Source organism: Actinoplanes sp. URMC 104, assembly GCF_051386375.1.
Classification (GTDB): Bacteria; Actinomycetota; Actinomycetes; order Mycobacteriales; family Micromonosporaceae; genus Actinoplanes.
The window spans coordinates 53961-110458 of the sequence record NZ_JBPQTO010000011.1 but is presented as its reverse complement, the minus strand read 5'-3'; the positions used below and the strand labels follow the sequence as shown (position 1 = coordinate 110458).

The window sequence follows — 56498 nt, the reverse complement described above, 5'->3', positions numbered from 1 at the left end:
CGGCGACCGCGGCCGCCCACACCGCCGGCAGGTCCCCGGGGTCGGCCGCGAAGACGTTCGACAGCCCGGCCACCGTCCCGGTGCGGTTGAGGGCGAAGCCGCCGCCCGCGACCGCCATGAGACAGACCGACGGGTCGTCAAGCAGCGCGGGCCGGAAGATGTCGTGCTCGTCGCCCCACGCGGCCCGCCACCGCCGCAGCTGCGCGGCCGTGGTGACCCGCTCCGCCTCCGGCCCCTCGGCGGGCGCGGCCGGCCGATGGATCCACTGGGCGTCGAACAGCGACGTGAAGCCGTACGGGAAGAGGTCGAGCGCCGCGAAGCTGTCCTTGACGGAATACCCCGCCGCAACGGCAGCGGGCAGCACGTCGGCCGCGGTGGCGCCCGGCGTCAGCGTGATCGCCTCGGGATAGAACGGCGGCGTCGGGCCCGCGCCGCGCCACGCGCGCGGGCCGAAGGTGAACCCGATGCCGTGGGCGCGGCACACCGCCGCGCACCAGTCGGCGTTGTTGCGCACGGCCGCGCGCACGTCCATATCTCTCCACTGTGGTCGAAACCCTGGCCTCGGAGCGCCGGGTGTACTTCAATGGGGTACCGGACTTGAGGGGTCGCCGATGACCGAATCGTACGGGTGGGTTCCGGAGGGCGTCGACATCACGGTGCCCGACGCGGCGCGCGTCTACGACTACGCGCTCGGCGGGGTGCACAACTTCGCCGTCGACCGCGAGTTCTGGCACCGCGCCGAGAAGATGTTCCCCGACGCGGGGCTGGTCGCCCGCGCCAACCGGGCCTTCCTCGGCCGGGCGGTGCGCTGGCTGGCCGGCCGGGGCGTTTGCCAGTTCCTCGACATCGGCTCGGGCATCCCCACGCTGGGCAACGTGCACGAGGTGGCGCAGGACGCCGACCCCGCCGCCCGGGTCATGTACGTCGACATCGACCCGATCGCCGTGCAGCAGAGCCGCAGCCTGCTCGCCGGGAACCCGTACGCCCGGGTCGTCGAGGGCGACCTGCGCAAACCCGACGGCATCCTGTACCACCCCGAGGTGCTGGATCTGTTCGACTTCTCCGAGCCGGTCGCCGTGCTCACCGTCGCGGTGCTGCACTTCGTGCCCGACGAGGCCGACCCCGCGGGCCTGCTGCGCCGCCTCGGCGAGCCGCTGGTCTCCGGCAGCTACCTGGTCGTCTCGCACGCCGGGCTCGCCGAGACCCCCGAGGGCCGCGAGGCGCAGGAGCGGGCGCGCAAGCTGTACGAGCGGACGCCCACCCCGGTCGTGATCCGCAGCCGCGAGCAGGTCGCCGCGCTGATCCCGGACGCCTTCGAGCTGGTCGAGCCGGGCATCACCGGCGCGTCCGACTGGCACGCCGACCCCGACGAGGCCGACGATCCGCCGCAGCCCACCGCGCTGGTGGCCGTCGCGCGGAAACGGGACGCCGGCGCATGACCCCGGACGACCCTCTCGGCGCGCTCGCGGGCGACTGGCTGCGCAAGGTGGCGGCCGCGGGTTTCGTTCCGGGCGTACGGGCCCGGGCCCGCGCGGCGCTGCACGACCTGCTCGAGGAGTTCGTCGCCGCGGTGCGCGCCGAGCCGTTCGACCCCGCGCCCGGCGCGCGGATCGGGGCCGAGCTGGTCGACCTGCGCATGTCCGCGCCCCCGGTGATCGGCACGACCGTCCACCTGCTCGCCGGCCGGCTGCCCGCGCTGATCGGCCCCGACGAGGACACCCGTACGCGGGTCCTGGCCCTCCTCGACCGGCTGGTGACCGGGTTCGTGGCCGCCCAGCGCGACGCCGCGGTGCGCGCCGCCGAGGAGCTGAACCGCTCCGAGAAGATCCACTGGCGGGCCGTGCAGGTCGACCTGCAACGGCAGCTGCAGCAGGCGCTGCTGCACCACCCCGGCACCGGCCTGCCCAACGAGCAGCACCTGCGCAAGACCCTCGCCGAGCCGGGCACCCGCGGCCGGCTCGGCCTGGTGCTGCTGCGCCTCGACCGCTACGACGAGCTCACCGACACCCTCGGGCACGACCGCGGCGTCCGGCTGCTCGCCGCGATCGCCCGCCGGCTGCGGCCGCTGGGCGCGCTCGCCCACGTCGCCGAGGACCAGTTCGCCGTGCTGGTCACCGGCACCACCGGCCCCGACGACGTGCTCAAGGTCGCCGACTCCGCGCTGCGCCTGCTCGCCGCGCCGTTCCCGATCGACGGCCACGCCCTGCACGTGACCGCCCGCGCCGGCCTGGTCGAACGCCCCGCCGCCGCCGACCCGGACAGCTGGCTGCACGACGCCCGGCTCGCGCTGCGCTGGGCCACCCACGGCCCCGCCCTGTACGACCCCGGCCGCGCCGACCGGGAACGCCGCCGGCACCTGCTCGCCGCCGACATGCCCGCCGCCCTGGACCGCGGCGAGTTCACGCTGCACTACCAGCCGCTCGTCCGGCTCGCCGACCGCACGGTCATCGGCGTCGAGGCCCTGGCCCGCTGGCCCGCCGCCGCGCTCGGCCCGCAGCAGTTCATCCGGCTCGCCGAGCGCACCGGCCTGATCCACCCGCTGGGCCGCCACCTGCTCACCCAGGCCTGCCGCCAGGGCGCCGCCTGGCGCCGCGCCGGCCGCGACCTGCTGATCAGCGTCAACCTGTCACCCGTCCAGCTCGCCGACCCCGGCCTGGTGCCCGCCGTGGCCGACACCCTGCACCGCACCGGCCTGCCCGCCGCCCGCCTGCAGCTCGAGATCACCGAGACCGGCGAGGCTCTGCAGTCCCGCGCCGTGCTGGCCGAGCTGGGCGCCCTGGGCGTCCGCCTGGCCCTCGACGACTTCGGCACCGGCTATTCCAGCCTCGCCGTGCTCACCGGCCTGCCCTTCACCGAGGCCAAGCTGGCCGCCGAGTTCCTCACCGTCCCCGGCGACGTGCTGCGCCACATCATCGACGCGTGCCATGCGCTGGGCATGACCGTGACCGCCGAGGGCATCGAGACGGCCGCCCAGGAGCGGCTGCTGCGGGACCTCGGGTGCGACCACGGGCAGGGCTTCTATTTGGGGCGCCCGGCGCCCGCCTCCTAACGGGGCCAGCTGCTGGCGGCTGCAGTTGCGCGGCAGACCGGGTCCGCTTGCCTGCCGCTCGTCGCTCGTGCGATCCGGCGCGCCGTGCCTTGTTCGCCTGCTCTGTCGTTGCGTCCGGAGTGCCCCTCGGCTCGGGCTCGGCCGCTACGTCGCGGCGGCCCGCCACCCGCGGTCGACAGGCCCGGGTTCGCCCGGTCGGCCCAGGCTCGCTCGGTCGCGCTCGGGTTCGCTCGGTCGGCCCAGGCTCGCTCGGTCGCGCTCGGGTTCGCTCGGTCGGCCCAGGCTCGCTCGGTCGCGCTCGGGTTCGCTCGGTCGCGCTCGCATTCGTTCGGCCGGCCGAGGGTCGCTCGGTTGGCTCGGGTTTGTTCGGTGGGCCCAGGGTCGCTCGGTCGGCTCGGGTTCGCTCGGCGGGCCCAGGTCGCTCGGTCGGCTCCGGTTCACTCGGTCGATCCGGGTTCGGTCGGTCGATGTCGGCTTGTCCCAACGAACAGAGCTCACCCAACACTTCCCGCTCCGGGTCGACCCGCCCAGCACGGCGAGCAGCCCATCCTCGGGGAGTGGACAGCGCGCCCGGCGTGATCAGCTGGAGCTCAAGGATGGGCCGCTTCGACGTCAAGCCGCCAAACTCCCTGGAAGGGAGGCGCTGCGGGCCGGGAACGGCCGCTTAGCGAGGCTACGCGAGCGGAAGTGCGGTTCTTGAGGAGCGGCGGGCGGCGCGGGGTAGTGGTGCGGCTCGCAAGAGCGCGGCGGGCGGCGCGGGGCAGTGGTCGGCTCGCAAGAGCGCGGCGGGCGGCGCGGGGCAGTGGTCGGCTCCCAATGGCGCGGCGGGCCGGGGCAGAGGTGGGCCTCCCCAAGGCACGGCGCGGCAAAGGTGCAGCTCCAAGCGACGGGACGCGGGGCAGAGGTGCAGCTCCAAGCGACAGGCGACGCGGGGCAGAGATTCGGCTCCCGAGCGGCGGGCGGCGCGGGGCAGAGGTGGGGCTTCCGAAGTGCGGTGGGCGGCGGAACCGCGGCTCCCGAACAGCGACGGGCGGTGCAGGGCCGGCAGTGGCCCCGCCGCAAGGCGACCAGGCAGATCTGGCCCACTGAGCCCTCCCCGCCCACCCAGGGGGCTGGCCCGAGACTACGGCGATCATGGGCGCGAAAAAGGTTTGTCCACAGGGAATCGGCTGTGAATCGGCGGACAGTTTCGGACGATAGGCTGGCCGTCGCCGAACGAACCCCGGGAGGGACCGACGTGCCCAGTGAGCTGATGCAGGTTCAGGCCGAGGACGGCACCGCCGTGCTGATCGAGATCGACGCGCCGGACAGCGGGTTCGGGGAGGTGGCGTTCGACGGGCGGGTGTTCAAGGGGCGCGACACGCTCGAGCAGTCCCTCGAGGGGGTGCGGACGATGGCGCTCAAGGCGCTGGAGTCGTTCCGGGCGGGCGACGCGGCGCCGGACAAGGTGGAGCTCGAGTTCGGGGTGAAGTTCAAGGCCGAGTCGGGGTCGGCGGTGTTCGCGCGGACGGCCGCGGAGGGGCACATCGTCGTCCGGATGGGGTGGTCGGGGCAGCCGCACCCGGTGGGCCGGCCGTCGCTGGAGGGCGACGACGACTACGCGTAGGGCTCGGACGGGCGAGCCGACGACGACGCGGAGGGATCAGACAGGTGAGCGGACGACGAAGGCGGTCGCCTCGGCGGGAGTGACGCGGTCCAGGCGTACGCCCTCGTTGCGGGCCACGAGGTAGCGCCCGGGATAGTTGTGGGACTCCAGGACGAAGGCGGCGCCGCCGCGGATGGCGCGGGGGCAGAAGGTGGCGTCCTCGGCGAACAGCGTGGAGCGGTCCCGGCGGTCGAGGCGGAGCACGAAGTTGCTGTGCCGCAGGTAGTGGCCGGGATAGTTGACGGACTCCAACGAGACGCAACCAGCGGCGGCCAGTCCCGCGCGGACGGTGAAGCGGGAGTCGTGGCGGTCCAGCCGGGGGCTGCCGTCGTCGATGGTGTCGAAGCGGGCCAGGTAGTTGCGGTGCCGCAGCCGCAGGCCGGGGTGGTCGGCGAGCTCGAGGCCGACGGTGGAGCCGATCGCCAGGGCCGCGGTGGCGGCCGGCGGGTGTGTGGTGGCGGGCGGCCGCGAGGCGGGACGCTGCGAGGCTGCGCGTTGGGAGGTGGGTTGCCGGCCGGCGGGCGTACGGGCCGGGGGTCGGGTATGGGTGGGGGAGCGGGTCACCGAGCCGGGGCCGCTGGTGGCCGGCGACGGCACGACGGTGGCGGGCTCGGAGGCGGAGAACGGTGGCACGACCATGTGCCGCGCCAGCTGCGTGTCGGCGGAGTCGTCGCCGCGCACGGCGAGAGCGGTCAGGCCGGCCACGGCGATGAGCGCGCCGGTCGCCACGGCGAGGACGGCGCGACGGCCGCGGATGCCGGCGGCTCCGCGCGCGGACGAGGCGGTCCAGGCGGCGGGCAGGGCAGGGACGCGGCGCGGAGCGGGAACGGGGGAGCGGAGCGGGCCGTTGGTGTCCCGGTACGGCGGAACCCAGCCACCGATGCGCAGGCCGTCGTGGCCGTCGTCGTCGGTCATGTGCTTCGTCCAGCTCCCGGGGCCGACTTGAGGTGATCTTAAGGTGCCGGAAAGGCATTCTTACGGCGAACAGCGCCCGGGGCAAGTGGGCGGGGAATCGAACTGTCCCCAGGTCCCGCCCGTACAACCGGGTGACGGCGCCCGGGTCCGCGGGCGCCGCGGCCGCACCGAGGAGGCGCGATGGACGGCACCGCCCGCCCTCCGCACAGCGACGACCCGCAACCGGCGGGCGACGACGCCGCGACCGGCGGCTACGACACCGGGACGTACGCGGGCGCCGGCGAGAAGACCGCCACGGTGACGTTCCCGCGCATCGCCGACTACTGGCCGGACGCGACGAAGCCGGGCGCGACGACGCCGGAACCGCCGCGCCGCCGTCTCGGCCTGCTGGCAGGCGTCACCGGCGCCGTGGTCCTGCTCGCCGTCGGCGCGGTGGCGCTGACCCGCCTGAGCGCCGACGACGACGAGGCGGCCCCGGCCCCCATCGGCGCCTCCGCCCCGGACATCGTGGTCGGCGGCAGCCCCAGCCCACCGGTCTCCGTCGCGCCCGCGCCCCCCTCGGCCGCCACCACCGCCACGCCGCCGCCCACCCGATCCTCGCCGCCCCCGCCGCCGGGGCCGGCCTTCGCGGCGGGCACCTTCGTGCTGGCCGACGGCGTCACCGAGCTCGACGTCTCGCTGGGCCGCCCGCCCGGCAACGGCATCGCCCGGGTCGGGTCGCCCAGCGGCAGCGGGATCGTCCCGGATGCCCGGCTCGAGGGCACCGAGCTCCAGCTGACCGCCGAACGCCGCGGGGACAGGGGCTCCGGCGAGGTCGACGTGGTGCTCGACGAGCGGATCACGTGGACGATCCGGATGGAGGGCGGCGTGCGGCGGGGCAGGTTCGACATGGCCGCGGGCTCCGTACGCGACCTCTACTTCGAGGGCGGCGCCCACACCCTCGACCTGACGCTGCCCCGGCAGGAGCGGCAGATCGGGATCCGGATGGCCGGCGGCGTCCACGAGTGGCGCATCGGCACCGAGGGCGAGTTCCCCGTCAAGGTACGGGTCCGCAAGGGCGCCGGCGAGATCTCGCTCAACGGCGACCGGGACCGCCGGGTCGACCGCGGCGAGACCGTCCGCTCCCGGGGCCGCGACGAGAAGTCGGGCGGCCTGCGGATCGAGGCGGTGGCCGGCATCGGCTCGTTGTCCGTCTCACCTCTTTGACACTTCCCCTTGACCTCGAGTGCGCTCGAAGACCTAGCGTCCCTTTCATGCAGACGATCGAACTGGGCCGTACGGGAGAACAGGTCAGCCGGCTGGCGCTGGGCGCCATGCAGATGGGCGGCGTCACCGACGAGAAGGACTCGGTGCGCATCCTCGACCGCTACCTCGAGGTCGGCGGGTCGTTCGTGGACACCGCCGACTGCTACGAGTGGTGGCGGCACCCGGGCACGCGCGGCGGCCAGAGCGAGGAGCTGCTGGGCCGCTGGCTGCGTGCCGGCAACCGGCGCGACCAGGTCTTCCTCGCCACCAAGGGCAGCGCCGTGCCGCGCTACTCGCCCGAGCTGTGGGACGCCGACGGCAACCCGGACTGGGACCTGGCCCGCCGCACGTTCGAGGGCGCGGGCGCCGACACGCTGCGCCGCGCGCTCGACGGCAGCCTGCGCCGGCTCGGCACCGACCACGTCGACCTCTACTACGTGCACGTCGACGACCGCAGCACGCCGCTGGAGGAGACGCTTGCCGCGCTGCACGAGTTCGTCCAGGCGGGCAAGGTGCGCTACCTCGGGTGGTCCAACGTGCGCACGTGGCGGCTGGAACGCATCCGCCAGCTCTGCGACCGGAACGGGTGGACGTTGCCGGTGGCCGTGCAGCAGCAGCACTCGTTCCTGCGGCCCAACGCGGGCGCCGACTCGGTGAGCATCGTGGACGGCGAGCAGCTCGACTACCTGCGGGAGCACCCCGACCAGACGCTGGTGGCGTATTCGCCGATCCTCAAGGGCGTCTACGACAGCGCCGCCAAGCGCGACGGCCACTGGCTGATGGCCGACTACGCGGGGCCGGACGCCGACGCCCGGCTGGCCCGGCTCGCCGAGGCGGCCGCCGACCTGGGCGTGACCCCGAACCAGCTCGTGCTGGCCTGGCTGATGCACCAGGAGTCGCCGCGGGTGCTGCCGCTGATCGGGCCGCGCACGCCGGAGCAGTTCGAGGCGGCGCTGCCCGCGCTCGACGTGAAGCTGGACTCTCACCCTCTGCTGGAGCTTTAGCCAAGGCTCAACCTCCAGTTGAGGGTCACCCCGCGAGCAGCGCCTCGAGCAGGTCGGTGCGCTGCTCGAGGCCGGCGGCGGAGACCCACTCGTGCCGGGCGTGGGCGCCGCCGCCGGGCGGGGCGAGGCCGTCCACCGTGGGCACGCCCATCGCGCCGGTCGTGTTGGTGTCGGCGGCGCCGTCCGCGGGCCGCCCGTCCAGCCGCTGGCCGATCCCGGCGGCGATCCGCCTGATCCGGTCCAGCAGCCCCGGATCACCCGGCCGCCACGTCGGACGGTGCGACAGCAGGCAGGTCTCCAGGACGGCCCCTTCCCGTACGGGGGTGAGGCCGTCCAGCCCGGCGAGGACGGCCCGCTCGTCCTCCGAGGAGGCGAAGCGCAGCCCCAGGTCGGCGTAGGCGGCGCCGGCGACCACGTTGGTCCGCCCACCCCCGGCGATCGTGCCCGTGTTGAGCAGCACCGGCCGGCCGGCCACCACGCCGCGGATCCGTACCAGCTGGTCGACCAGCTCGTCGATGGCGTTCACGCCCGCGTCCGGGTCGAGGGCCGCGTGCGCCTCCGCGCCGGTGACCGAGAGCCGCACCCGGGTGCTGCCGCGCCGCCCGGTCTTGAGGTCGCCGCCCGGGTGCGGCGGCTCCATCCCGAGCACCGCGGTGGCCCGGGCCGCCTCGGCGCGCACCAGGTCGCCCGCGGTCGGCGAGCCGATCTCCTCGTCCGCGACCACCACCACCCGTACCTCGGGATGGTCGCGGCCGCCCGCCCGCAGGCGGGTGACCGCGGCCAGCAGCGCGACGAGCCCGGCCTTGGTGTCGTACACGCCGGGACCGCGGATCGTGTCGCCGTCGACCGACCACGGCATCGTCGCGAGCGTGCCGGTCGGCCAGACGGTGTCGTAGTGGCTGAGCAGCAGCAGCTCCCCGCCGGTGACGCCGCGGGCGGGCAGCGTCCACAGCAGGTGGTCGCCCTCGCGCGCGGTCGCGAAGCCCGCCGCGGCGGCGTCGGCCTCGAGCACCTCGGCGAGGGCGGCGAGCGCGCGGGCGTCGCCGGTCGGCGACTCGAGCAGCGTGTAACGGCGCAGGGCTTCCATATACGGACGCTAAAATCGCGCCATCGGCGTTGTCAATGCGCGTGCGGGCGGGCACGATGGCCGTCATACGAACCGTATCTTTGCCTTCAGGGGGTGCGCGCGTGGGCATCGAGGTGCGCGACCTGGCCGGCCTGGCGGAGTGGTCGGCGGCGTCGGCGCTGTACCGGCACGTGTTCGGCTACGACCATCCGGAGTACGGCATCAGCCCGCGCCTGCTCGCCGCGCTGCGCGAGAACGCCGGCTCGGTGATCGGCGCGTTCGACGCCACCGGGCTGGTCGGCTTCTGCTACGGGTTCAGCGCGGTCGAGGCCGGCGTGCTCTACCACTACTCGCAGGCGGCGGTCGTCGCGCCGCGGGCCCAGGGGCTGGGCGTGGGGCGCCGGCTCAAGCAGGCGCAGGCCGAGGCCGCCCGCGCCACCGGCGCCCGCACGATGCGGTGGACCTTCGACCCGTACGCCCTGCGCAACGCGCACTTCAACTTCGCCGTGCTCGGGGCGACGGCGATCCGGTTCCTGCCGGACTACTACGACGACGGCTCGTCGGACCGCGTGCTCGTGTCGTGGGACCTGCACCACCGGCACGTCCCCGGCCGCGCGTGGGCGACGGTCGACGCGCCGGCGGGCGAGCGCGAGGCCGCGCCCGACCCGGCCGACCGGGCGTCGCTGTGCCGCCGGCTGACCGACCGGTTCGCCGCGGGCGGCCGGCTGGTGGCTGTGGACCGCCACGCCGACCGGGCCGTGTACAGCTTCGAACGGGAGAACGCATGACGGCAGTCAGCCCGGCCGAGCGCTTCGAGCGCAACGTGCAGCGGCGCTCGGCGCAGGTGCTCAAGCAGCGGGTCCTCGAGCAGCAGCGGACGGCCTTCGACAAGGCGCTCGCGTGGGCCGCCGAGCACGACGCGATCGAGCAGGCCGCCGCCCGCATCGTCTCGGCGCGGCGGCGCTGGCTGCTGGGCAACGGCAAGTCGCTGAGCTACGCGGCGTTGCTGGCCGCCGACCTCAGCGCGGGCCTGTCCGGTGTCCACCTCGTCGACGGGGCCACCGTGCGGCCGCTCGACGTGCTGGGCGACATCCGGCAGGGCGACCTGCTCGTGGCGATCTCGATGGCGCGCTACCGGCGCGAGACCGTGGCGGTCGCGTCCGCGTACGCCCGGCACGGCGGGGACCTCGTGCTGATCACCGACGCCGAGGACGCCCCGCTGACCTCGCTCGCCGCCGCGCGCATCGTGATCGGGACGGACACGGCCTCGTACGCGAGCTCGCCCACCTCGGTCGTGCTCGCGCTGCACCTGCTCGCCACGCTCACGATCGCCAGCTCCAAGGGCGCGGGCCGCCGCCTGCACGAACGCGACGCCCTCGCCGCCGAGCTCGGCCTCTATCAGGACGACGCATGACGCGCATCGTCGGCGTGGAGATGCGCCGCGTACGCCTGCCGCTCGTGCACGAGTTTCAGACCAGCTCGCACGCCAAGCGCTCGCTCGAGCACATCCTGGTCGCGCTCACCACCGCGGACGGCGCCACCGGCTGGGGCGAGATCGCCTCCCCGAGCGGCCCGTTCTACTCGGCCGAGACCGTGGACAGCTGCTGGGCCGTCGCTCGCTCGCACCTGGCGCCGCTGGTGCTCGGCGCCGACTGGGACCACCCCTCGGAGCTCGCGGCCGTGCTCGGCAGGGTGCGCGGCAACCACTTCGCGCGGGCCGGCTTCGACATGGCCGCCTGGTCGCTGTGGTCGGCGCAGCACGGCGTCCCGCTGGCCGCGGCGCTGGGCGGCACCCGCGCCACGGTCGAGGCCGGCGTGTCGCTGGGCATCGAGCCCACCGTGGACGCCCTGCTCGCCCAGGTCGCGCAGCGGGTCGGGGAGGGCTACCGCCGCGTCAAGCTGAAGATCGCCCCCGGCTGGGACGTCGAGCCGGTGCGGGCGGTCCGCTCGGCGTACCCCTCGGTGCCCCTGCACGTCGACGCGAACGGCGCCTACACGCCCGCGCACCTGCCGGTGCTGCGGGAACTGGACACGCTCGGCCTGTTGATGATCGAGCAGCCTTACGCCCCGCGGGCGCTGGTCGACCTGGCCGGCCTGCAGGCGTCGCTCGCCACCCCCGTGTGCCTGGACGAGTCCGTCGAGGAGCTCGACGACCTGGTCACCGCGCTGCGCCTGGGCTCCGGGCGCATCCTCAACATCAAGGTGTCCCGGATGGGCGGCCTCACCGCGGCCGTGCGCGCCCACGCGCTGGCCGCCGAGCACGGCGTCCCGGTGTGGTGCGGCGGCATGCACGAGTTCGGCATCGGCCGCGCGGCGAACGTCGCTCTGTGCGCGCTGCCGGGCTTCACGCTGCCCTCGGACGTGAGCGGCTCCGACAAGTACTACGCCCGCGACGTGACCACCGAGCCGATCGTCGCGGTGGACGGGCTCGTGAGCGTGCCGTCGGCCGCCGGCCTGGGACGCGAGCCGGACGCCGACTTCATCGCCGCCGGCACCGTCGACCGCCTTGTCCTCGGGGCCGGTCCCCGGAGAGGCTGCTCGGCATGACGATCTCCGTGGCCTCGGCCTTTCTCGCGGACGGACCCGCCGCCGACGTGGACCTCAGCCTGTTCGGGCAGTTCGCCGGCTCGTGGGCGCTGGACTGCACCGAGTACGAGCAGGACGGATCCACGACCGTACGCCGGGGTGAGTGGCATTTCGGCTACGCGCTGGGCGGGCGGGCCACCACGGACGTCTGGATCCTGCCCGGCGTCGAGCACGGCGTCAGCGTCCGCTTCCCCGACCCGGCCGCGGGCGCGGGCGTGTGGCGCTCCACCTGGGTGGGCCCGGGCCGGCGAAGGGTCCACACGTTCCTGGCCCGCCGGGCCGGCCCCGAGATCCTGCTCGACGGCGGCGACCTGCGCTGGACGTTCTCCGACATCGAGGAGGGCGCCTTCCGCTGGCGCAACGAGGCCCGCCTCCCCGGCGGCGGGTGGCGGCTCCAGCAGACGTTCCGCGTCTGGCGCCAGGAATGACCGCCGGTCCGCCCGCCGGGATCCACCGGGCCGCCCTTCCGGTCAGCGATCTCCTGGCGGGCGCACGCTCGGCCCGGTGAGCTGGGCGTCCAGATCGCGAAGGGCGTGGAACAGCGCCTCCGAGAAGGTCGGGAACGGCTGGACGACGTCCAGGAGCACCGGCAGCGGGATGCGCGCCCGGATCGCCACGGTCGCCTGCTGGAGCCACTCGACGGCCCCCGGTCCGACCGCGTAGGCGCCGATCAGCCGCTCACCGTCCGACACCAGGGTGACGAAGCCGGGACGAGCCTCGTAGGCCCGGGTGTACGTCGCGGTGCGGGCCACGACGGACAGCGGGACCGTCGCGGTGAACTCGCCTGTCGTCGCGCCCACCGCCGCCGCCTGCGGGTCGGTGAAGACGACCCGGGGGATGGCCTCGTAGTCGGCGACGCGCGCGCGGCCGAGGATGTTCGCGGCCGCGACGCGTCCCTGGTACTCCCCGACATGGGTGTAGTGCCAGAGGCCGGTGACGTCGCCGATCGCCCACAACCCGTCCCCGCAGGACATGCGGTCGTCCACGACGATGCCCTGCGACCGCGCCCGGACGCCCACGGTCTCCAGCCCGAGAAGATCCACGCGCGCGCGTCGGCCGGCGGCGACCAGGAGCCGATCGCCTCGCGCGGCACTGCCGTCCGCGAGCTCGAGCACGTACTCCGCGCCGTCCGACCGGGCCCTCGTGGCCGCACGGTCGAGGCGCAGGTCCACCCCGTCGCCGGCCAGTGCCGAGCGGACGGCCTCGGCCAGCGGACGCGGCTCCCGGGGCAGCACCTGGTCGCTCCGGTCCACCAGCACGACGGACGTGCCCAACCGCGCCAGTGCCTGGCTCAGCTCCACGCCCACCGGGCCGGCGCCGAGCACCACGAGCCGGCCGGGCAGCTCGGTGAGCGTGGTGGCCTCCCGGTTCGTCCACACCCCCGGAAGCGTTCGCAGGCCGGGAACTCCGGGGATGAGCGGGTCGGACCCGGTCGCGATCACGATGTCTCCGGCGCGGTACGTCCTGCCGGCGACGTCGACGGCGCGGGGGCCCGCGAGCCGGCCGTGCCCCCGGAGCACGTCGGCGCCGGCGTCCCGGACCCGCGACGCCTGACCCCGGTCGTGGTGATGAGCGACCATGAAGTCCCGCCAGCCGAGCACGGCGCTCGCGTCCGGCGTCGGCGCGCCGACGGACTCCGCTGCCCCCGGCACCTCCCGTGCCGCCGCGAGCGCCTCGCCCGGGCGCACCAGCGTCTTGGACGGGATGCACCCCCAGTAGACAGACGTGCCGCCCAGGAGCTCCTGCTCCACCACGGCGACGCGTGCACCGCCCTCGGCGAGCACCTCCGCACAGTGCAGGCCCGGCGCGCCACCGCCTATCACGATGACGTCATAGCTGCTCACCGCGTCCGTCGAGGTCATCGGCCCACCGTCGCGCACCGCCGGCCCCCGGCGAACCCGGGTGCGGCACTGGTCGACCGGACCAGGGGGCCCGGCGGAAGCGAGGGCAGACCGGCGCTGGATCAGCATCTATGCTGGCGGGGTGTTCGGCGACACTGCGCAGCTCCACGGCCGGAACCGGGAGCTGCGCGAGCTGGACGACCTGTGCGAGAGCGTGCGAGCCGGTCGGAGCGCCGCGCTGGTCATCCGCGGCGAGGCCGGGGTGGGCAAGACCGCACTTCTGCGGTACGCGGCTCGGCGAGCGCTTCCCCATTTCCGGGTCGCCCAGATCGCCGGTGTCGAGTCCGAGGTGGAACTGGCGTACGCGGGTCTCCACCAGCTCTGCGCGCCGATGCTCGCCCACCTCGATGCGCTTGCGGAGCCGCAGCGGTCGGCGTTGTGCGTGGCGCTCGGACTCGCGGGCGGGACCGCGCCGGATCGTTTCCTCGTGGGCCTGGCCACGCTGAGCCTGCTCGCCGAGGTGGCCGGCGACCGGCCGCTGCTCTGCCTCGTCGACGACGTGCAGTGGCTGGACACGGCGTCGAGCGAGATCCTCGGCTTCGTCGCTCGCCGGCTGGCCGCGGAGTCGGTGGCGATGGTGTTCGCCGTCCGTGACCGGACGGAGGGAGCGGACCCGCGCCGGCTGGCCGGCCTGCCCGTCATGCCGCTGGGCGGCGTCTTCGGCGAGGACGCGCGGGCGCTGCTGGCCGGCGTGGTGCCGGGAAAGCTCGACCCGCGCGTGTGCGACCGGGTCGTGGCGGAGACGAGCGGCAACCCCCTGGCGATGCTGGAGCTGCCCCGCGGCATGAGCCCGGCCGAGCTCGCCGCCGGGTTCGGTCTGCCGACGGACGGCGGAACCGCTGCGGGCCTGGAGAGCCACTACGCGAAGCGGCTCCGTACACTCGCCGCGCCGACACAGCAGCTGATGCTGGTGGCCGCCTGCGACGGCGCGGGGGACGCCACAACCGTCTGGCGCGCCGCCACCCGGCTCGGCATCGGGTTCGACGCGGCCCGCACCGAGGCCACCGACGGGCTGTTCGAGATCGGCGCCCAGGTGCGGTTCCGGCACTCCCTGGTCCGCTCGGCCGTGTACCGGTCCGCCTCGGCGGAGCAGCGCCGGGTGGCACACGAGGCGCTGGCGCAAGCCATCGACGCCGCCGCGGACCCCGACCGTCGCGCCTGGCATCGTGCCCATGCCAGCTCGGGCCCCGACGAGGACGTCGCGATGGAGCTCGAGCGAAGTGCGGACCGGGCCCAGGCGCGCGGCGGGTTCGCGGCCGCCGCCGCGCTCCTGGAACGCTCGGCGAGCCTGACGCTCGAGCCGGCCCTGCGGTTCGAGCGCAATCTGGCGGCCGCCCGGTCGCACCTGCGTGCCGGCGCCTTCGACACCGCGCTGGCACTGCTGGCGGCGGCCGGGTCGGAGGCGCCGGACGAGCTGGCCGGCGCTCGCGTGGCGCTGGTGCGCGGGCAGGTGGCGTCGGCGTCCGACGCCGGAGGCGACGCGCCCCTGCAGCTCGTCGAGGCCGCCGGGCGCCTGGAACGCCTGGACACCGCGCTGTCGCGCCGGACCTATGCGGATGCCTGGAGCGCCGCGATGTTCGCGGGCCACCTCGCCGAGCCGGGCGGCAACCTCCTCGAGGTGTCCCGGGCGGCACGCGCCGGTCCCCGGCCCGACGTTCCGCTGCGCCCGTTCGGCCGCATCCTGGAAGGGCTGCTCGTGCTCGCCACGGAGGGCCGGGAGCCCGCGGAGCCGATGCTCCGGGACGCGCTCGCCCGCCTGCTCGCCGGCGACCTTCCCGCCGAGAACTGGCTGCATCATGGCGCCATGGCCGCCACCGCCGCCGCGGCGGTCTGGGACCTGGAGAGCTGGAGCGCGGTCAGCGGCCGGCAGGCCGCACTCGCCCGTGAGCTGGGCGCGCTCGCCGTCCTGCCCACCGCCCTGAGCGGGATGGCTGTCGTCGCCACGTGGCGCGGTGACTTCGAGACGGCGGCCCGGCTGACGGCCGAGCACGACGCCGTCACGGAAGCGACGGGGACGCGGATCGCCCCGTACGGGGCCATGCTGCTCGCCGGCTATCGGGGACGGACGGAGGACGCGTCCGCCCTCCTCGCGGCGACCACGCAGGACGCGATCGGCCGCGGTGAGGGGCTCGGTGTGGACCATGCACGGTGGTGCACTGCCATCCTGCACAACAGCGTGGGACGGTATCCGGAGGCGATGGCGGCTGCCCGTCCCGCCGATCCGGAAGCGCCCGCGCTCCTCGTCTCCGCCTGGATGCTGCCCGAGCGTGTCGAGGCCGCGGTCCGCTGCGGCGAGAAGGGCGTGGCAGCCGCGGCCCTGGCGGAGTTCGAGTCCACGGCCAACCCCGGGGCGCACGGCTGGGGCCGGGGCATCGCGGCGCGTTCACGGGCCATGCTCACCGACGGTGACGTGGCCGACCGGCTGTACCGGGAGGCGATCGAGCACCTGGGCCGGGCCGGGGTGCGGGGCGAGCAGGCACGCGCGCATCTCGTGTACGGCGAGTGGCTGCGCCGCGAGAACCGGCGTGGCGACGCCCGGGAACACCTGCGGACCGCGCACGACATGTTCGTGGCGATGTCGGCCGAGGGGTTCGCGGAGCGGGCTCGCCGGGAGCTGCTCGCGACGGGGGAACACGTGCGTCGCCGGCAGGCCGCCGACCGGGCGGGGCTGACACCTCAGGAGGAGCACATCGCGCGGCTGGCCCGGGACGGCCGGACCAACCCGGAGATCGCGGGGGAGCTCTTCATCAGCGCCCGCACGGTCGAGTGGCACCTGCGCAAGGTGTTCACCAAGCTCGGCATCAGCTCGCGGCGCGGGCTCAGGGACGCCCTGCCGAGCCGGGGCCCGGCGGGCCCGGCCGGGGGAGGGCTCGGATGAGGGCGGCAGGGCCGGGCGTCCTCCGGCTGCTGGTGCTCCTCGTGGTGGCGATCCTGCCGTGGACCGCCGGGTGCAGCGGTGCCGGCGCGAGCGGGACCGCGACCGTCGCCTTCGGAGGCGTCCGGGACCTGGGCACGACCGGGTACGCCGTGGCCGAGCTGGAGGGCTTCTACGCGGACCAGGGCCTGAAGTTCTCGCCCACCTGGGCGACGTCGGGAACGGTGCTCCTGCAGGGACTGGTGAGCGGGGACTTCGACGTGGCCAACCTCGGTCCGGCGCAGCTCTACGAGGCCATCGGCAACGGCGCGTGTGCGCGGGTGCTCCGCCCGACCCAGGGCGCGGCCTACGCGGTGATCGCCCGGACCGGCCTCGGCCTCGACACCAGCCTGCCGTATCCCCGGGTGCTGACTCAGCTGCGCGGCAGGACCGTCGGCGTCGCCGCACGCGGCGCCTCCCAGGAGCTCGTACTCCGGTCGTTGCTGGCGGATGCCGGTCTGGACCCGGACACCGACGTCAGGTGGGCGGCGATCGGCGGGGGCGCGTCCGCCGCGTCCACGTTCGCCTCCGGGCGGGTGGACGCGGCGATGTCGTACCCCCAGCTCGAGGTCAACCTCGAGGCCGGCGGCACCGCCTTCGACAAGCTGGTGGATCTCGCCGGCTCGCGGAGCCCGCTGGGCAGGTTCTGGCAGTCGGTCGCCGTCGCGAACTGCGCCTGGGCCGACGACCATCACGACGCGGTGATCAAGTTCTGCCACGCGCTCAACCAGGGGTTCGAGGCGCTCGAGCGGCAGCCCGACGCCGGACCGCGGGCGTTCGCCCGGCTCGGCCTCGGATCGGGTCCCGAACAGGCGGAACGCCTGTGGGTCAGATACCGGGCCCCGGTCGTGGACATCCCTGCCCTCGACGAGGAGACCTGGCGCCATCAGGCAGCGTTCACTCCCGGCGGCACGACACCGGACTTCTCCGAGTATGTGGTCGACGGCTGCTCGACGGCATGACCGGCAACTCGGATGCCGCGGCCCGCGGATGGCTGAGCGTGTGGGTGTGGCGCCTCGCCGTGCCGCCCCTCGCGGTTGCGCTGTGGTACCTCGCGGGCCGGCTGGGCGTCACCGACGCCGTCCTGCTGCCCGGCCCGCGCGCCGTCTGGGACGCCGGGCTGCAGTTGCACAGCTCGGGCGTGCTCTGGCCGAACCTGTGGTCGACCGTCAGCGCGGCCCTCGAGGCGCTCGCGTTGTCGGCCGTGACCGGCATCCCGCTCGGCATCGTGCTCGGCATGCTGCCCCGGACGTGGGCCGTGCTGGCGCCGTACCTCAACGCGGTCAACAGCATGCCGCGCATCGCCCTCGCACCGGTGTTCCTCGTCGCGTTCGGCATCGGCCAGGGCTCGAAGATCGCGCTCGGCTTCAGCATCGCCTTCTTCGTCTTCGTGATGAACGCGCGCATCGGCGTGCTCAGCACCGACGAGGAGTACGTCAAGGTGTTCGCCGTGCTGGGCGCGTCCCGGTCACAGGTGTTCCGCAAGCTCTACGTGACCGTCGCCCTGCCGGCCATCTTCACGTCGCTGCGGCTGGGCCTGGTTCTCGCCCTTCTCGGCGTGGTCGGCTCCGAGGTCATCGCCTCCCGTGCGGGGATGGGCCAGCTGATCACGACGTACTCGGCCACCCTGTCGATGGCCTCGGTCTACGCGCTGCTGACGGTCCTCGCGGTCTTCACCTCGGTCCTCACCGTGATCGTCGGCGCGCTGGAGGGCGTTGCGCTCGGGTGGCAGCGAGCCGATCACGCTCGCCGGCGACCCCGCATCCGGTCCGGGAGCCCGACGCGGCAGGCGAGCCGTCCGGAGCCCCGGATCGCCACCGTCCGGAACGCCGCGGCCGCGACGCCGCGCACGGCCCGGCCCGGTGTGCGGCTCCGGGCGGTCACGGTGGAGTTCGCCCTGCGGGGGTCGCCGCCGCACTGCGTGCTCAGCAACCTCTCCCTGACCGTCCCCGACGGCCAGTTCGTCGCCATCGTGGGCGCCAGCGGGGTGGGCAAGTCGACCCTGCTCGACGTCGTCTCCGGTGTCACCCCGGCCACCTCGGGCGACGTCACCGTGTTCGGCGACCCGCCCCGTGCCGGACGGGCGGACGTCGGCCACCTGTTCGCCCGCGACGCGCTGCTTCCCTGGCGCACCGCCCTGCGCAACGTGGAGCTGGGTCTGGAGCTGCGGTCCGGCGCGGCGCCCGCCCGGCGCGAACGCGCCAGGCGCATGCTCGACCTGGTGCACCTGTCCGCCGCGGCCGACAGATATCCGTCCCAGCTGTCGCAGGGCATGCGCCAGCGGGTGGCACTGGCGCGGACGCTGGCGTCCGACCCCGAGCTGCTGCTGATGGACGAGCCGTTCGCTGCGCTGGACGCCCTCACCCGCTCGTCCCTCCGCGACATGTTCCTCGACATCTGGGACGACGCGGCGCACCGCAAGACCGTCCTGTTCGTGACCCACGACCTCACCGAGGCGCTCCTGCTCGCCGACCGGGTTGTCACGCTCGCCCGCGGTGCTGTGCGAACCGACGTGGAGGTGCCCTACGGCCGCCCCCGCGACGAGCGGACCCTCATGGCTCGATCCGACTACCGCGCCCTGTACGGCCGCCTCCGGGCGGACCTCACCGGTACGGACCGAGGTCCCGGACGCTGATCGGTAGCGTGGACAACCGCCTGCGCCCGGCAGGCACCGAATACGGCAGGAGCGCCTGTGTACCGAGCTGTGCTTCTCACCGGGACCGCCGGAGTCGGTAAGTCCACCGTGGCAGATGCGCTCGGGCAGGTCCTGACCGCCCGAGGGTGCGTCACGGCCGTCGTCGACACGGACATGCTGGCGCAGTTCGGGCCGGCTCCGGAGCCGAATCCCGGACCCGTGCGGTTCCATGACCGGCTCAAGTGCGCCAACCTGGCGGCGGTGTGGGCGAACTTCAAGGCCGCCGGTGCGCGGTTCGTCGTCGTCTCCGCAGTGACAACCACCGAGACGCCGGCCCGTCATGCCGCGCGGAGCTGGTGACGCCGGCGTCTCGGTCAGCGCAGCGCCCGGAACGCCGCACGGATCTCCCGGGAGAACAGGCCGGGCTCCTCCCAGGCGGCGAAGTGCCCGCCCCGCGGTGGTTTGTTGTAGTACCTCAGGGTCGGGTAGCCGATCTCGGCCCAGCTGCGGGGCGCCTGGAAGATCTCGCCCGGGAAGGCGCTCACCGCGACCGGGACGGTGACCGGCGGAGCCGTACGGCCGGCGGTCTGTTTCCTCTCCCAGTACGTCCGGGCGGCCGACTCGCCGGTGCCGGTCAACCAGTAGAGCGAGACGTTGTCGAGGACATGCGTCCGGGTGAGGTTGCCCGACGCCGGGCCGCCGAGGAACGCGCGGGAGATCTTGAGGTAGCTGTCGGTGTCGTGATCGAGCATCCAGGCCGCCAGGGCGACCGGCGAGTCCAGCAGCGCGTACCCGATCGTCTGCGGCCGCGTCCCCTGCTCGACCAGGTAGCCGTTGCCGGTCGTCGTGAACACCTGGAGGGCGGCTGCCGCGGCTCTCTCCTCGTCGGTGTTCCTCGGCAGGTTGCCGGTGCCGGCGAGGGCGGTGACCAGCAGGTTCAGGTGGATGCCCAGCAGCCCGGCGGGCGCCTGGCGGCCGATGCTGTCGGTGACGGCGGCGCCGACGTCGCCGCCCTGGGCGACGTACTCGGTGTAGCCGAGGCGTCGCATGAGCTCGGCCCAGGCGCGCGCGGTCCGGTCGGTGTCCCAGCCGAGCTCGCGGGGTTTGCCGGAGAAGCCGTAGCCGGGGATCGACGGCAGGACGAGGTGGAAGGCGTCCGCCGCGGTGCCGCCGTGGGCGGTGGGGTCGGTGAGCGGGCCGACGGTCTCGAGCAGTTCGACGACCGAGCCCGGCCAGCCGTGGGTCATGATCAACGGCAGTGCGTCGCGGTGCCGCGAGCGGATGTGCAGGAAATGGACGCCGACGCCGTCGATCTCGGTCGTGAACTGAGGCATCGCGTTGAGCTTCGCCTCGAACCGGCGCCAGTCGTAGCGGGTGGCCCAGTGCCGGGCGAGGGCCCGGGCGGTCGCCAGTTGCACGCCCTGCGAGCGACCGGCGACGAGCTCCCGGGAGGGCCACCGGGTCAGGGCGATGCGACGGCGCAGGTCGGCCAGCTGCTCGCGGGGGATCGCGACCCGGAAGGGACGGATCGCGGAACCGGCGGACGGCGCCGCGCCGGCCGGCCCTGCGCCGAGTGCGGTGGACGCGGCCACGGAGAGGCCGGCCGCGAGGGTTCCCTGCAGCAGCTGCCGCCGGGTGGGGTGGGAGTCGGGGGACGTCATCGTCTGCACCTCTGCGTTCGTGGCTGGGACGGCCGCGGCGGGCGAACACGCCCGGCGGCCGGGGACGGGCGGGGCTCGGGTCAGCGCAACGGGCGGAAGGCGGCGCGTACCTGTGCCGCGAACAGCTCCGGCTCCTCCCAGGCAGCGAAGTGGCCGCCTCGCTCCGCGACGCCGAAGTAGGTGAGCGTGGGGTACGACTGCTCGGCCCAGCTGCGAGGCGTCCGCCAGATCTCGCCGGGGAAGGTGCTGAAGCCCACCGGGACTCGGGGATCCGGCAGCGGTGGGCGGCCGGCGGCCGGGGCGTCCGCTCCGTAGGCCTCCCAGTACGACCGTGCCGTGGACGCTCCGGTGCCGGTCAGCCAGTACGCCGTGACGTTGTCGAGCACGTGGTCGCGGGTCAGGTTGCCCGAGGGCCTGCCGTCGACGAACGCCCCGGCGATCTTGTAGTAGGCGTCGGTGTCGTGGTCGATCATCCAGGCGGCGAGCGCCGCCGGCGAGTCCAGCAGCGCGTACCCGATCGTCTCCGGCCGGGTGGCCATCTCGACGAAGTAGCCGTTGCCGGTGGTCTGGAACGTCTTGATCGCGGCGAGCGCGGCGCGTTCCTCCGCGGTGTCGTCCGGCAGCGACGACGGGTCGTTGAGGGCCGGCACCAGCAGGTTGGTGTGGATGCCGGCCAGTTCCTCGGGCCCCAGCCGGCCGATGGCGTCGGTCACGCCGGCGCCGACGTCGCCGCCCTGCGCCACGTACCGGTCGTACCCGAGCCGGCGCATCAGTTCGGCCCACGCCCGGGCGGTGCGCACCAGGTCCCATCCGACCTCGGCCGGCTCCGCGGAGAAGCCGTACCCGGGCAGGGACGGCAGCACGAGGTGGAACGCGTCCGTGGCGGCGCCGCCGTGCGCGGTGGGGTCGGTCAGCGGTCCGACGGCGTCGAGCATCTCGATCACCGACCCCGGCCAGCCGTGCGTCATGATCAACGGCAGGGCGTCCGGATGCCGCGACCGGACGTGCAGGAAGTGGATGGCGACCCCGTCGATCTCGGTGGTGAACTGCGGCAGCGCGTTCAGCCGGGACTGCACCCGCCGCAGGTCGTACGCCTTCGCCCAGTAGCGGCACAGCGCGTGCATCGTGGCCAGCTGCACTCCCTGGGAGCGGTCGCCGACGAGTTCCGGGGTCGGCCAGCGGGTCGCCGCCAGGCGGCGGCGGAGGTCGTCGAGCGCTCCTTGGCGGAACTGCACAGTGAACGGTCGGATCGTGCCGGCTCGGTGCTGAAGCGTGGTCATCTCGCGCGCTGCCTCTCGTTCCGGGACCCCGCTGCCGGGGCTGTGCGACGTCGTCCAGCCTCGCTGGGCCCGGGTCCGCCTCGCGCCCGCGGAAGTCCCTGGTCGCCTCCCTGGCACAGCCCCGGGGGCCGGGGCGAATGCCGGGATCGGCCGGATCGCGCGACGGTTTGCCGACAAAGAGGTGGCGGTCCGGGCCGGTGATCGCCAGGCTGTCGGCATGTCGACGGCATTCGATCGCGAGCTGGCACGGGGGAGTGCCGAGCTGCTGCGCGCCAAGCGCCTGGAGTTGTCCCCGCTGGAGAGCCCGCTCGGCCGCGGCTGGCATCCGCTGCGCGACGACGTCGCGGCGGCCCTGCTGGAGCAGCCGGCCGGGATCGGGGACGTGATCTCCCGGCTGGTCACGGTGCAGACGATCTTCGACCGGCTGCCGCCGTCGCCGGCGGCCAACCGGGTGTCGGCGTTCAACGAGCTCTACCTGAAGATCACCCGCCGGGTCGACCGGGCGATCGTCGGCGGGGTCAACTCGCCGGACTTCCTGGAGCTGCTCGACGTCGAGTTCGCCAAGCGCTACTTCGACGCGCTGGTGCGGTGGAACAACGACGACGAGGACACCCCGGACGTCTGGGAGGTGCTGTTCAAGCGCGCGGGCGACGTCGAGATGAGCCGGCTGACCGCCGCGATGCTGGGCGTCAACGCGCACATCAACCACGACCTGGCGCTCGCGCTGATCGGCACGTGGAACGAGCTGGGCGCCCCGGAGCACGGCGACGACACCATCCACCCCGACTACCTGCTGGTCAACGAGATCTTCTACGAGGAGATCCCGGTGCTGCGCCGCGGCTTCTCCACGGACTGGCAGCTCGAGATCGACCAGTTCGTGGGCGGGCTCGACGACTGGAGCCAGCGCATCCTGGTCACCGTCACCCGGGCCCGCGCGTGGGACCAGGGCCGCCGGCTGTGGCAGCTGCGCCACGACCTCGACGACTTCGAGCAGGCCCGCCGCACGATGGACCGCGCCGCCTCGCTGCTCGCCGAGTGGGCGATCGTGGGGGACCGCCTGGTCAACAGCACCCGCTTCCTGCGCCGCCTGCTGCCCGACGACGGCCGCCCGGCCGACGTGGGCGCGCGCGGCTAACCGGGGTCTCCGAACCACGCGAGGCTGCGGCCGTGCGCCTCGGCCCAGGCCAGCGGCTTGCCGTCGAGGGCGAGCACGTTCTTGTGCGGGCCTCCCGCGGGCGGATCGGGCAGGCCGTCGAACGGTACGACCTCGGGGTCCTCGATCGAGATCCACCGCACGGGCAGCGACCTGACGAGCGACAGGAACGCCTCGCGGCGCTCGGCGGGCAGCTGGTAGAGCACCGAGGTGTGGAACACGACCGGCGTGGCGTCCGGCGGCGCGGCGGCGAGCAGGCCCGGCAGCGCCTCGACCAGGTCGCCGCGCACCAGGCGGGGCGGGTCGGCGGCGACCAGGGCGGCGGCGGCCCGCAGCCGCTCGCGGCGGGCGTCGTGCTCGGGCCAGATCAGCGCCTCCAGCCACGCGCGGTCGCCGGCGGAGGTCACGTCGAGCGGGTTCAGGTCGATGCCCGCGCGCCACACCACCCCGGGCAGCCGTGACGGCGGCGTCAGCCCGGTCGCCTCGCAGGTCACCACGGGACCGGCCGAGCCGACCGTGACGTCGCCGTACCGGTACGCGTACCGGTCGGGGTAGAGGTTGAGACCCGCCGAAGCGCCCAGTTCCAGCAGCGCGAGCGGCTGGGGGAGCGCGGCGAGCACCGGCAGCAGCAGCGCGGACCGGCCGATCTCGTTCGTCTGGGTGGCGCGCGTCCGCAGCTCGCGCTCGACCGCCTCCCACCGATCCAGGACGTACGAGCGGAACGCCGCGACGTCGCCGACGGGCCCGCCCAGCAGCCGGACCACGGCGAACAGCAGGTTGGGCTGGCGCTTGGCCGGCGGCACGGTCGCGAGCAGCGCGAGCAGCTCGTCGTCGGTCGCGACGGCCCGGGACAGCCGCTCGTAGGCGGGGGAGCTGCCGCGCGCCTGGCGGTCGGCGAAGTCGGCGTACCAGTCGGCGACGGTCATGGCCGACATGATCCCACGTGGGCCGAGGATGCCCGTTGGGAAAAGTTGCCCAATGAGCAGAAATGATGGATGCTTGCTGCAAGCAACGCATCACGAGGCAGGAAGAGATGGACGTACTGGCGACCCGGTTGCTGGAGCTGTCCCAGCTCATCCGCAAGGCGCGTCAGCAATGGCTGCGCGAGCGGCCCGACGTGCCGATCGGCACGGTCGGCATCCTCAAGCACATCGACGAGATCGGCGACGGCGCCGACGGCTGCTGCCACGCCAAGGACCTGGCGGAGCGCTCCGGGCTGGATCCGTCCACGGTCAGCCGGGCGGTCGCCGCCGCGGTCGCCCAGGGCCTGGTCGAGCGCCGCGTCGACAGCGCCGACCGGCGGGCGTCGGCGCTCGCGCTCACCGCCGCCGGGCACGACCTGCTCGCCGCCGCGGGCGTCTGGTTCGACGACCTGCTCGAGCAGGGCCTCGCCGACTGGCGGCCGGGCGAGGTCGACGAGCTCACCGGCGGCCTCGGCCGCTTCCTGGGCGCGCTCTCCGGCGTACTCGAAACCCACCAGAAGGAGCCCGCGCGATGAGCGCACCCACCACCTCGCAGGCGGCGACGCCCGCGGCGGAGGACATGTCCCACCGGCAGATCCTGGAGGCCCTCAGCGGCCTGCTGCTGGTGCTGTTCGTCGCGATGCTGAGCAGCACCGTCGTCTCCACCGCGCTGCCGAAGATCATCGGTGCGCTCGAGGGCAGCCAGACGCAGTACACCTGGGTGGTCACCGCGACGCTGCTCAGCGCCACGGCGACCACGCCGATCTGGGGCAAGCTCGCCGACCTGTTCAGCAAGAAGCTGCTGGTGCAGATCGCCATCGTGGTGTTCGTGCTGGGCTCGGTGATCAGCGGGTTCAGCCAGAGCGCCGGGCAGCTCATCGCCGCCCGCGCGTTCCAGGGCATCGGCGTCGGCGGCCTGCAGGCGCTGGTCCAGGTCGTGATCGCCGCGATGATCCCGCCGCGTGAGCGGGGCCGCTACAACGGCTACCTCGGCGGCGTGATGGCGCTCGCCACGGTCGGCGGCCCGCTGCTGGGCGGCCTCATCGTCGACACGTCGTGGCTGGGCTGGCGCTGGTGCTTCTTCGTCGGTGTGCCGTTCGCCGTGCTCGCGCTGATCCTGCTGCAGCTCACCCTGCACGTGCACACCGAGCGCCGGGAGAACGTCAAGATCGACTACCTCGGCGCGACGCTGATCGCCGCCGGCGTCAGCGTGCTGCTGATCTGGATCCCGTTCGTCGACGGCTCGTTCGCGTGGCTGTCCTGGCAGACGTACGCGATGGTCGGCGGCGCGATCGTGCTGCTCGCGCTGGCCGTGCTGGTGGAGTCGCGGGCCGCCGAGCCGGTCGTCCCGCTCGACATCGTCCGCGAGCGCACCACCGCCCTGTCGATCGTCGCCAGCCTGGCGGTCGGCATGGCCATGTTCGGCGGCGCGGTCTTCCTCGGCCAGTACTTCCAGATCGGCCGCGGCTACAGCCCCACGGAGGCAGGCCTGCTCACGATCCCGCTGATGGCGGGCGTGCTGCTCTCCTCGATCATCGTCGGGCGCATCATCACCCGCACCGGGCGGATCAAGCCGTACATCATCGCCGGCCTGATCGTGCTGCTCGCGGGCTTCGTGCTGCTGAGCTTCATCGACCACGAGACCTCGCTGGTCTACGTCGGGCTCGGCATGCTGCTGGTCGGCCTCGGGGTCGGCGCGAGCATGCAGAACCTCGTGCTGGCCGTGCAGAACACCGTGCCGCTGCGCACGATCGGCGCCGCCAGCGCCACCGTCGCGTTCTTCCGGTCGATGGGCGGCGCGATCGGCGTGTCCGTGCTCGGCGCCGTGCTCGCCCACCGCGTCACCGACCGGATCACCCACGACCTGGCCGCCGCCGGCTTCCCGGCCGGCGGCGGCGACGCCGGCGGCAGCCTCAACGTGGCCGCCCTGCCCGAGGCCGTCCAGCACATCGTCCGGGCCGCCTACGGCGACGCGACCGGCCACATCTTCCTGATCAGCGCCGCCATCGCCGTGGCGGGCCTGGTCGCCGCCGTCTTCCTGCCGCGCGCCACCCTGCGTGCCAGCCTCGACCTGCCCGCCCGGCAGGCCGAGGAGACGGCGGACCTGGGCTGAGCCGCCGCTGCCGGGGGTCAGCGCCCGTCGGTCTGCGCCGCCCCGAACACCCAGGGGGAGGTCTCCGCGATGAAGTCGGCCGGGAAGCCGGCGACGAACCCGGTGGCCTCCTCCAGGCGCGCGCACGCGGCCTCGGGCAGCGTGACCTCGAGGGCGCCCAGGTTGTCCTCGAGCTGGGCCGCGCTGCGGGCGCCCAGGATCGGGTGGATCGCGTTGGAGCGGTGGCGCGTCCAGGCGATCGCCACCCGCGCCGGCGTCGTGCCCAGCTCGGCGGCGACGGCGGCGACCTCGGCGATCACGCGGCGGGTCCGCTCGTCGAGGTCGGGGGAGCCGAGGCGGCTGCCGGCAGCGGCGCCGCCGGGAGCGCTGTACTTGCCCGACAGCAGCCCGCCGGCGAGCGGGCTCCAGGCGGCGACGCTCAGGCCGAGCGCCGCCGCCATCGGCAACAGCTCGCGCTCGACGTCGCGCTGCAGCAGGCTGTACGGCACCTGAAGGCCGGCGAAGGCGCTCCACCCGCGCCACTCGGCCAGCGTCTGGGCCCGCGCCACCACCCACGCCGGCGCGTCCGAGATGCCGACGTAGAGGATCTTCCCGGCGCGCACCGCGTCGTCGAGCGCGCGCATCGTCTCCTCGATCGGCGTCGCCCGGTCCCACATGTGCACCCAGTACAGGTCGAGGTGGTCGGTGCGCAGCCGCCGCAGGCTCGTCTCGAGCGAGAGCCGCAGGTTCTTGCGCGCGTTGCCGGCCGCGTTCGGGTCGTCGCGGTCGCGCGACACCGTGTACTTGCTGCCGAGCACGAACGACTCGCGCCGGCCGTGCAGCAGCTCGCCGAGGATCTCCTCGCTGGCGCCGCCGCGATAGTTGATCGCCGTGTCGAGGGTGTTGCCGCCCGCGTCGGCGTACGCGTCCAGGATGCGCCGGCACTCCTCGATCGGGGCGCCGACGCCGCCCTGGTCGCCGAAGGTCATCGCGCCGAGGACGACCTCGGAGACGCGCAGGCCGGTGGTGCCGAAGGTCCGGTATCGCATCCGGACCACACTAGGGTCAGGCGACCGGGTTGTGGGGGCGGTGCACGTCGGTGACGCCGGGGCGCAGGGGCAGATCCAGGGTGTCGCCGCGGGTGATCGGCGTGATGCCGGTCAGGCCCTGGCGTTCGGCGCGGGTCACGAAGTCCGACAGCGGCGACTTCATCACCTGGTAGTCGTCGTAGTGGATCGGGACGGTCAGCCCCGGACGGATCAGCTGCGTGAGCTCGGTGCCCTGCCGGTCGTCCATCGTGAGCAGCATGCCCATCAGCCGGGTGCCGCCCAGGTGGATGAGCATGGCGTCGATGTCGCCCAGCCGGCGCGGGATCTCCTCGAGCGCGCCGTGCACCAGCGTGTCGCCGGTGATGTAGAGGCGCAGCGCCAGCCGGCCGTCCACCTCGAGCTCGATCACCGAGCCCATCACGTCGGGCAGCAGCCGGGCGGCGAGCCCCGGCCCGTGCTTGCCCGGCACGCTGGTGATGCGCAGCCGTTGCCGGGAGCGGGTCCACTCGCGGCACTCCCAGGTCGGCAGCCCGCTCACGGCGACGTACCGGCGGCGGCGCAGCTTGCGCGACGCCGCCTCGGTGGTGACGATCGGCATCGTCGGCTCCACCCAGCGGCGGGCCTCGCGGTCGAAGTGGTCGCCGTGCAGGTGCGACAGCAGCACGGCGTCGACCTTCGCGGTGTCCAGCACGTCGAGCACGGGGTCACGCAGGCGCTTGCTCCAGGCGCCGTACCCCAGGTACACCCGGCTGCCGGCCATCCCGAACGCCGGGTCGGTCAGCAGCGTGAAGTTGCCCAGCCGCAACAGCGTGGTGGCGTTGCCGACAAAGGTGACGTTCGCCTGCATCCGGCTCGCCTACCCCGCCAGCACGGGTTCAACCGCGCGCGGCCGCAACGACGAGGTCTCGCGGCTCCACGCGTCCAGGACCGAGCCGGCCCACAGTGAGTCGATCGCCAGCGCCGCGCGGGCGCCGAACAGCAGCTCGCCGGCCTGCGCGGGCTCGGCGCGGACGAACGAGCCGCACAGGTCGTGCGCGGCGATCTGCTCGTGCACCGCGTCGGCCTCGACGTGCTCGTCGTAGAACGCGGTCGCGTCCGGGTCGCCGCCGAGGCGCCGCAGGCCGTTCGCGTACGACCGGTTCGGCAGCGACGACGTCATCTCGTACGCGGCCAGGTGCCCGAGGATCGCGGCGCGGCGGCTGCGGTGCAGGCCGAACAGCGACATCACGTTGTTGACCGCGAGCGTCGGCGCGCCCACCGAGTCGACGTACGCGCCGTACCGCAGGTCCAGGTCGAACCAGCGCATGGTCTGCTTGAACAACTCCTGGTGCATCCGCGGCTCGACGCCGTTGCCGTACTCGTCGGCCTGGATCTCGATGAGCGCGGCCTTGGCCCGCCCGCCCAGCCGGGGGATCGCCCACGAGTGCGGGTCGGCCTCGCGCAGGTGGTAGATCGACCGGTGGGTCACGAACTCGCGGAACTGCTCGAGGGTGGCCCGGCCGCGCAGGTACCCCGACAGCCCCGGGCCGTCGTCGGCGGCGACGATCGCGGCCAGCCGGTCCGGCACGCTCGCCGGGTCGACCCGGGTCTCCGGCGGGCCCACCAGGTCGTACAGGAAGGCCAGGAAGCGCTTCTCGGCGGCGGTGCGCAGCCGCAGCATGCCGGGGTCCCACTCCCAGCTGTCGTCGACCCCGTCCCAGCCGCGGTACGCCAGCTCGTAGCACACGAACAGCGTCAGATGCAGGTCCTCGTCGCCGTCGAAGCGGGCGAACGCGGGAAGCTTCTCGGCCCGCCCACCGAGCACGTCGATGAGGGCGGCTGAGACACGGCCACGGGCCACAGGAAGTTGCATGGCCGCAGGCTTCCCGATCAAGGGCGTTGTAAACGATCTGTTTCGCCCGCAGCTGAGTGGGCATTCGCGCGCCCATGACGGCGATGATCGTTCCCTACCCCGACGGCCCGCTCATCGTGCGCGGCGACTTCGAGATGCGCACCCCCGACGGCGAGCCGATCGACCCCGGCCGGGGCACGATCGCGCTGTGCCGCTGCGGCAAGTCGGCCACCAAGCCGTTCTGCGACGGCACCCACAAGGTGATCAAGTTCCGCGCCGAGGCGGGCCGGGAGACTCCCGCGCCGCGCTGACGTTTGCCCCGGACCGGTTCGGGTAGGCCGCTGCGGCCTATCCGAGGGAGCTGGTCCGCGGTGACGACCTTCGAGCCCGTCCGGCGGCGCGACGCGCACGTGCCGATCGACCGGGTCGTCTGCGCCGAAAGCCTCACCCGAACCCTGCTCGCCACCGTCTCGGGGTCGACGGGCGGGTGGTCCTACCGCGTGCCGGTGCTCGGCCGGCACGGCCGGCTGCCGCCGGAGGTGCGCCGCGAGCGGCTCGCCGAGGAGGCGTACGCCGAGGCCGTCCCGCCCGAGGCGGCTCCCGGCCTGGACGCCGAGGCGATCGCCGAGTGGATCACCGGTCACTACGACGCCCCCGCGTACCCGGCGGTGCTGCTCGGCTCGCCGCACGGGGCCGCGGCCCAGCTGGCCGTGGCGCTCGGCGCGGCGTGGCTGCCCACCAGCGTCCCGGTCACGGTGGGGTGGCCCGGTGGAGCGGTCGGCGACTGGCCGGCCGCGCTCGCGTTCGGCGCCGGCCTGGCGGCGGCGATCAACGAACGCAACCCCGGCGTCACGGTGCGGCAGGTGCACGACCCGCTGCGCGACGGCCCGCTGTGCGGAGCCACCGTGCGGCTGCACCTGCGGTGGCACCGCCTGCCCGAGGCGTACGAGAGGTTCCTGCGCACCCGGCTCGCGCCCGGCGGCAGCCTGCTGCTGCTGCGCGACCTGCGCACCTGGCCGGTGCTGACGGTGTCGCGCCGGCACGGCTTCCAGGTCGGCAGCCCCGTGGCGGGCGGGCGGCCCGAGACCTACACGAACCGCAACTGGGAGTTCCGCCAGGCGCTCGACGAGCTCGGGGTGAGCTCGTGGACCGACCCGGAGGCCGCCACCCCGCCGCGCTACTCGGAGCGCTCCGGCGAGCCCGCGCTGGCCATCGACCTCAACCGGCTCGGCCGGAGCACCCACCGGGTGCTCTACGCGCGGCCCGAGATGCTCAGCGCGTGCGTCGCCGACCTGCTGCGGCAGTGGCGCCCCGACGCGGGCAAGCACTGCGCGATCGAGTGCGGGCGGCTGCTCGACCCGTGGCGGGCGCGGGCGACCGGCGTGGTGCCGTACTGGTGCGAGTCCGCGGCGGGCCAAGCGGTCGAGGCGGCCGAGTGGTGGCTGGCGGGCAGCCGCAGCTTCGACACGGTGACCGTGCTGCCCGGGCCGCCCGGCTACCACGGCGACCGGGTGGCCAGCCTCGCGCACTGGCGCTCGCTCACGCTGTTCGGGCGGCGGCGCGAACCCATCGACGGCCTGGCCGCGAGCCGCTACCCGATGCTGCCGCTGGCCACCCGGCACGCCACCCGGATGCTGGCGAGCGCCGCCGACCAGCGCCCGCTGCCGCCGGACATGACCATGACCTACGCCCTGAACCGGCTGCAGCACAACGGCAGCCCGCTGGGCCTACTGGTGACGTAGCTCGCGGGTCAGCACCTTGCCGGTCGCGTTGCGGGGCAGCGCGGGCAGGAACACCACGTCGCGCGGCACGCAGTACCGGGCCCGGTGCGCGCGCACGTGGTCCCGTACGTCCTCGGCGGTCAGCGCGGCGTCGTCGTGCAGCACGACGTAGGCCGCGAGCCGTTGCCCGTATGCGTCGTCGGGCACGCCGACCACCGCCACCTCGCGCACCTGCGGCAGCGCGGCCAGCAGGTTCTCGACCTCCGACGGGAACACGTTCTCCCCGCCCGACACGATCATGTCGTCCTGCCGGCCGTCCACGAAGACCCGGCCCGCCTCGTCCAGGTGGCCCACGTCGCCGATCGCCAGCAGCCCGCCGTGCAGCTCCCGCGCGACGCCGTTGGTGTAGCCCTCGAAGAGCATCTCGTTGCCGACGAACAGCCGTCCCGGCGTGCCCGCCGGCACCGGACGTCCGTCCTCGTCGAGCGCGGCGACCACCGTGCCGTGCGGCGGGCGGCCCGCAGTGGCCGGCGCCGCCCGCAGGTCGGCCGGGGTGGCGATCGACGCCCACGACGCCTCGGTGGAGCCGTAGAGGTTGTAGAGCACGTCGCCGTAGCGGTCCATGAACCGGGTCGCGAGGTCGCCCGGCAGGGCCGAGCCGCTGACCGCGGCCACCGTCAGCGGCACCGGCCGGTACGGCAGCTCCATGATCTGCTGCAGCATGACCGGCACGGCGATCAGCGCCGTGCAGTTGTGCGCGGCGAGCGTCTCGAGCGTGTCGGCCGGGTCGAAGCGGCGCCGCAGCACGATCGTGGCGCGCAGGGCGAGGCCGATCTGCAGGCCGGCGAAGCCCCACGCGTGGAACAGCGGCGCCGCATCGAGCAGCCGCACGCCGGCGCGCAGCGGGATGCGGTCGATGATGGAGCAGAGCGGGCGGAAGCCGCTCGGGGTGGGGCGGCGGGCGCCCTTGGGGACGCCGGTCGTGCCGGAGGTCAGCACGATGGTGCGGCCGGGGCGGGCGGGGGGCTTGATCGCCCGGGCCGGGGCGCCGGGCGGGGCGGTCGCCCGCGCCGGGTCGCCGCGCGGGCCGGAGGCGGTCGGCGGGCCGCCCCGCGGGTCGATCTCCGCGGGCGCGGGTGTAGGGTCGGCGACCCTGGGTGGGCGGGGGAGGCGGTGGCCTACCGCGATCTTGAGCACGAGATCGTCGATCATGAGCGTGGGGACGCCGGGCGGCGGGTCGAGGTCGGCGTCGTGCACGAGCAGCCGCAGGTCCTGGTCGCGGGCGACCGCGGCGAGCTGCGAGGCGGACAGCCCGGTGTTGACCAGCACGGCGTCCGCGCCGAGCGTGGCGATGCCGATCAGCGTCTCGACCATGGCGGCGGAGTTGCGGCACAGCAGCCCGACCCGGTCGCCGGGGGCGACCGGCAGCGCCGAGGCGATCCGCGACGAGCGATCGAGCAGCTGCGCGTACGTCAGGGAACCGCTCTCGTCGATCAGCGCAACCCGGCCGGGGGAGCGCGCGGCCGCCTGCCTCAGCTCCCCGGCGAGCCCGAACTTCCACCGGCGCAGCGCCACGAACTGCCGGACCACCCGGTGCGGCGGCCCCGGGGTGAGCAGCCCGCGCCGCGCCATCGTGGTCGCGACGAACCTCATCGGATCTGCCGTCCCGTGATGGCGCGCGCGATCACCAGCCGCTGGATCTCCGACGTGCCCTCGAAGATGGTGTAGATCTTCGCGTCCCGGTACATCCGCTCGACCGGGTGGTCGCGCAGGTAGCCGGCCCCGCCGAGGATCTGCACCGCCTTCTCGGTCACGGCGACCGCCACCTCGCCGGCCTTGAGCTTGGACATCGAGCCCTCGCCCGCGCCGAACGCCCGGTCGTTGCGGCCCATCCACGCGGCCCGCCACACCAGCAGCCGCGCCGCGTCGATCTCGGTGCGCATGTCGGCGAGCGCGAACGCGATCGCCTGGTTCTCCACGATCGGCCGCCCGAACTGCACCCGGTTCTGCGCGTACTCCAGCGCGTACTCGTAGGCGGCGCGGGCGATGCCGAGCGCCTGCGCGCCGACGGCCGGGCGGGACAGCTCGAAGGTGCGCATGGCGGCCTGCCGCTTGCCACGCCCACCCTCGCGCGCGCGGGCCAGCCGCTCGTCCAGGGCCTGCTTGCCGCCGAGCAGGCAGCTGCCGGGGACCCGTACGTCGTCGAGGAACACGTCGGCCGTGTGCGAGGCCCGCAGGCCGAGCTTGCGCAGCTTGCGGGTGCCCACGAGCCCGGGCGTGCCGGGCGGGACCACGAACGCGGCCTGCCCGCGCGAGCCCAGCGCGGGGTCGACCGACGCGATCACGACGTGCACGTTGGCGATGCCGCCGTTGGTCGCGTACGCCTTCTGGCCGTTGAGGACCCACTCGTCCTTCGCCTCGTCGTACACGGCGCGCGTGCGCATCGCGGCCACGTCGGAGCCGGCCTCGGGCTCGGTCGAGCAGAACGCGCCCACCCGCGGCTCGGCCTCGTCGCCGAAGCACTGCGGCACCCACTCGACGAGCTGGTCGGGGGTGCCGGAGCCGTAGATCGCGGCCACCGCCAGCGAGGTGCCCGACAGCGCCATGCCGATGCCGGCGTCGCCCCAGAACAGCTCCTCGTTGGCCACCGGCAGCGACAGTCCGGTGTGGTCGGACCACGTGTTGACCAGGAACTCGAAGCCGTACAGGCCGATCTTCGCGGCCTCCTGCAGCACCGGCCAGGGGGTTTCCTCGCGCTCGTCCCACTCGGCGGCGGCCGGCCGGATCACGCTCTCGGCGAACCCGTGCACCCAGTCCCGCAGGTCGGTCTGTTCCTCGTTGAGGTCGAGCCAGAACTCCACGCGCCACCTCCGCCGGAAGTTGACTGGCCGGTAACATTACGCAGGCGTCACGTGCCCCGCAAGGTGCGGCCGGCGGCCGTACAGCTGGAACTCGCCGTCGCCCGAGGCGAACGAGACGGTCGCGGGCAGCAGGATCGGCTGCCGGAACCGCACGTCCACAGTGCAGCGGTCGGGCAGGCGGCCCTCGAACGCGGCCAGGCAACGCGCCTTGCTCCACATGCCGTGCGCGATCGGCCGGGCGAAGCCGAACAGCCGCGCGCCGAGCCGCGAGGTGTGGATGGGGTTGCGGTCGCCGGAGACCGCGGCGTAGTCGGCGCCGACCCGGGCCGGGACGCGCCACACGGCGCTCGCGGCCGGCGGCGGCGGGGAGTCCGGACGGGCGCGGTGCTCACCCCGGCCTTCTCGGGAGAGGTACGTCGAGACGCTCGTCCAGACCGGCTCGCCGTCCACGCTCGCGGTCGTCACGACGTCCACCTGCCGGCCGCGGTCGTGCGGGCGCAGGTCCACGGCGCGCACCGACAGGTCGAGGCGCAGGTCCGCGGTCAGCGGCGCGTGCACCGTGATGCGGTTGGCGACGTGCACCAGGCCGATCGCCGGCAGCGGGAAGCCCGGCGCGGTGAGCAGGTGCATGGCCAGCGGGAAGGCGAGCACGTGCGGATAGGTCGGCGGCAGCCGGTCGCTCAGCCGGAAACCGCAGACCCGGTCGTACGCGGCCAGGTGCTCACGGTCCACGCCGACCCCGCGCTGCCGCAGCTCCACTTCGGGCAGCGTCTCGCCCCGGCGCCGGTTGACCAGCGCCCGCAGCGTGCTGCCGCCCGGCGCCCCCTCGAACTCGACGACCGCCACCGTCTCACGCCCCCAGCAGGCTCTGCCCGCAGACCCGCACGACGGCGCCGGTGATCGTCCCCGACCCGGGCGAGGCCAGCCAGGCGATCGTCTCGGCCACGTCGACCGGCAGCCCGCCCTGCGCCATGCTGTTCATCCGGCGCCCGGCCTCGCGCAGCGTCACCGGCATCCGCGCGGTCATGGCCGTCTCGATGAAGCCCGGCGCGACCGCGTTGATCGTGATGCCGCTCTGCCGCAGCGCGGGGGCGCTCGACTGCACCAGCCCGATCACGCCGGCCTTGCTGGTCGCGTAGTTGGTCTGCCCGCGGTTGCCGGCGATGCCCGACACCGAGCTCACGGCGACGATCCGGCCGCCCTCGCGGATCAGCCCCCGGTCGAGCAGCGCCGCGGTGACGCGTTCCGGCGCGAGCAGGTTGACCGCGAGCACCGAGGACCAGCCGTCCGCGTCCATCTTGGCGATCGTGCGGTCGCGGGTGATGCCCGCGTTGTGCACGACGACGTCCAGCGGCCCGCTCAGATAGGACGCGAGCCGCTCGCCCGCGCCGCCGGCGGTCAGGTCGAGCTGCAGAGCGCGGCCGCGCACGTCGTTGGCCACCCCCGCGAGCGCCTCGCCGGCCGCCGGCACGTCGAGCGCGATCACGCTCGCGCCGTCGCGGGCGAGCACCCGGGCGATGGCGGCGCCGATGCCGCGCGCCGCCCCGGTCACGAGCGCGGTCTTGCCGGCGAGCGGCAGCTCCCAGTCGGCGGGCACGGGCGGCGTGCCGGCGCCGATCGGGACGACCTGCCCGGAGACGTACGCGGACCGGCCGCTCAGCAGGAACCGCAGCGTCGACTCCATCGCACCCTCGCCGCCCGGCTCGACGTACACCAGCTGCGAGGTGATGCCGCGGCCGAACTCCTTGCCGATGCTGCGGGTCAGCCCCTCGAGCGCGCGCTGGGCGGTCGTCTGCGGGGTGCTGCCGAGCACGATGACGCGGCCGCTGGTGCGTACGGACCGGGCGTGGGGGTGGAAGAACGCGTACAGCTCGCCGAGGTGACCGGTGTCCGTGATGCCGGTCGCGTCGAAGATCAGCGCGCCGTGCCGGCCTTCGGTCAGCGGCTGGTCGAGGACCTCGACGCCCGCGGCCTCCAGCACCTTGCGCACCTGGGCGGCGAGCCGGCCGCCCGGGGCCGCGCCGAGCAGCACGGGCCCGTCGATCAGCGGGTCGCCCGGCCGGTGGCGGCGCAGCCGAGGCGGGTCGGGCAGGCCCAGCCGCTTGACCAGGCCGCGCCCGGGACCGGAGTTCGCGAAGCTCGCGTACCTGTCGCCCATGCGCCGCAGCCTACTCGGCGCCGCCGTTGGTAGCCTACTCATCAGTAGGTGCTGTCACTTGACTGGAGGCCGCCATGCGCCGCGTCGCCGTCCTCGGAGGCAACCGCATCCCGTTCGCCCGCTCCAACGGCCGGTACGCGCAGGCGTCGAACCAGGACATGCTGACCGCCGCGCTCGACGGGCTGATCGCCCGCCACGGGCTGGCGGGCCGGCGCCTGGGCGAGGTGGTGGCGGGGGCGGTGCTCAAGCACTCGCGCGACTTCAACCTGACCCGCGAGACCGTGCTCGGCTCCCGCCTCGATCCGCGGACCCCCGCGTACGACGTGCAGCAGGCCTGCGGCACGGGGCTGGAGACCGCGATCCTGGTCGGCAACAAGATCGCGCTCGGCCAGATCGACGTGGGCGTCGCGGGCGGCGTCGACACCACCTCGGACGCCCCGCTGCAGCTCAACGACGACATGCGACGGGCGCTGCTCGCGCTCAACCGGGCGCGCTCGCTGCCGGAACGCCTGCGCGCGGCCGCGCGGCTCAACCCGCTGCTGGCGTTCAAGCCCGACGTGCCGCGCAACGCCGAGCCCCGCACCGGCCTGTCGATGGGCGAGCACGCGGCGCTGACCGCGCTGCGCTGGAACGTCGGCCGCACCGCCCAGGACGAGCTCGCGCTCGCCTCCCACCAGCGCCTGGCCGCCGCGTACGACCGGGGGTTCTTCGACGACCTGATCACCCCGTACCTGGGCCTGACCCGCGACGAGAACCTGCGCCCCGACACCAGCCTCGACAAGCTGGCCCGGCTCAAGCCCGTCTTCGGCACCACCGACGCCACCATGACCGCCGGCAACTCGTCCCCGCTCACCGACGGCGCCTCGACCGTGCTGCTGTCCTGCGAGGACTGGGCCGCCGCGAACCACCTGCCGGTCCAGGCGTGCCTGACCGACAGCGAGACCGCCGCCGTCGACTACGTGCACGGCGACGAGGGCCTGCTGATGGCCCCCGCGTACGCCGTGCCGCGGCTGCTGGCCCGCAACAACCTCACCCTGCAGGACTTCGACTTCTACGAGATCCACGAGGCGTTCGCGTCCCAGGTCCTCAGCACGCTGGCCGCCTGGGAGTCCCCCGAGTTCTGCAAGGAGAAGCTCGGCCTGGAGGCCCCGCTGGGCCCCGTCGACCGCGCCAAGCTCAACGTCACCGGCTCCTCGCTGGCGGCCGGCCACCCCTTCGCCGCCACCGGCGGCCGCATCGTCGCCACCCTGGCCAAGCTCCTGGCCGAACGCGGCTCCGGCCGCGGCCTCATCTCCATCTGCGCAGCCGGCGGCCAGGGCGTCGTGGCCATCCTGGAGCGCTGACCCCGAGATCCCGTCCGGCGAGGTGCAGCAGATCCTGATCGTCGGCACGCTTCTCCGGCAGGCCCGCACCTTCGACCTCGCGGTGACCTACCTCCACGAAGGCACCGAGTACACGCAGCTGATCGGGCCGTCCGGGCAGCCCTTCCGGATCACCCCGAGCATCTGTCCCGAGAGGAGGCTCAGGCGGCTCTGGCGCAGGACGACATCGGCCGACCGAACGGTGAACGGGTACATCGACCTGGAGACGGTGTCGTCCGAGACGGCGGAACCTGCGGGCCTCCTACTTGCAGGGCACCACCGCCGTCGTCGCGCTGGTGATCTCGTCGGTCGCCTTCGTGCAGCAGCTCGACGCCGCCGGGGGACGCCTTCGTCAAGAACGACCGGAGGCTGATCGACTACAGCACCGTCCGGCTGGAGTTCACCGTCGACACCCGGCGGTGGAGGCTCACCAGCGAACGGCTCGACGAGGCGGGATCCGGCGCGCCGCGGGACGGCGGCAAGCTGCGCAACGCGTCGATCGACACCGACCCCGGCAAGAAGGGTGGCGAGGTGGAGGACTGCGGGGAGGGCGGCTGACGTCCTACGCGGCCGGGCGGCCGGCTCGGGCGCAGGCGCAACCGGGGTGCCCGATCGTTGCCCGGATCACATTTCGATACGGAACTGTTCCGTATCACGGAGGTCGCGGCATAGAGTGCGTTCGAATACGAGACAGTTCCGTTTCGAAAAATCGGGGAACCTCAGATGGACGCACAAACCCCTGCCCCGGCCGGACATCCCCGGCGGTGGGCCATCCTCGGCGTACTGGTCATCAGCCTGCTGGTGGTCGTGCTCGACAACACCATCCTCAACGTCGCGCTGCGCACGATCGCCGACCCGCAGCACGGCCTCGGGGCCACCCAGGGCCAGCTCGAGTGGGCCATCAACTCGTACACCCTGGTCTTCGCCGGCCTGCTGTTCACCGCCGGCATCCTGGCCGACCGCCTCGGCCGCCGGATCACGCTGGTCACCGGCCTGGTGATCTTCGGGCTCGCGTCGCTGATCTCCAGCTACGCCGACTCGGCCGGCCAGCTCATCGCGGCCCGCGCGCTGATGGGCCTGGGCGCCGCCGCCGTCATGCCGGCCACCCTCTCGATCATCGCCAACGTCTTCGACCCCAAGGAACGTCCCCGCGCGATCGGCATCTGGGCCGGCGCGGTCGGCCTGGCCGTGGCCGTCGGCCCGATCCTGGGCGGGCTGCTGCTCGAGCACTTCTGGTGGGGCTCGGTGTTCCTCATCAACGTGCCGGTCGTCGTCGCCGGCGTCGTGCTGGTGCTGACGCTGGTGCCCGAGTCGCGCAACCCGCGCCCGGGCCGCATCGACATCGCGGGCGTGCTGCTCTCGATCGTCGGCCTGAGCCTGCTCACCTACGGCGTGATCGAGGGCGGCGAGGCAGGCTTCGGCGACCCCCGGGCGTGGGGCACGCTCGCCGGCGCCGTGGTCGTGCTCGCCGCGTTCATCGCCTGGCAGCTGCGCATCGACTTCCCGTCGCTGGACGTGCGGCTGTTCCGCAACGCCACGTTCTCGGCCTCGACCGGCATCATCGGGCTGGTCTTCTTCGCCGCGATGGGCGCGATGTTCTTCGGCGCGTTCTACCTGCAGCTGGTCCGCGGGTACGGCCCGCTGGCCTCGGGCGCGCTGTTCGTGCCGTTCGCGGTCGGCCAGCTCGTGTTCGCCCCGCGCAGCGCGGCGATGGTCAAGCGGTTCGGCCCCAAGGCGGTCAGCACCGTCGGCCTGCTGCTGGTCGCGGCCGGCCTGGCGGTCTGGACGTTCGTCGGGCAGAGCACGCCGATCTGGGTGGTCGGCGCCGCGTTCTTCGTGATGGGCGTCGGCATGGCCAACGTGATGCCGCCCGCCACCGAGTCGATCATGGCGGCGCTGCCCCGCGAGAAGGCCGGCGTCGGCTCGGCGGTCAGCAACACGATCCGTCAGCTCGGCGGCGCGCTCGGCGTCGCGGTTCTCGGCGCGGTGCTCTCCTCGGTCTACCGCAGCGACCTCGGCAGCGCGACCGACGGCCTGCCTGCCGGGGCGGCCGACGCCGCCCGCGAGTCGATCTCCGGGGCGTACGGGGTGGCCGAGCAGGCCGGCGCCGCCGGCGCCGCGCTGATCCGCTCCGCGAACGCCGCCTTCCTCGACGCCATGCACTACGCGGCGATCGGCTCGATGGTGTTCGCGGTGCTCGGCGCGCTGGTGGCGCTGGTCTGGCTGCCCGGCCGGCGCCCGGCCTCCGCGCCGAAGCCCACCCCGGCCGAGGGCCTGGCCGAGGAGCAGGGCGTGGAACTGGTCGAGGCGTGACGCGTCGGTAACAATGAACCTCATGACCACGGCCTCTGTGACCGGCCAGGAGCGCAAGGCTCCTGGCCGGCCACGCAACGCCCTCGCCGACGAGGCGATCCTGCACGCGGTGCTCGACCTGCTCGCCGAGGGGCAGAGCGCGTCGGCGATCTCGATCGAGGCGGTCGCCGCCCGGGCCGGGGTGGGCAAGGCGACGATCTACCGCCGCTGGGCCAACAAGGAGGCGCTGCTCGTCGACGCGGTCGCGTCGATGAAGGGCGCGGTGCCCGAGCCGGTCGGCGAGTCGGTCCGCGACGACCTGATCATGCTGATCACGGCGAACCGCAAGGGCAGCCGCCGCAGCTACAGCAAGGTCACCGCGTGCCTGCTGCCCGAGCTGGTGCGCGACGACACGCTGATGGAGATGTACCAGGCCGTCATGGAGCCGCGGCGCGAGGTCATGCGCGGCGTGCTGCGGCGCGGCATCGAGACCGGCGAGCTGCGCTCCGACCTCGACATCGAGCTGACGGTGCTGATGCTCACCGGCCCCTCGATGGTGCACGGGCTGTTCCGGTGGGCGCCGCGGGTGCCCGAGGAGGGCTTCGTCGAGCGGCTGGTCGACGCCGTGCTGCGCGGCGCGGGAGCGTAGAGGGGCGCCGGGCATGGGTCCTGGGTGACGCCACGCCCGGCGCCCGCCGTCGGGTCCGTGCCGCTCACGCATCGAGCGGGAACGACCCCCCGTTACCGGACCGACCGGCACCCCTACTCTGTCGCATGTGTGGAGCCCGCATGCGTAATCCGAACGAATCCGGATGCCGGCCCCGTGACCGCCGGCCCGACGCCCTCACCCCGCCGGAGCGCCGTGTCCCAGTTCGCCACGCTGCCCGACCCCGGCCAGGCGCAGACCCTGGACGAGGTCGCCGGCTGCCTGCGCCTGCTCAAGGCGTGGGCGGGCAACCCGTCGTACGAGACGATCGCCGCCCGCGTCAACGCCGCCCGGCCCGCCGCCGAGCAGGTGGGCAAGACCACCGTGGTCGACTGCTTCCGCGCCGGGCGCCGCCGCCTCGACGCCGAGCTGGTGGTGGCGGTCGTCGAGGCGCTGCACGCCGACGTCGGCTACACCACCCAGTGGCGGCAGGCGCTGCGCGTGGTCAGCGGCGAGACCCGCGCCGACGCCCAGGTGCGCGTGCTGGCCGCGCTGCCGCCCGACCCGCCCGGCTTCGTCGGCGACGGCGTGCTGCCCGAGGCGCCGGTCACCGTGCTGGCGGGCATGGCCGGCACCGGCAAGACCCGGCTCGCCGTGCACGCCGCGCACCGGCTCGCGGCCGCGCGGCCCTTCGACCACGTGCTCGCCGTCAACCTGCGCGGCAGCCACCCCGCCCGCCCACCGGCCGGGCCCGGCGCGGTGCTCGAGGGCTTCCTGCGGCTGCTCGGCGTGACCGGCCACCACCTGCCGGCCGGGCTGCCCGCGCTGGCCACCGCCTACCGCACCCGCCTGGCGGGCGCGCGCTGCCTGGTCCTGCTCGACGACGCGGCCGGCGACGACCAGGTACGCCCCCTGCTGCCCGCCCCCGCCGGCAGCGTCACGCTGATCACCTCCCGCCGGCGGCTCGACGGCCTGCCGGTCGTCCCGGTCGACGTGTTCGGGCCCGCCGACGCCCGCGCGTACCTGCGCGCCGCCGTGCCCGGCGTCCCGGCCGGCCCCGACCCCGCCGCCGCCGACCGGATCGCCGAGACCTGCGGACGGCTGCCGCTCGCGCTGGCGCTGGTCGCCGAGCACATGCGCCGCCGGCCCGGGTGGACGCTGACCGACCACGCCGACTGGCTCGCCGAGCGGCGCCGGTCCGGGCGGCTCGACCCCGGGGTGCAGGCGGCGCTCGACGGCTCGTACACCCGGCTGTCCGCCCGGGGCCGCGAACTGCTGCGCATGCTCGCCCACCACCCCGGCGCGGACTTCGACGCCGAAGCGGCGGCCGCGCTCGCGGGCGGCCCGGCGGACCTGGGCGAGCTGGCGGACCACCACCTGCTGCGGCCCGCCGGCGAGGGCCGCTGGGCGCTGCACGAGCTGGTGCGGGTGTACGCCCGGGCGCGCTCCGCCGACGAGGACCGCCGCGCCGACCGCCGGGCCGCGCTGAGCCGCCTGCTCGACCACCTGCTGAGCCACGCCGAGGACCCCGCCGTGCTCGCGGCCGCCGCCGACTGCGCCGACGCGGAGGGGTGGGGGTCTCAGGCCGTACGCCTGCGGGAACGGTCGTCGACATACGGGGCGCGGCCCGGCGGCGGGGCACCGTAACTTGGCGCGATGAGCCTCGGGCCGCGACAACCCGCCAGCCCCGAGCCGGCCGCCGACCTGCTGCTCGTGCCGCAGCACCCCGCAGACCGGCGAGCCGTGGCGGTAAGGCCGACCAGCCCGGCAACGGCCCCGGCGCGACGCTGCGCAACGCCGAGGCCGCCGGCGTGGCCACCGGAGACCTCGGCCGGCGACAGGGTGGTCGGGTCCGTGGCTGGCGACCCGCCTCGTGAGCGGGGCGAACCGGCCCGGGCGGGCGCGGGGTGAGGCCGGGTCAGACGACGGGCAGGCCGAACGCCAGGGGGTCGGCGAGCAGGGCGGCGAAGCCGAGGTCGGCGGCGCCCAGCAGGGTGGCGTCGCCGGCCAGGGCGGAGACGCGCAGGCGGGCCCGCTCGCGGGAGACGGGCATGGCGTGGCGGTCGATGCGGGCGGCCACGTGCGGGGCGGCGGCGGGGAACAGGTCGCGCAGCATGCCGCCGAAGATGACGGCGCCGGGGTTGAACAGGTTGATCAGGTTGGCGACGCCGATGCCGAGCCAGTCGCCGACCTCGGCCACGGCGGCCGCGGCGATCGGGTCTCCCGCGCGGGCATCGCGCACGACGGCCCGCACAGCGGCGGCGCCGGTGGGGCCGGGGGTGCGGCCCGCGGCGGCCAGCAGGGCGTACTCGCCGGTCTCGGCCTCGAGGCAGCCGCGCGAGCCGCACAGGCACGGGCGGCCGTCGACCGGGTTGACCAGCATGTGGCCGACCTCGCAGCCGTAGCCGCCGTCGCCGCCGAGCAGCTTGCCGCCGACCAGGATGCCGCCGCCCACCCCGACGTCGCCGTGCAGGTAGACCAGGTCGGGCACGCCCCGGCCGGCGCCGCGCTCGAACTCGGCCAGCGCGCCCAGGTGAGCCTCGTTGCCGACGGCGACGGGGTGGCCGATGTCGAGCGCCTTGGCCAGCTCGGCGCCGAACGCCTGGTCGACCCAGCCGATCTCGGGGCCGTAGCGGACCATGCCGTCGCCGGGACGGATCATGCCGCAGTACGAGGCGCCGATGCCCACGCACACCGCGCCGGGCGGCGCCGCGTCGACCAGCTCCCGGCCGAGCGCGGCGAGCGTGCCGACGACGCTGTCGAGGTCGGCGCCCGAGCGGGCCCGCGCGGCGGAGCGCCGGTCGAGCACCGCGCCGCCGAGGCCCACCCGGGCCGCGGTCAGCCGGTCGACCGCCACGTCGAACGCGAGCACGTGGATCCCCGGGGCGGGCCGCACCACCAGGGAGGGCCGGCCGGCGCCGGTGGTGCCCGCGGGGTGCTCCTCGCCGACCAGCCCGGCGGCCACCAGCTCGGCGGTGAGCGCGAGGATCGTGCTGCGGTTGACGCCCATCCGCTCGGCCAGCACGGCACGCGACAGCGGCCCGCTCACGTGGACGTGGTGGAGCAGGGTGCCGAGGCTGGGCCGGTGCCGATGCATCTCACCGGACATCCAACGCGCCGCGGAGGCGGTTGCCAAGCCCCGGCCTACGGCACCCGTACGGGATCGGCCCGCCAGACCCGGGCCAGGTAGTCGGCGACGGTGCGGTCGGCGGAGAAGAAGCCGCTGCCGGCCGTGTTGCGGATCGACATGCGGGTCCACCGGTCCTGGTCGCGCCACGCGGCGGCGACGCGGTCCTGCTCGTCCACGTAGGAGCGGTAGTCGGCAAGCGTCAGGTACTCGTCGCGGTCGAGCAGCGAGTGCGCCACCTCCCGGCCCACGCCGCCGAACGCGCCGGACAGGATCGCGTCGAGGGCGACCCGCAGCTCCGGGTCGGACTCGTAGATCGCGCGCGGCCGGTAGTCGGAGGCGCGCAGCGCGGCCGCGGCGGGCGCGTCGAGGCCGAACAGGAAGAAGTTCCCGGCGCCGACCCGGTCGCGGATCTCGACGTTGGCGCCGTCGAGCGTGCCGATGGTGAGCGCGCCGTTGAGGGCGAGCTTCATGTTGCCGGTGCCGGAGGCCTCCTTGCCGGCCATCGAGATCTGCTCGCTCAGGTCGGCGGCCGGGATGATCCGCTCGGCGAGCGTGACGTTGTAGTTGGGCGGGAACACCACGCGCAGCAGCCCCGAGGCGACCGGGTCGGCCGCGATCGTCGCCGCCACCGCGTTGATCAGCCGGATGATCGCCTTGGCGGCGTGGTAAGCGGGCGCGGCCTTGCCGCCGAACAGCACCGTGCGCGGCACGCCGAACGCGTCCGGCGCCGCGCGCAGGCGGTGGTACAGCGTGATCACGTGCAGCAGCTTGAGCTGCTGGCGCTTGTACTCGTGGAACCGCTTGACCATCACGTCGAGCAGCGAGTCCGGGTCACCCATGGCGAGCCCGGCCTTGGCGCGGCGCTTCTCGGCGCGCCACCGCGACCGGAACGACGCGTCGTCGGCCAGCGGCGCGAGGCCCGCCAGCAGCGACAGGTCGGTCAGCCAGCGGTCGGTGCCGAGCCCGTCGCTGATCAGCGCGGACAGCCCGGGGTTGGCCAGCCGCAGGAAGCGTCGCGGCGAGACGCCGTTGGTGACATTGGTGAAGCGGCCGGGCCACATCGACGCGAAGTCGTGGAAGGTGGTCTCCGCCAGCAGCCGCGAGTGCAGCTCGGCCACCCCGTTGACGGCGAACGTGCCGGTGACGGCCAGGTTGGCCATCCGGACGCGGCGCTCCGGCTCCTCCTGGATCAGCGACATCCGCCGTACGCGGTCGAGGTCGTCCGGGAAGCGGGAGCGCACCTCGGCCAGCAGCTCCTCGTTGATCAGGTAGATGATCTCGAGGTGGCGGGGGAGCAGCCGGCCCAGCATCGTCACCGGCCACGTCTCGAGCGCCTCGGGCAGCAGCGTGTGGCAGGTGTACGCGAAGGTCCGCCGCACGATCGACCAGGCCCGGTCCCAGTCGAGCCGCTCCTCGTCGACCAGCAGCCGCATCAGCTCGGGGATCGCCAGCGTCGGGTGGGTGTCGTTGAGCTGGATGACGGTCCGGGCGGGGAAGTCGTCCCAGTCGGAGTTGCGGAAGCGGAACCGCCGGACGATGTCGCGCAGCGAGCACGACACCAGGAAGTACTGCTGCTTGAGGCGCAGCTCGCGGCCGGTCTCGGTGCTGTCGTCGGGGTAGAGCACCTTGCTGATGTTCTCGGCGCGCACGGCGTTCTGCACGGCCTCGGCGTACTGCCCGGCGGAGAAGCGCACCAGGTCGAACGACGCCCGCGCGGCGCGGGCGCGCCACAGCCGGACGATGTTGACCGTCTCGGTGCCGTAGCCGGGCACCAGCAGGTGGCTCGGCTCGCCGTACACGATCTCGCCGGGCTCCCAGCCGTGCGGGCCGACGCGGCCGTAGAACCCGACGATCTGCCGGTCGTCGGGCGCCGGGAACATCCACGGGTCACCCTGGAACGCCCAGTCGTCGGGCTTCTCGACCTGCGCGCCGCCGTCGAACTCCTGCTTGAAGATGCCCAGGTCGTAGCGGATGCCGTAGCCGACGGCGGGGATGTCGAGGGTGGCCAGCGAGTCGAGCAGGCAGGCCGCGAGCCGGCCGAGGCCGCCGTTGCCCAGGCCGGGCTCGACGTCGAGCGCGGCCACCTCGGCCGGGTCGAAGCCCAGCGCCTTGAGCGCGCCGGGCGCGAGCCCGGTGGTGCCGCTGTAGAGCAGGTTCTGCTCGAGCTGCGGGCCGAGCAGGTACTCCGCGGACAGGTAGTAGACCCAGCGCGGGTTGCTCTCGTAGTGCGCGGCCGCGGTGCGCGCCCGGCGGGCGGCGAGCCGGTCGCGGACGGTGAGGGCGAGCGTCTCGTACGCGTCCTGCGCGCTCGCCGACTCGACCGTCGTGCCCCGTCGGTAGTACAGGGTGCTCAGCAGATCCTGTTCGAACTCGGCCGGGGTGCTCCCGAGCGGCCGCAGCCCGTTGCGAAGGTCCATTCCAGCACCCTGCCGCACGTGCGGATGTCGGGCGACTGTCGGGTTTGCTACTTGTCGTCGAAGGCGACAACCCGGTCCCGTCCGGCGTTCTTGGCCGCGTACAGTGCCCGGTCCGCCGCGAGCACGAGCTCGTCGGCGTCGGTGCAGACCGACGGCAGGCCAGCCACGCCGATCGAGACCGTGACGCGGTGCAGGCGGTCCTCGCCGACCGCGATCGGGGCGATCGACACCGCCCGGCGGATCCGCTCGGCGACCTCGGCCGCCGCGGCGGGGCCGGCGCCGGGCAGCAGCACGGCGAACTCCTCGCCGCCGTAGCGCGCGGCCAGGTCGCCGGGGCGCATCACGCCGGTCAGCCGGTGCGCGAGCTCCACCAGCACCCGGTCGCCGCCGTGGTGGCCGTACGTGTCGTTGACGTTCTTGAAGTGGTCGATGTCCAGCAGCAGGATGCCCACGTCGTTGCCGGACCGGCCCGCCCGGGCCACCTCCGCGTGCAGGGACTGCTCGAAGAAGCGGCGGCTGCGCATGCCGGTCAGCCCGTCGGTGATGGCGGCGTGCCGCTGCGCCGTCACCAGGCCGGCCATGCGTGCCAGCACCAGCAGGAACAGCAGGTTGCAGACCAGCGCGGCGATCAGGACGTGCGAGGGCTGCCCGCGCAGGTACTGCACGGCCATCGACGTCGGCGCGACCATGGCGGCGATCGCGAGCACGGTCAGCCGGCCGGTGGTGGCGTCGGGCGTGGCGGCCGACGACCGCTCGATCAGCTTCGGGGCGGCCGGGTGCAGCAGAGCGGCGGCCAGCAGGAACGTGGCGGTCATCCAGACGGCGTCCAGGTAGTTGCCGGCCCGGTAGGTGCCGTTGAGCGTCTGGATGCTGTACGCGGTGTCGGCGTACAGCACCAGCCCGAGGTAGCCGCCGGCCATCCGCAGCGGCACGGTCCGCAGGCCCGCGCCGAGCATCAGCCGGGCGCCCACCGTGATCAGCATGAGGTCGCCGACCGGGTACGCCACCGACACCAGCGTCGCGACGTTCTCCCCGCTGATCGCGGCGGTCGGCACGATGATGAACTCGAACACCAGGAAGCCCGCGCTGACGGCCACGATCGCCGCGTCGATCGCGCTGGCGAAGTCCCACCCCGGCGTGCGCCTGCGGATCACCATCAGAAAGGCGGAGGCCATCAGCGGGTACGAGGCGAGGTAGCCCAGGTCGGCGATGCTCGGGTAGGCGACCTCGCCCTGCACGAGCGCGAGGAAGTAGAAGACGACGTCCGCGAAGATCGAGGCGGCCGCGGACGCCGCGAGCAGCAGCGCCATGCCGGTCATTGCGCGGTGCCGCCGGGCGGCGACCAGCGAGCACGCGAGCAGCGCGCCGTTCGCGCTGCAGTAGAGCGCGACCTGGGTGCCGGCCCAGCCCGGGCCCAGCGCCTGCACGAAGTAGTACGCCACGATGGCGAGGGCGCCGCCGGCGAGCAGCAGGTGCCAGCCGGTCACGTGCCTGGTCAGCACGGCGGTTTGAGCTTTGGCCACGGGAGAAGACTGACGGTCGCGCGGTGCGCGGGCGGTTCCCGCGGGGTGCGGCACGGTTGCGAACCCCTTCAGCGCGGTATGCGGTCTGCCTCAGCTGTCATACCTGTTCCGGGAGTGGTGAGCATGAACCTGGCAACCTCCGTCGTCGACCTCGCGCCGCAGCTGCACCGCGCGCTGGTCCGCCGGGCCGACACCGACTTCGAGCATCCCCGCCCGCCGGAGGCCCAGGTCGCCGCGCTCGGGCTCATCCGGCGCCGCCCCGGCATCACCGTCCGCGAGCTGGCCACCGACCTGCAGCTCAAGCCGAACAACGCCAGCTCGCTGATCACGGCGATGGTCACGGCGAACATGCTGCGCAAGGAGCACGACGGGCACGACCGGCGCATCGTGCGGCTCTACCTCACCGACGAGGCGCGGCTGCGGCACGACGCGGTGCAGGCGCTGTTCACCGGGTACGCCTCGCACGCGCTGGACGCCCTGAGCGCCGACGAGCGGACCGCGCTCGAGGCGGCCCTGCCGGCGCTGCACCGGCTGGCCTGCCTCATCCGCGATCCGCGTCGCTGACGCGCCCGGTCAGGCGGCGGCCTGCGCCAGCGCCTCGTCGGCGCGCTCGGGGCTGCCCTGCGTCAGGCCGCGGTCGATGGCCCGGCGCGAGGCGAGCCAGAGGCCGGCGCCGACGGCGAGGACGGTCACCTCGGTGGCGGTCAGCGCCCAGATGATGCCGGGCAGGCCGAACCAGTGGTCGCCGAGCAGCACGACCGGGACGAACAGCACGCCCTGCGACACCGACATCACGACCGCGGGCAGGGCGCGGCCGGTCGCCTGGAACAGCGACGTGAGCAGGCCGGTGAAGCCGTTGGCGACCATGGCGGTGAGCTGGGCGGTGAGGATGGTGGCGCCGATCGTCAGCACCGAGCGGTCGGTGGAGAACGCGGACAGGACCTGCTCGCGCAGGACGAAGACGGTGGTCGCGAAGATCAGCACGATGCCGCCGACGGTGAGGGCGCAGGCGCGCAGCGCGGACGTGAGCCGGCGCCGGTCGCCCTTGCCGTACGCGTAGGCCAGCAGCGGCAGCACGCCGATCGTGACGCCCATGACCAGGAACTCGGGGACCTGGGCGATGCGCACCGCGACGCCCATGGCCGCGAGCGGGCCGTCGCCGTAGGCGGCCGCGAGGTTGTTGAGCACCAGCGTGGTGACGATCAGGAACCCGGCCTGCAGCAGTTCGCCGACGCCCACGCCGAACACGGGACCCGTCACCGCCGGGCGCAGGGTGAACCAGCGCGGCGCGAGGCTGACGTGCTCGCTGTGCCGGTGCAGCCAGAACGCGAAGTAGCCGACGCTGACCAGGTTCGCCAGGCCGGTCGACAGCGCGGCGCCCGCGACGCCCCGGTGCAGCACGAGGATGAACACGACATCGAACAGCAGCGTCGCCGCCGTGGAGGCGATCAGGCCGATCATGGCCTGGCGTGCGGCGCCCTCGGCCCGGACGAGCTGCTCGAGGCAGAACGCGGCGGCCAGCACGGGGACGAAGGCGAGCGTGACGGCGACGTACGAGGTGGTGGCGTGCACGGCGGCGGCGTCCGCGCCCAGCAGCGCGACGAGCGGATGCAGCAGGAGCAGCCCGGCGCCGCCGAAGAGGGCCCCGGCCAGCACCGAGCCCCAGACCGCGAACGAGGAGACGTGCCGGATCTCGCGTGCCCTCGCGGGGTCGTGCTCGGCGGCGCCCAGCAGCCGGGAGATCAGCGCGCCGCCGCCGACGCCGAACACGCCGCCGAGCGCCATGACCAGGCCGAGCAGCGGGGTGCCGAAGGTGATCGCGGCCAGCAGCGCGGTGTCGTGCTGCGAGCCGAGGAAGGCGCCGTTGACGACGTTGTAGACGGCGCCGACGGCCATCGCGGCGGCCATCGGCACGCAGAGGTGCACGAGGGCGCGGACGATGGGCGCGGTGGACAGGTACCAGCGGTTGGTGGACATGGCTGCTCCCAGAGGGGTTTTCGGGCAGGGGGGATCGCGCGGCGGCGGGCGTCGCGTTTCCGGGGTTTCCGGGCACGGTGCAGCGCGCCGGCGGCATCCGGCGGGTCGTGCCGAGCGGGGCTTACTGGCGGGTGGGCCGGGGCAGGTCGGCAGTGATCTTCGTGAGCAGGGCGTGCAGGGTCGCGCGCTCGGCCGGATCGAGCGGGCCGAGGATGATCTCGTCGGCGACGGCCATGGCGGTGTCGAAGCCGGCGATCAGCTCGCTGCCGGCCGGCGTCGCGTAGAGCCGTTTGCTGCGCTCGTTGCCCGGCTCGGTGCGGCGTTCCACCAGGCCGCGGCGTTCCAGCCCCTGCACGAGGCTGGAGACGCTGGCGGCGCTGGTGCGGGTGATCTCGGCGAGGTCGCGCTGGATGACCCCGGGGGTGCGGGCCACGTAGCCCAGCGCGAAGGCCTGCTCGTGGGTGAGCTCGCGGGCGCGGATCCAGTCCTCGCCGGCCTTGCGCTGCGCCCAGCCGATCCAGCGGACCAGGTCGAGCGTGGAGGTGAGTTCCGGGGCGTCCATAGTTAGAACTCTAAGAGTTAGAACTCTAACTGTCAACGGTTCCGGTCGGCGGCCGGCTCCGGTCTGTTTCGTCCGCGTTGACACGGCGTCACGGCTCGATCAATATGTGTCCATGTCTCTATGGGAGCGCTCCCGCGCAGGCGTGACGAGCACCGTGGCCGTGATCGGAGCGGCCGCCCTGCTGACCGGCCTGGCGTCGGCGCCGGCCAGTGCCGCCGAGGTCGAACAGGTCGTCAACGGCGGGTTCGACGACGGCACCGATCCGTTCTGGGCGAACGGCGGCATGACCCTGGCCCTGGACGACGGGCGGGCGTGCGTCGACGTGCCGGGCGGCACGGCCAACAAGTGGGACGCGATCGTCGGGCAGAACGACATCGACCTGGTCGCGGGGGAGAGCTACCGTTTCTCGTTCGACGCGAGCGGCGCCCCGGCCGGGCGCAGCGTGCGCGCGGTCGTCGGGCTGGCCGTCGACCCGTACGACACCTATTTCGAGCAGTCGCCGGTGCTGAGCGCCGACGCCCAGCACTACGAGTGGACGTTCACCGCGAACGCCTCGACGGCGCAGGGGCAGGTGGCGTTCCAGCTGGGCGGCAGCCCGGAGCCGTGGAGGTTCTGCGTGGACGACGTGTCGCTGGTCGGTGGCGTGCCGCCCGAGGTGTACGAGCCGGACACCGGTCCGCGGGTGCGCGTCAACCAGGTGGCGTACGTGCCGAAGGGTCCCAAGGCCGCCACGGTCGTGACCACGGCGACCACCGCGCTGCCGTGGCAGCTGCGCGACGCCGCGAACAAGGTCGTCGCGCAGGGCAGCACCACGCCGCGCGGCGTCGACGCCAGCTCGGGGCAGAACGTGCACACGATCGACTTCGGCCGCTTCACCCGCAAGGGCGCCGGCTACACGCTGACGGCCGACGGCGAGACGAGCCGGCCGTTCGACATCGGCGCCGACGCGTACGTCAAGCTGCGCGCCGACGCGCTGAAGTTCTACTACACCCAGCGCAGCGGCATCGCGATCAGCGACGAGCTGCGGCCGGGCTACGGGCGGCCCGCGGGGCACGTGGACGTCGAGCCCAACAAGGGCGACGGCGACGTGCCGTGCCAGGCCGGCGTGTGCGACTACCGGCTCGACGTGCGCGGCGGCTGGTACGACGCGGGCGACCACGGCAAGTACGTGGTGAACGCGGGCATCTCGGTGTGGGAGCTGCTCAACGCGTACGAGCGCTCGCCCGGCCTGCGCAGGGTGGGCCTGGCCATCCCGGAGAGCGGCAACGGCACGCCCGACGTGCTCAACGAGGTGCGCTGGGAGCTCGACTGGCTGCTGCGCATGCAGGTGCCGGCCGGACAGCCGTACGCGGGGATGGCCCACCACAAGATTCACGACCAGGCCTGGACCGGGCTGCCGCTGCTGCCGCACCTCGACCCGCAGCCGCGCGAGCTGCACCCGGTGTCGACCGCGGCCACGCTCAACCTCGCGGCCGCCGCGGCCCAGGCGGCGCGCGTCTACAAGCGGCACGACCCGGCGTACGCGCAGCGCCTGCTCACCGCGGCGCGCACCGCGTACGCGGCGGCCAAGGCCAACCCGGCGCTGCTGGCCCCGGAGTCCGACAGCACGGGCGGCGGCGCGTACAACGACGCCAAGGTCAGCGACGACTTCTACTGGGCGGCCGCCGAGCTGTACCTGACCACCGGGGAGAAGCCTTACCAGGCGGACGTGCTCTCGTCGCCCGAGCACACCGCCGACGTGTTCGGCGCCGGCGCCTTCGACTGGGGGAACACCGCCGCGGCGGGTCGCCTGGACCTGGCGCTGGTGCCGAACCGTCTGCCCGGGCTCGCCGCCGTGCGCGCCTCGGTCGTCGCGGGCGCCGAGAAGTACCTGGCCGTCCAGCGGCAGCACCCGTACGGGGTGCCGTACGCGCCGGCGAACAACTCGTGGGACTGGGGCTCGAACAGCATCATCCTCAACAACATGGTCGTCATCGCGGCCGCGCACCAGCTCACCGGCCGCGACCGCTACCGCGACGGCGTGCTCACCGGGCTGGACTACATCCTCGGCCGCAACGCGCTCAACATCTCGTACGTGACCGGGTACGGCGAGGTCAGCTCGCACAACCAGCACAGCCGCTGGTACGCCCACCAGCTCGACCCGGCGCTGCCCAACCCGCCGGTGGGCACGCTCGCCGGAGGGGCGAACTCCTCGATCCAGGACCCGTACGCGCAGAGCAAGCTCACCGGCTGCGTGGCACAGTTCTGCTACATCGACGACATCCAGTCCTGGTCCACCAACGAGCTGACGATCAACTGGAACGCGCCGCTGGCGTGGATCGCCGCCTACGTGGCCGAGCTGTAAACGGGATGACCGCGCGGCGCGGGTGTGCCTAGGGTGAGAAGAATGTCAGCCGAAGCCGCCCGCGCCGCCGAGATCCTCAGCCAGCTCGCCACCCCGCTGCGGCTGCGGGCGTTCGCCGAGCTCGTGCACCGCGGCGCCGAGGGGGCGTCGATCGCCGAGCTGGCGTACGCCCTCGACGTGCCCGTGCAGACCGCCGGCGAGACGCTGGCCCGCCTCGCCGGGCTGGGGCTGGCGACCGGCACGGGCAACGGCATCTACCGCGCGTCGCCCGGCGAGCTGCGCGAGGCCGCGTCGGCGCTCGACCGGGCCCAGCCGATCGCCGCCCACCTGGCCGACTACCCCCAGCTGCGCGGCAACTTCACCCACGGGCGGCTCAGCACCATGCCGCCGACGCTGAGCGAGCGCTACGCCCTGCTCGGCGAGCTGCTGGCCCGCTTCCTGCGCCTCGACGGGCTGTACGACGAGGACGCGATCAACCGGCGGCTGTCCGAGGTGACCGACGACGTGGCCGCGGTGCGCCGCATGCTCGTCGAGACCGGCTGGCTGGAGCGCGACCGGGCCGGAACGACGTACGGCCCGGGCCGCACGGTGCCGCAGCAGGCCCGTCCCTGACCTACGCCGATCAGCACGAGCTTGCCCGGCGCGTGGCCGGCGCGGCCCACCTCGTGCGCCTTCGCCGCCTCGGCCAGCGGGAACGTGTCCGCCACGACGAAGCGCAGCGCCCCCGACCCGGCCCGCTCGACGAGCCCCGCGCGGGCGGCGGCGCGGACCTCGGTGCCCGCGTCCTGGCCGGGCCCGTAGCCGAGCAGCTTGATGCCGGCCGTGGCCCGCCGCGGCGACCCGGTGATCGAGGCGATCCGGGCGCGGTCGGCCACCAGCTCGAGCGAGACGTCGAGGGCCTCGTCCGTGCCGGCGAGGTCGACCGCCGCAGTGATCCCTCGCGGCGCGGCGGCACGCACCCGGCCGGCGAGCCCCGGGCCGTAGACCACCGGAGTCGCCCCGAGCTCGCGCAGCAGCGCGTGGTTGCGCCCGGCCGCCGTGGCGATCACGGTCGCGCCCGCGGCGACGGCCAGCTGCACGGCGATCAAGCCGACCCCGCCCGAACCGCCGCGGACGAGCAGAGTGTCGCCGGCGCCCACGCCGGCGGCGTGCAGCGCGTGGATCGCGGTGGTGCCGGTCAGCATCAGCGACCCGGCCTCGGCCCACCCGAGCCCGGCGGCTCACCCGCCGCATCGCCGGCGAGGCGCCCGGGGTCCGCCTGCGCTTCGTCCGTCAGGAGTCCAAGGAGGGCGACCTGCTGCGCGACGGCACGATCGACCTGGACGTGGGGGTGCTGGACCCGCCGCCGCCGGACGTCCACACCACGACGCTGTTCACCGACCACTTCGTGGCCGTCGTCGCGGCCGGCTCGGAGCTGGGCCGCGTGCCCCGGCTCACCCTCGACGCCCTGTGCCGCTCCCCGCACGTCTCCGCCTCGCGGCGCGGGCTCGCCCGGGGTCCGCTCGACGACGTCCTCGACCGGCTGGGCCGGTCCCGGCACGTCGCGGCGGTCGTCCCCTCGTACGCCGTGGGCGCCCTGATGGCCCTCGAGGACGACCTCGTCTGCCTCGTGCCGCACGTGACGGCCGCGCATCTCAGCGAGCGGGGCGTCCCGCTGCGCCTCCACCAGGTGCCCGTCGACCTGCCCACCGCCGACGTGGAGATGCGCTGGCACCGCCGCGTCCACGACGACCCCGCCTCCCGGTGGCTGCGCGACCACCTGCGCGAGGTCGTGCGCGCCCTTCTGGGCTCGTGACGTCGCGTCCGGGCCGGACCGGGTGGAGAATGCGACCATGGCGCTCCCGATCGAGGACTACGCGATCATCGCGGACACCCAGACGTCCGCGCTCGTCGGACGCAACGGGTCGATCGACTGGCTGTGCGTGCCGCGCTTCGACTCCGGCGCGATCTTCGCCGCGCTGCTCGGCGACGACGGCAACGGCCACTGGAGCATCGCGCCGGCCGGCTCGTTCACCACCCGGCGCCGCTACCGCGACGACACCCTGGTGCTGGAGACCGAGTTCGAGACCGACGGCGGCGTGGTCCGCCTGATCGACTTCATGCCGCCGCGCACCGACTCGACGCCGTCGGTGATCCGGATGGTCGAGGGCGTGCGCGGCGAGGTGCCGATGAGCATGGTGCTGCGGCTGCGCTTCGACTACGGCAAGGTCGTGCCGTGGGTCTACCGCGAGCAGGACGCGCTGGTCGCCGTCGCCGGGCCCGACGCGGTCTGGCTGCGCACGCCCGCCGAGCTGCGCGGCGAGAACATGAGCACGCACGCGGACTTCACCGTCCGCGCCGGCGACCGGGTGCCGTTCGTGCTGACCTGGAGCCCGTCGCACCTGCCGGCGCCGCCGTCGCTGGACGCCGTGCACCAGCTGGGCGTCACCGAGGGCTACTGGCGCGGCTGGGTCTCGGCCTGCACGTACGAGGGGGAGTGGCGCGACGCCGTGGTGCGCTCGCTGCTGACGCTCAAGGCCCTGACGTACGCCCCCACCGGCGGCATCGTCGCGGCGGCCACCACCTCGCTGCCGGAGAAGCTGGGCGGCGTGCGCAACTGGGACTACCGCTTCTGCTGGCTGCGCGACGCCACGATCACGCTGCAGGCGCTGCTCTACTCCGGCTTCCAGTCCGAGGCCACCGCCTGGCGCAAGTGGCTGCTGCGGGCGATCGCCGGCAACCCCGCGGAACTGCAGATCATGTACGGCGTGGCCGGCGAGCGCCGCCTCGACGAGTACATCGCCGACTGGCTGACCGGCTACGACGGCAACCCCGTGCGCATCGGCAACGCCGCGGCCGAGCAGTTCCAGCTCGACGTCTACGGCGAGGTCATGGACGCGCTGCACCAGGGCCGCCGTGCCGGGCTCAAGGCCGCCGACCCCGCGTGGGGCCTGCAGTGCAAGCTGATGGACTACGTCGAGCAGCACTGGCGCGACCCCGACGAGGGCATCTGGGAGGTCCGCGGCGGCCCGAAGCAGTTCGTCCACTCTAAGCTGATGGCGTGGGTGGCGGCCGACCGCGCCGTCAAGGCTGTCGAGGTGTTCGGCCTCGAGGGGCCCGTCGACCGGTGGCGCGCGCTGCGCGACGAGATCCGCGACGAGATCCTGACCAAGGGGTACGACCCCGACCGCGGGACGTTCACGCAGTACTACGGCTCCGACGAGCTCGACGCCGCGCTGCTGATGGTCCCGCTGGTCGGCTTCCTGCCCGCCGACGACGAGCGGGTGGCCGGCACGGTCGCCGCCATCGAGCGCGAGCTGCTGGTCGACGGCTTCGTGCAGCGCTACACCCAGCACCCCGGCACCGACGTCGACGGCCTGCCGCCCGGCGAGGGCGCGTTCCTGGCGTGCACGTTCTGGCTGGCCGACAACTACGCCCTGATGGGCCGCCACGACGAGGCGCGCGAGGTCTTCGCCCGCCTGCTCGCGCTGCGCAACGACGTGGGGCTGCTCTCCGAGGAGTACGACACCGACGCCGGCCGCCTGGTGGGCAATTTCCCGCAGGCGTTCAGCCACGTCCCCCTGATCGACACGGCCCGCACCCTGACCGCCGCCATGGCCCCCACCGAGGCCCGCGCCACCGAAGGCCTGCGCTAGCGGTAGTGACCAGGAGCGTTGGTGATGCGGCGTGGCTGCTCGCCGCCGGCCCGGCGCCGGGACGTGCGGCATGGTCGTACGCTCGGGCACCCGATCGCAGGAGGCACGGATGGGTTTCTCACGCCGCGACTGTCCCGACTGCGGTCGAAGTGTCCGCGAGCCGTTCGAGAAGACGATCACCGGACGCGAGGTGTGCCCGGACTGCGCGAACGCCCTCGCGACGGGCTCGGCCGCAGGCGCGATCACCGGGGACGTCGGGTCCGGTTACGGCGTCTGGGCGATGCTCATGCGCAAGGTCCGGCGTTCCGGCTGACCGCATGCGCTCGAGCCGGCACGACGAACTCGCGGTCCGGCTCGGCCTCGGCGCTCACGGGTCTGCTCCCCGGCGGCGATATCGTTGCTCGTCGCGCCGGCCACGACCGTCCACACCATCGTGGCCGGGAGCGGGCGCAGGCGAGGAGGGGCCGTGGAGCGGGGCGAGGTCTGGTGGGCGCGCATCGACGAGGAGCGGCCCGTCGTGCTGCTCTCGGGAGGCGCGGGGCCCGAGTACCGCGCGGTGCAGATCGTCGAACCGGCCGCTCCGGCGCAGAAGGTGGGGTTCCTGCTGATGTCCGGGGAGCAGGCGGCCGACCCGGGCGTGCGGCGCCGCATCCTCGCGGGAGACGGCCCGGGCGTACTAGCCGTCGGCATCGAGGTCTTCCTCGGCGCCGAGGAGGGTCTGGCGGCGACCGGCGTGGTCCGGGTGGCGCTGCCCCGCGACGGCAGGATCTTCTGCACGTGGGGCGCGACCCTCGACGAGGCCTGCCTGGTGCGGCGCCTCGGCGCGCTGTCCGCCGCCAAGCAGCACGAGCTGGACGTCGCCCTGACGCTCGCCGGCGGGCAG

General features: G+C 74.1%; 48 protein-coding genes and 2 pseudogenes (2 of these 50 cut by a window edge). 30 read left to right on the top strand and 20 right to left on the bottom strand.

All coding sequences use genetic code 11. The features are described from left to right. A protein-coding gene (locus ACSNN8_RS26350; protein WP_436652242.1) for a hypothetical protein crosses the window boundary here: on the bottom strand, nt 1–532 show its 5' portion. The gene continues 116 nt to the left of window position 1, outside the view; 532 of the gene's 648 nt are visible here — the first part of the coding sequence; its start codon is at nt 530–532; its stop codon lies beyond the left edge, outside the window. Between the two features lie 79 nt (nt 533–611). On the opposite strand from ACSNN8_RS26350, the gene ACSNN8_RS26345 reads away from it, so the two are divergent. From ACSNN8_RS26345 to ACSNN8_RS26335, 3 genes are all read left to right on the top strand, one after another. After that, nucleotides 612–1439, top strand: a complete 828-nt coding sequence (locus ACSNN8_RS26345) for an SAM-dependent methyltransferase (protein ID WP_436652241.1) — start codon at nt 612–614, stop codon at nt 1437–1439. Beyond that, nucleotides 1436–3049, top strand: a complete 1614-nt coding sequence (locus ACSNN8_RS26340) for a putative bifunctional diguanylate cyclase/phosphodiesterase (RefSeq protein ID WP_436652240.1) — start codon at nt 1436–1438, stop codon at nt 3047–3049. Before ACSNN8_RS26345 ends, ACSNN8_RS26340 begins: the two co-directional genes overlap by 4 nt. Before the next feature lie 1237 nt (nt 3050–4286). Beyond that, entirely contained in the window at nt 4287–4655 is a 369-nt protein-coding gene (locus ACSNN8_RS26335; protein ID WP_436652239.1) for a CU044_2847 family protein, read from the top strand. A gap of 36 nt (nt 4656–4691) precedes the next feature. Here ACSNN8_RS26335 and ACSNN8_RS26330 read toward each other — a convergent pair whose 3' ends face one another. Then, nucleotides 4692–5609 carry an AbfB domain-containing protein gene (locus tag ACSNN8_RS26330; protein WP_436652238.1) on the bottom strand — a complete coding sequence of 306 codons (918 nt, stop codon included), beginning with the start codon at nt 5607–5609 and terminating at the stop codon, nt 4692–4694. A gap of 180 nt (nt 5610–5789) precedes the next feature. On the opposite strand from ACSNN8_RS26330, the gene ACSNN8_RS26325 reads away from it, so the two are divergent. Together ACSNN8_RS26325 and ACSNN8_RS26320 are read left to right on the top strand one after the other, a co-directional pair. After that, nucleotides 5790–6815, top strand: coding sequence for a hypothetical protein (locus ACSNN8_RS26325; RefSeq protein ID WP_436652237.1), 1026 nt, complete (start codon nt 5790–5792; stop codon nt 6813–6815). Between the two features lie 47 nt (nt 6816–6862). Beyond that, nucleotides 6863–7858 carry an aldo/keto reductase gene (locus tag ACSNN8_RS26320; protein WP_436652236.1) on the top strand — a complete coding sequence of 332 codons (996 nt, stop codon included), beginning with the start codon at nt 6863–6865 and terminating at the stop codon, nt 7856–7858. A 25-nt stretch (nt 7859–7883) separates the two neighbouring features. On the opposite strand, the gene ACSNN8_RS26315 is transcribed toward ACSNN8_RS26320, so the two are convergent. Beyond that, nucleotides 7884–8945 carry a M20/M25/M40 family metallo-hydrolase gene (locus ACSNN8_RS26315; protein WP_436652235.1) on the bottom strand — a complete coding sequence of 354 codons (1062 nt, stop codon included), beginning with the start codon at nt 8943–8945 and terminating at the stop codon, nt 7884–7886. A 101-nt stretch (nt 8946–9046) separates the two neighbouring features. On the opposite strand from ACSNN8_RS26315, the gene ACSNN8_RS26310 reads away from it, so the two are divergent. The 4 genes from ACSNN8_RS26310 to ACSNN8_RS26295 are packed head-to-tail and all read left to right on the top strand — an operon-like array spanning nt 9047 to nt 11938. Beyond that, nucleotides 9047–9712 (top strand): GNAT family N-acetyltransferase, encoded by a 666-nt coding sequence (locus tag ACSNN8_RS26310; protein WP_436652234.1) that lies wholly within the window; start codon nt 9047–9049, stop codon nt 9710–9712. Then, nucleotides 9709–10338 carry a MurR/RpiR family transcriptional regulator gene (locus ACSNN8_RS26305; RefSeq protein WP_436652233.1) on the top strand — a complete coding sequence of 210 codons (630 nt, stop codon included), beginning with the start codon at nt 9709–9711 and terminating at the stop codon, nt 10336–10338. The genes ACSNN8_RS26310 and ACSNN8_RS26305 overlap by 4 nt, the downstream gene beginning before the upstream one ends. Further along, entirely contained in the window at nt 10335–11471 is a 1137-nt protein-coding gene (gene menC / locus ACSNN8_RS26300; protein WP_436652232.1) for an o-succinylbenzoate synthase, read from the top strand. Before ACSNN8_RS26305 ends, menC begins: the two co-directional genes overlap by 4 nt. After that, nucleotides 11468–11938: a hypothetical protein gene (locus ACSNN8_RS26295; RefSeq protein ID WP_436652231.1), complete on the top strand. Its 471-nt coding sequence runs from the start codon at nt 11468–11470 to the stop codon at nt 11936–11938. Before menC ends, ACSNN8_RS26295 begins: the two co-directional genes overlap by 4 nt. A 42-nt stretch (nt 11939–11980) precedes the next feature. Here the strand turns inward: ACSNN8_RS26295 and ACSNN8_RS26290 are convergent, their stop codons facing one another. Next, entirely contained in the window at nt 11981–13372 is a 1392-nt protein-coding gene (locus ACSNN8_RS26290; RefSeq protein WP_436652230.1) for a dihydrolipoyl dehydrogenase family protein, read from the bottom strand. 121 nt (nt 13373–13493) lie between these two features. On the opposite strand from ACSNN8_RS26290, the gene ACSNN8_RS26285 reads away from it, so the two are divergent. From ACSNN8_RS26285 to ACSNN8_RS26270, 4 genes are read left to right on the top strand one after another with little or no spacing between them, the layout of a single operon-like run. Further along, on the top strand, nt 13494–16289 hold the full coding sequence (locus ACSNN8_RS26285) for an ATP-binding protein (RefSeq protein WP_436652229.1): 2796 nt from the start codon (nt 13494–13496) through the stop codon (nt 16287–16289). Continuing rightward, on the top strand, nt 16286–17287 hold the full coding sequence (locus ACSNN8_RS26280) for an ABC transporter substrate-binding protein (RefSeq protein WP_436652228.1): 1002 nt from the start codon (nt 16286–16288) through the stop codon (nt 17285–17287). The genes ACSNN8_RS26285 and ACSNN8_RS26280 overlap by 4 nt, the downstream gene beginning before the upstream one ends. Continuing rightward, nucleotides 17284–18960, top strand: coding sequence for an ATP-binding cassette domain-containing protein (locus tag ACSNN8_RS26275; protein ID WP_436652227.1), 1677 nt, complete (start codon nt 17284–17286; stop codon nt 18958–18960). Before ACSNN8_RS26280 ends, ACSNN8_RS26275 begins: the two co-directional genes overlap by 4 nt. 57 nt (nt 18961–19017) lie before the next feature. After that, the gene (locus tag ACSNN8_RS26270; protein WP_436652226.1) at nt 19018–19320 is read left to right on the top strand and encodes an adenylyl-sulfate kinase; all 303 of its coding nucleotides are present in this window, start codon (nt 19018–19020) and stop codon (nt 19318–19320) included. 14 nt (nt 19321–19334) lie between these two features. On the opposite strand, the gene ACSNN8_RS26265 is transcribed toward ACSNN8_RS26270, so the two are convergent. Further along, a complete protein-coding gene (locus tag ACSNN8_RS26265; RefSeq protein ID WP_436652225.1) occupies nt 19335–20621 on the bottom strand; it encodes an epoxide hydrolase family protein in 1287 nt (428 codons plus the stop codon). Between the two features lie 80 nt (nt 20622–20701). Next, on the bottom strand, nt 20702–21901 hold the full coding sequence (locus ACSNN8_RS26260) for an epoxide hydrolase family protein (protein ID WP_436652224.1): 1200 nt from the start codon (nt 21899–21901) through the stop codon (nt 20702–20704). Between the two features lie 217 nt (nt 21902–22118). Between ACSNN8_RS26260 and ACSNN8_RS26255 the strand changes: the two genes are divergently transcribed. Further along, nucleotides 22119–23036, top strand: a complete 918-nt coding sequence (locus tag ACSNN8_RS26255; RefSeq protein ID WP_436652223.1) for a DUF5995 family protein — start codon at nt 22119–22121, stop codon at nt 23034–23036. Here ACSNN8_RS26255 and ACSNN8_RS26250 read toward each other — a convergent pair. After that, nucleotides 23033–23980 (bottom strand): DUF2332 domain-containing protein, encoded by a 948-nt coding sequence (locus ACSNN8_RS26250; RefSeq protein ID WP_436652222.1) that lies wholly within the window; start codon nt 23978–23980, stop codon nt 23033–23035. The genes ACSNN8_RS26255 and ACSNN8_RS26250 overlap by 4 nt on opposite strands. A gap of 107 nt (nt 23981–24087) precedes the next feature. Between ACSNN8_RS26250 and ACSNN8_RS26245 the strand changes: the two genes are divergently transcribed. Beyond that, a complete protein-coding gene (locus ACSNN8_RS26245; RefSeq protein WP_436652221.1) occupies nt 24088–24552 on the top strand; it encodes a MarR family winged helix-turn-helix transcriptional regulator in 465 nt (154 codons plus the stop codon). After that, on the top strand, nt 24549–26129 hold the full coding sequence (locus ACSNN8_RS26240) for an MDR family MFS transporter (RefSeq protein ID WP_436652220.1): 1581 nt from the start codon (nt 24549–24551) through the stop codon (nt 26127–26129). The genes ACSNN8_RS26245 and ACSNN8_RS26240 overlap by 4 nt, the downstream gene beginning before the upstream one ends. A gap of 17 nt (nt 26130–26146) precedes the next feature. Here ACSNN8_RS26240 and ACSNN8_RS26235 read toward each other — a convergent pair whose 3' ends face one another. Genes ACSNN8_RS26235 through ACSNN8_RS26225 form a run of 3 tightly spaced genes read right to left on the bottom strand, consistent with a single transcriptional unit; the run spans nt 26147 to nt 29009 of the window. Beyond that, entirely contained in the window at nt 26147–27157 is a 1011-nt protein-coding gene (locus ACSNN8_RS26235; protein WP_436652219.1) for an aldo/keto reductase, read from the bottom strand. Nucleotides 27158–27173: 16 nt separating this feature from the next. Then, the gene (locus ACSNN8_RS26230) at nt 27174–28004 is read right to left on the bottom strand and encodes an MBL fold metallo-hydrolase (protein WP_436652218.1); all 831 of its coding nucleotides are present in this window, start codon (nt 28002–28004) and stop codon (nt 27174–27176) included. Nucleotides 28005–28013: 9 nt separating this feature from the next. Continuing rightward, nucleotides 28014–29009, bottom strand: a complete 996-nt coding sequence (locus ACSNN8_RS26225; RefSeq protein WP_436652217.1) for an iron-containing redox enzyme family protein — start codon at nt 29007–29009, stop codon at nt 28014–28016. Nucleotides 29010–29083: 74 nt separating this feature from the next. On the opposite strand from ACSNN8_RS26225, the gene ACSNN8_RS26220 reads away from it, so the two are divergent. Then, on the top strand, nt 29084–29299 hold the full coding sequence (locus ACSNN8_RS26220; protein WP_436652216.1) for a CDGSH iron-sulfur domain-containing protein: 216 nt from the start codon (nt 29084–29086) through the stop codon (nt 29297–29299). 60 nt (nt 29300–29359) lie between these two features. After that, nucleotides 29360–30730 carry a hypothetical protein gene (locus ACSNN8_RS26215; protein WP_436652215.1) on the top strand — a complete coding sequence of 457 codons (1371 nt, stop codon included), beginning with the start codon at nt 29360–29362 and terminating at the stop codon, nt 30728–30730. On the opposite strand, the gene ACSNN8_RS26210 is transcribed toward ACSNN8_RS26215, so the two are convergent. The 4 genes from ACSNN8_RS26210 to ACSNN8_RS26195 are packed head-to-tail and all read right to left on the bottom strand — an operon-like array spanning nt 30716 to nt 35728. Next, on the bottom strand, nt 30716–32362 hold the full coding sequence (locus tag ACSNN8_RS26210) for an AMP-binding protein (protein ID WP_436652214.1): 1647 nt from the start codon (nt 32360–32362) through the stop codon (nt 30716–30718). The genes ACSNN8_RS26215 and ACSNN8_RS26210 overlap by 15 nt on opposite strands. Beyond that, nucleotides 32359–33570 carry an acyl-CoA dehydrogenase family protein gene (locus tag ACSNN8_RS26205; protein ID WP_436652213.1) on the bottom strand — a complete coding sequence of 404 codons (1212 nt, stop codon included), beginning with the start codon at nt 33568–33570 and terminating at the stop codon, nt 32359–32361. Before ACSNN8_RS26205 ends, ACSNN8_RS26210 begins: the two co-directional genes overlap by 4 nt. 36 nt (nt 33571–33606) lie before the next feature. After that, a complete protein-coding gene (locus ACSNN8_RS26200) occupies nt 33607–34416 on the bottom strand; it encodes a MaoC/PaaZ C-terminal domain-containing protein (RefSeq protein WP_436652212.1) in 810 nt (269 codons plus the stop codon). A 4-nt stretch (nt 34417–34420) separates the two neighbouring features. Next, complete coding sequence (locus tag ACSNN8_RS26195; protein WP_436652211.1) at nt 34421–35728, bottom strand: 3-oxoacyl-ACP reductase; 1308 nt, start codon at nt 35726–35728, stop codon at nt 34421–34423. Nucleotides 35729–35802: 74 nt separating this feature from the next. Here ACSNN8_RS26195 and ACSNN8_RS26190 point away from each other — a divergent pair, with 74 nt between their 5' ends. The 5 genes from ACSNN8_RS26190 to ACSNN8_RS26170 all read left to right on the top strand — a co-directional run bounded on the left by ACSNN8_RS26190 (nt 35803) and on the right by ACSNN8_RS26170 (nt 41674). Further along, nucleotides 35803–37071: an acetyl-CoA C-acetyltransferase gene (locus tag ACSNN8_RS26190; protein ID WP_436652210.1), complete on the top strand. Its 1269-nt coding sequence runs from the start codon at nt 35803–35805 to the stop codon at nt 37069–37071. Nucleotides 37072–37093: 22 nt separating this feature from the next. Continuing rightward, complete coding sequence (locus tag ACSNN8_RS26185; protein ID WP_436652209.1) at nt 37094–37462, top strand: hypothetical protein; 369 nt, start codon at nt 37094–37096, stop codon at nt 37460–37462. 350 nt (nt 37463–37812) lie between these two features. Continuing rightward, nucleotides 37813–39402: an MFS transporter gene (locus tag ACSNN8_RS26180; protein WP_436652208.1), complete on the top strand. Its 1590-nt coding sequence runs from the start codon at nt 37813–37815 to the stop codon at nt 39400–39402. A 22-nt stretch (nt 39403–39424) separates the two neighbouring features. Then, on the top strand, nt 39425–40030 hold the full coding sequence (locus ACSNN8_RS26175; protein WP_436652207.1) for a TetR/AcrR family transcriptional regulator: 606 nt from the start codon (nt 39425–39427) through the stop codon (nt 40028–40030). A gap of 213 nt (nt 40031–40243) precedes the next feature. Continuing rightward, nucleotides 40244–41674, top strand: a complete 1431-nt coding sequence (locus ACSNN8_RS26170) for a hypothetical protein (protein WP_436652206.1) — start codon at nt 40244–40246, stop codon at nt 41672–41674. A 271-nt stretch (nt 41675–41945) separates the two neighbouring features. Here the strand turns inward: ACSNN8_RS26170 and ACSNN8_RS26165 are convergent, their stop codons facing one another. Genes ACSNN8_RS26165 through ACSNN8_RS26155 form a run of 3 tightly spaced genes read right to left on the bottom strand, consistent with a single transcriptional unit; the run spans nt 41946 to nt 47097 of the window. After that, complete coding sequence (locus ACSNN8_RS26165; protein WP_436652205.1) at nt 41946–43124, bottom strand: ROK family protein; 1179 nt, start codon at nt 43122–43124, stop codon at nt 41946–41948. Between the two features lie 47 nt (nt 43125–43171). After that, complete coding sequence (locus tag ACSNN8_RS26160; protein WP_436652204.1) at nt 43172–45574, bottom strand: glycogen/starch/alpha-glucan phosphorylase; 2403 nt, start codon at nt 45572–45574, stop codon at nt 43172–43174. A 47-nt stretch (nt 45575–45621) separates the two neighbouring features. After that, nucleotides 45622–47097: a diguanylate cyclase gene (locus tag ACSNN8_RS26155; protein WP_436652203.1), complete on the bottom strand. Its 1476-nt coding sequence runs from the start codon at nt 47095–47097 to the stop codon at nt 45622–45624. Between the two features lie 123 nt (nt 47098–47220). Between ACSNN8_RS26155 and ACSNN8_RS26150 the strand changes: the two genes are divergently transcribed. Beyond that, on the top strand, nt 47221–47661 hold the full coding sequence (locus ACSNN8_RS26150) for a MarR family winged helix-turn-helix transcriptional regulator (protein WP_436652202.1): 441 nt from the start codon (nt 47221–47223) through the stop codon (nt 47659–47661). Nucleotides 47662–47670: 9 nt separating this feature from the next. On the opposite strand, the gene ACSNN8_RS26145 is transcribed toward ACSNN8_RS26150, so the two are convergent. Both ACSNN8_RS26145 and ACSNN8_RS26140 read right to left on the bottom strand, forming a co-directional pair. Next, complete coding sequence (locus ACSNN8_RS26145; protein WP_436652201.1) at nt 47671–49074, bottom strand: MATE family efflux transporter; 1404 nt, start codon at nt 49072–49074, stop codon at nt 47671–47673. 121 nt (nt 49075–49195) lie between these two features. After that, nucleotides 49196–49636: a MarR family winged helix-turn-helix transcriptional regulator gene (locus ACSNN8_RS26140; RefSeq protein ID WP_436652200.1), complete on the bottom strand. Its 441-nt coding sequence runs from the start codon at nt 49634–49636 to the stop codon at nt 49196–49198. Between the two features lie 112 nt (nt 49637–49748). Here ACSNN8_RS26140 and ACSNN8_RS26135 point away from each other — a divergent pair, with 112 nt between their 5' ends. Together ACSNN8_RS26135 and ACSNN8_RS26130 are read left to right on the top strand one after the other, a co-directional pair. After that, entirely contained in the window at nt 49749–51980 is a 2232-nt protein-coding gene (locus ACSNN8_RS26135; protein ID WP_436652199.1) for a glycoside hydrolase family 9 protein, read from the top strand. Nucleotides 51981–52022: 42 nt separating this feature from the next. Beyond that, nucleotides 52023–52592 carry a DUF2087 domain-containing protein gene (locus ACSNN8_RS26130; protein ID WP_436652198.1) on the top strand — a complete coding sequence of 190 codons (570 nt, stop codon included), beginning with the start codon at nt 52023–52025 and terminating at the stop codon, nt 52590–52592. 23 nt (nt 52593–52615) lie between these two features. Here ACSNN8_RS26130 and ACSNN8_RS26125 read toward each other — a convergent pair. Beyond that, nucleotides 52616–53164: pseudogene (locus ACSNN8_RS26125) on the bottom strand (zinc-binding dehydrogenase); the annotation flags it as partial. 44 nt (nt 53165–53208) lie between these two features. Between ACSNN8_RS26125 and ACSNN8_RS26120 the strand changes: the two are divergent. The 4 genes and pseudogenes from ACSNN8_RS26120 to ACSNN8_RS26105 form a co-directional block, all read left to right on the top strand. Continuing rightward, nucleotides 53209–53775 (top strand): annotated as a pseudogene (locus tag ACSNN8_RS26120) (LysR substrate-binding domain-containing protein); the annotation flags it as partial. Between the two features lie 37 nt (nt 53776–53812). Beyond that, a complete protein-coding gene (locus ACSNN8_RS26115; protein ID WP_436652197.1) occupies nt 53813–55615 on the top strand; it encodes a glycoside hydrolase family 15 protein in 1803 nt (600 codons plus the stop codon). 109 nt (nt 55616–55724) lie between these two features. Further along, complete coding sequence (locus ACSNN8_RS26110) at nt 55725–55928, top strand: hypothetical protein (RefSeq protein WP_436652196.1); 204 nt, start codon at nt 55725–55727, stop codon at nt 55926–55928. Between the two features lie 153 nt (nt 55929–56081). Beyond that, nucleotides 56082–56498, top strand: the 5' portion of a protein-coding gene (locus ACSNN8_RS26105; protein WP_436652195.1) for a hypothetical protein. Its footprint extends 3 nt past the window's final position; only the first 417 of its 420 coding nucleotides appear in the window; the start codon lies at nt 56082–56084; its stop codon lies beyond the right edge, outside the window.

Bases quoted from the DNA above. Each gene is read 5' to 3' on its own strand.
- ACSNN8_RS26345 (WP_436652241.1), top strand. From the start codon at position 612: ATGACCGAATCGTACGGGTGGGTTCCGGAGGGCGTCGACATCACGGTG.
- ACSNN8_RS26340 (WP_436652240.1), top strand. From the start codon at position 1,436: ATGACCCCGGACGACCCTCTCGGCGCGCTCGCGGGCGACTGGCTGCGC.
- ACSNN8_RS26330 (WP_436652238.1), bottom strand. From the start codon at position 5,609: ATGACCGACGACGACGGCCACGACGGCCTGCGCATCGGTGGCTGGGTT.
- ACSNN8_RS26325 (WP_436652237.1), top strand. From the start codon at position 5,790: ATGGACGGCACCGCCCGCCCTCCGCACAGCGACGACCCGCAACCGGCG.
- ACSNN8_RS26320 (WP_436652236.1), top strand. From the start codon at position 6,863: ATGCAGACGATCGAACTGGGCCGTACGGGAGAACAGGTCAGCCGGCTG.
- ACSNN8_RS26315 (WP_436652235.1), bottom strand. From the start codon at position 8,945: ATGGAAGCCCTGCGCCGTTACACGCTGCTCGAGTCGCCGACCGGCGAC.
- ACSNN8_RS26305 (WP_436652233.1), top strand. From the start codon at position 9,709: ATGACGGCAGTCAGCCCGGCCGAGCGCTTCGAGCGCAACGTGCAGCGG.
- menC (WP_436652232.1), top strand. From the start codon at position 10,335: ATGACGCGCATCGTCGGCGTGGAGATGCGCCGCGTACGCCTGCCGCTC.
- ACSNN8_RS26295 (WP_436652231.1), top strand. From the start codon at position 11,468: ATGACGATCTCCGTGGCCTCGGCCTTTCTCGCGGACGGACCCGCCGCC.
- ACSNN8_RS26290 (WP_436652230.1), bottom strand. From the start codon at position 13,372: ATGACCTCGACGGACGCGGTGAGCAGCTATGACGTCATCGTGATAGGC.
- ACSNN8_RS26280 (WP_436652228.1), top strand. From the start codon at position 16,286: ATGAGGGCGGCAGGGCCGGGCGTCCTCCGGCTGCTGGTGCTCCTCGTG.
- ACSNN8_RS26275 (WP_436652227.1), top strand. From the start codon at position 17,284: ATGACCGGCAACTCGGATGCCGCGGCCCGCGGATGGCTGAGCGTGTGG.
- ACSNN8_RS26265 (WP_436652225.1), bottom strand. From the start codon at position 20,621: ATGACGTCCCCCGACTCCCACCCCACCCGGCGGCAGCTGCTGCAGGGA.
- ACSNN8_RS26260 (WP_436652224.1), bottom strand. From the start codon at position 21,901: ATGACCACGCTTCAGCACCGAGCCGGCACGATCCGACCGTTCACTGTG.
- ACSNN8_RS26255 (WP_436652223.1), top strand. From the start codon at position 22,119: ATGTCGACGGCATTCGATCGCGAGCTGGCACGGGGGAGTGCCGAGCTG.
- ACSNN8_RS26250 (WP_436652222.1), bottom strand. From the start codon at position 23,980: ATGACCGTCGCCGACTGGTACGCCGACTTCGCCGACCGCCAGGCGCGC.
- ACSNN8_RS26245 (WP_436652221.1), top strand. From the start codon at position 24,088: ATGGACGTACTGGCGACCCGGTTGCTGGAGCTGTCCCAGCTCATCCGC.
- ACSNN8_RS26240 (WP_436652220.1), top strand. From the start codon at position 24,549: ATGAGCGCACCCACCACCTCGCAGGCGGCGACGCCCGCGGCGGAGGAC.
- ACSNN8_RS26235 (WP_436652219.1), bottom strand. From the start codon at position 27,157: ATGCGATACCGGACCTTCGGCACCACCGGCCTGCGCGTCTCCGAGGTC.
- ACSNN8_RS26230 (WP_436652218.1), bottom strand. From the start codon at position 28,004: ATGCAGGCGAACGTCACCTTTGTCGGCAACGCCACCACGCTGTTGCGG.
- ACSNN8_RS26225 (WP_436652217.1), bottom strand. From the start codon at position 29,009: ATGCAACTTCCTGTGGCCCGTGGCCGTGTCTCAGCCGCCCTCATCGAC.
- ACSNN8_RS26220 (WP_436652216.1), top strand. From the start codon at position 29,084: ATGACGGCGATGATCGTTCCCTACCCCGACGGCCCGCTCATCGTGCGC.
- ACSNN8_RS26210 (WP_436652214.1), bottom strand. From the start codon at position 32,362: ATGAGGTTCGTCGCGACCACGATGGCGCGGCGCGGGCTGCTCACCCCG.
- ACSNN8_RS26195 (WP_436652211.1), bottom strand. From the start codon at position 35,728: ATGGGCGACAGGTACGCGAGCTTCGCGAACTCCGGTCCCGGGCGCGGC.
- ACSNN8_RS26190 (WP_436652210.1), top strand. From the start codon at position 35,803: ATGCGCCGCGTCGCCGTCCTCGGAGGCAACCGCATCCCGTTCGCCCGC.
- ACSNN8_RS26180 (WP_436652208.1), top strand. From the start codon at position 37,813: ATGGACGCACAAACCCCTGCCCCGGCCGGACATCCCCGGCGGTGGGCC.
- ACSNN8_RS26175 (WP_436652207.1), top strand. From the start codon at position 39,425: ATGACCACGGCCTCTGTGACCGGCCAGGAGCGCAAGGCTCCTGGCCGG.
- ACSNN8_RS26165 (WP_436652205.1), bottom strand. From the start codon at position 43,124: ATGCATCGGCACCGGCCCAGCCTCGGCACCCTGCTCCACCACGTCCAC.
- ACSNN8_RS26160 (WP_436652204.1), bottom strand. From the start codon at position 45,574: ATGGACCTTCGCAACGGGCTGCGGCCGCTCGGGAGCACCCCGGCCGAG.
- ACSNN8_RS26150 (WP_436652202.1), top strand. From the start codon at position 47,221: ATGAACCTGGCAACCTCCGTCGTCGACCTCGCGCCGCAGCTGCACCGC.
- ACSNN8_RS26145 (WP_436652201.1), bottom strand. From the start codon at position 49,074: ATGTCCACCAACCGCTGGTACCTGTCCACCGCGCCCATCGTCCGCGCC.
- ACSNN8_RS26140 (WP_436652200.1), bottom strand. From the start codon at position 49,636: ATGGACGCCCCGGAACTCACCTCCACGCTCGACCTGGTCCGCTGGATC.
- ACSNN8_RS26135 (WP_436652199.1), top strand. From the start codon at position 49,749: ATGTCTCTATGGGAGCGCTCCCGCGCAGGCGTGACGAGCACCGTGGCC.
- ACSNN8_RS26130 (WP_436652198.1), top strand. From the start codon at position 52,023: ATGTCAGCCGAAGCCGCCCGCGCCGCCGAGATCCTCAGCCAGCTCGCC.
- ACSNN8_RS26115 (WP_436652197.1), top strand. From the start codon at position 53,813: ATGGCGCTCCCGATCGAGGACTACGCGATCATCGCGGACACCCAGACG.
- ACSNN8_RS26110 (WP_436652196.1), top strand. From the start codon at position 55,725: ATGGGTTTCTCACGCCGCGACTGTCCCGACTGCGGTCGAAGTGTCCGC.